Origin of the sequence: Streptomyces sp. NPDC051104 (assembly GCF_040682835.1) — a bacterium.
Classification (GTDB): Bacteria; Actinomycetota; Actinomycetes; order Streptomycetales; family Streptomycetaceae; genus Streptomyces; species Streptomyces cynarae.
Map to the genome: position 1 here is coordinate 1 of NZ_JBFBBS010000024.1, position 56976 is coordinate 56976.

The window sequence follows — 56976 nt, forward strand, 5'->3', positions numbered from 1 at the left end:
AGTTCTCAAGGAACGGACGCTTCCTTTGTACTCACCGGAGAGACTCACTCTCTCGGCTTTCCTCCGGGCGCTTCCCTTCGGTGTTTCCGACTCTACCAGATCTTTCGGATCCGATTTCCTCGGCGCTTTCCAGGTTCCCGCTCTCGCGTTTCCCTTTCCGGCGGTTCCGACTTGATCAGAGGTTTTAGGGCGGACTGACCGCCGACCACTTCTGAATCAATCGGGGAGGGCTCCTCAGAACTCATCGCCCCGAGAGCCGGCAGATGCCCACTGTTCCTGTTGTGGGTGGATACCTCCACCTCCAGGCAACTGTCTAAATCTACCTCCCCACGCCACCCGTGTCAACGGGTTCCGTGGGGCGAAGAGGAGATTAGCAGGCCGACACCGGATGACGCACATCCGGAGGGGCCGTTCCGGTCACGCCGCCGTCGGAACGGTCGCGCTGCGCTCGTCGGCGTCCACGTCCCCCGTGTCCCCGGCCCGCGCCGCTCGTCCGCCGAGGACATAGACGTACGCGAGAAAGGCCAGCTCAGCGGCGATGCCGATCGCGATCCGGGCCCAGGTGGGAAGGCCGGAGGGGGTCACGAACCCTTCGATGGCACCCGAGACGAACAGGACCAGGGTGAGTCCGATGGCCATGCCCAAGGCAGCCCTGCCCTCCTCGGCGAGGGCGGTGCGCCGGGTACGCGGCCCCGGGTCGATGAGGGTCCAGCCGAGTCGCAGCCCTGTTCCGGCGGCCACGAAGACGGCCGTCAGTTCCAGCAGCCCGTGCGGGAGGATCAGGCCAAGGAAGGTGTCGAGGCGGCCGGCCGAGGACATCAGGCCCATTCCGACCCCCAGGTTCAGCATGTTCTCGAAGAGGATCCACAGCACCGGGAGGCCCAGGAAGATGCCCAGGACCAGGCACATCGCGGCGGCTCGGGCGTTGTTCGTCCACACCTGGGCGGCGAACGCGGCGGCGGGATGGCTGGAGTAGTACGTCTCGTACTCGCCGCCGGGGCGGGTCAGGTCGCGCAGTTCGCCGGGGGCCGCGATCGATGCCTGGACGTCCGGGTGGGTGCCGATCCACCACCCCAGGAGCACCGCCACCACCGTGGAGAGCAGTGCCGTGGGTATCCACCAGCGGCGCGAACGGTAGACGGCGGCGGGGAAACCGTGCGTGAGGAAGCGCATGACATCGCGCCACGAGGCGCGGCGCGTGCCCGTCACGGCGCTGCGCGCGCGTGCCACCAGTTGACTGAGCCGACCGGTGAGCTGGGGGTCGGGTGCGCTGGACTGGATCAGCGAGAGATGGGTGGCGGTGCGCTGGTAGAGGGCGACGAGTTCGTCCGCCTCGGCCCCGGTGAGGCGGCGCCGACGGCGCAGCAGGACCTCGAGGCGGTCCCACTCGGCGCGGTGGGTGGACACGAACACGTCGAGGTCCATGGATGGGCTGCTCCTCGTACTGCGGCGCGATGTGCCCTCAGCTTGGCAGACTGTCGTACTCCGGAGCGGGTCAGGGGAAGGGCGGTCGGCGTGAGTGAGCTAGTGACGGGTGAGGCGGTGGCGCTGGAGCTGCGCCCCGCGAAGCTGCCGAGCCGGGCGCTGGCCGTGTTGCTCGACCTGGTGGTGGCCGTGGTCGCCTACGTCCTTGTGCTGATCGCTCTGGTGGCGTCCACGTCCGGCCTGGACGAGGCCGCGCAGATCGCGGTGTCGATCGCCGCCTTCGTCCTCGTACTGGTGGGCGGGCCGATCGCGGTGGAGACGCTGAGCCATGGGCGTTCGCTGGGCAAGCTGGCGTGCGGGCTGCGGGTGGTGCGGGACGACGGGGGGCCGATCCGATTCCGGCACGCGTTGGTACGGGGCGCGGTCGGTGTGGTCGAGATCCTCATGACCTTCGGGGTCGTGGCGTGCATCGCCTCGCTGGTGTCGGCACGGGGGCGGAGGCTCGGTGACGTGTTCGCGGGCACGCTGGTCGTGCGCGAGCGGTTGCCCGCCGGCCGTGCGTCCTTCGTGCCTCCGCCGCCACCGTGGCTGGCAGGGCGGTTCTCCGCGCTCGACCTCTCGGCGGTTCCGGACGGGCTGTGGCTGGCGATCCGGCAGTACCTGACCCGGATGCACCAGCTGGATCCGCAGGTGGGCTGGACGATGGCGGAACGTCTCGCCACGGACCTCGCGGCCCGTACGGGCGTGCCGACACCGCCCGGCGTGCCGCCGGCCGCTTATCTGGCGGCGGTGGTGCAGGAACGGCAGGCACGAGAGGCCCGGCGGGTCTCCGGCGGCTGGGGAGCCGTCGAGGCCGTCGAGGGGGGTCCGCAAACCGGCGCCGCAGTTCAGCAGCCCTACGCCCCGTCCCGGGCCCCGGCGCCCGTCGTCCCGCAGGACCCGCAGCCGGCACCGACGCCACCTATGCAGCCCACACATCCCGAACCGCTGGCTCGGCCCTCCACCGGCTTCGCGCCGCCCGCGTAACCGCGGTCACCGCCGGGTCGCTGTCATGGAAACACCGACGGCGGCGACTGGAGGTCCTCCAGCTCGATGCCTGGTGCCGCCAGCACCACGTCTCCTGCGATGTGGACGGTGTGCCGCTCACCCGTGTCCAGGGCTGTGACCTGGTATTCGTCCACGATGAGGGGGGCGTTGTCAGTGGTGTGTGCTTCTCTTGCGATCAGGGCCCAGGACTGGTCCACGGTGCGGGGGGCGAGGACCGGATCGGTGAAGGCGACTAGGCGTACGCGCGTCTCGGGAGAAGAGGGATTGAGGCGCAGCAGACGGGCGGTGGCGACGAGGAAAGCGGGGGATGTGCCGGTGAAGGCGTGGGCGCGGACATTGCCTTCGGTGGCACGGCTGCCGGTGGGGTCGGTGCGGACCCAGGTGACGCCGTCGAGGGCGGCGCCCCGCACCTGCCAGCTCGAGGCGTGCAGTTCGAGGCGGATGGGGCGGCCGAGCTCGTCGAGGGCGAGGTCGACGGAGCCTGCGTGATCGCCGGAAGGGGTGGTCAGTCGGGAGACATAGCGCCAGCCGGTGGGGCCCGGCGCGCACTGGAAGTGTTCTTCGGCGAGGAGGGTCTGGTCGTGCGGGTCGTGAAGCGAATATCGGCCGCGGGGCATGAGGGTCCTGGAGCTTGACGGGGCCGGTCCGCCCAGTGGTCTGGAAAGGCCCAGTGGTCTGGAAAAGGAGGCAGGCCCCCGGCACGGGGGTGCGGGGGCCTGCCTTCGGACGGGGGCTCGGTCAGTAGCGGTAGTGGTCGGGCTTGTACGGACCCTCGACCTCGACGCCGATGTACGCCGCCTGCTCGGGGCGGAGCTTGGTGAGCTTCACTCCGAGCGCGTCCAGGTGGAGGCGGGCGACCTTCTCGTCGAGGTGCTTGGGCAGAACATAGACGCCGGTCGGGTACGCGTCGGGCTTGGTGAACAGCTCGATCTGGGCCAGCGTCTGGTCCGCGAAGGAGTTGGACATCACGAACGACGGGTGACCGGTGGCGTTGCCCAGGTTCAGCAGGCGGCCCTCGGAGAGGACGATGATCTTCTTGCCGTCGGGGAAGGTCCAGGTGTGGACCTGCGGCTTGACCTCGTCCTTGACGATGCCGGGGACCTTGGCCAGGCCGGCCATGTCGATCTCGTTGTCGAAGTGGCCGATGTTGCCGACGATCGCCTGGTGCTTCATCTTGGCCATGTCGCTGGCCATGATGATGTCCCGGTTGCCGGTCGTGGTGACGAAGATGTCGGCCTTGTCGATGACCTCGTCCAGGGTCGTGACCTGGTAGCCGTCCATGGCGGCCTGCAGCGCGCAGATCGGGTCGATCTCGGTGACGATCACGCGGGCGCCCTGTCCACGCAGGGACTCCGCGCAGCCCTTGCCCACGTCGCCGTAGCCGCAGACGACCGCGGTCTTGCCGCCGATGAGGGTGTCCGTGGCGCGGTTGATGCCGTCGATCAGGGAGTGACGGCAGCCGTACTTGTTGTCGAACTTCGACTTGGTGACGGCGTCGTTGACGTTGATCGCCGGGAACAGGAGGGTGCCCTCGCGCTGCATCTCGTACAGGCGGTGGACGCCGGTCGTGGTCTCCTCGGTCACGCCGCGGATCTCGGACGCCAGCTGGGTCCACTTCTGGGGGTTCTCCGCCAGGGTGCGGGTGAGCAGCTGGAGGATGACGCGGTGCTCGTCGGACTCGGCGGTGTCGGGCGAGGGGACCTTGCCGTCCTTCTCGTACTCGACGCCCTTGTGGACGAGGAGGGTGGCGTCACCGCCGTCGTCGAGGATCATGTTCGGGCCGCCGGTGGGGCTGTCCGGCCAGGTCAGCGCCTGCTCCGTGCACCACCAGTACTCCTCGAGCGTCTCGCCCTTCCAAGCGAAGACGGGGATGCCCTGCGGGTTGTCGGGCGTGCCGTTCGGGCCGACGGCGATGGCGGCGGCCGCGTGGTCCTGGGTGGAGAAGATGTTGCAGGACGCCCAGCGGACCTGCGCGCCGAGAGCGGCGAGGGTCTCGATGAGGACGGCGGTCTGGACGGTCATGTGCAGGGAGCCGGTGATACGGGCGCCGGCCAGAGGCTGCGCCTCGGCGTACTCCTTGCGGATCGCCATCAGGCCGGGCATCTCGTGCTCGGCGAGGGTGATCTCCTTGCGGCCGAACTCGGCCAGCGAGAGGTCGGCGACCTTGAAGTCCTGTCGGTTCTCGACAGTCGTCATTGCGAGCTGCTCCTCGGGGTTGGGTCGAGGTGGGTACGGCTGGTCTGCGCGGCGGCGGGCACAGGGGTGCCCGAAAGAGGACACAGGCATGCCCACGTGCGCGCAGCGCAGTCCGTCGGAGGCCCTCTCTCCCTCGGCCGGCCCGTCCTGGACCGCCCGACCGCCATCAGCAGCGACGTCTGGCTCCGTTCCAAGCTACACCGGAGGCCCCAGCCGTCCCCAGTCCGCCTCGGAAGACGCCCGATTGCCTGCGGACGGCATCCCGGTAGCGGGCCGTGTGATCGAGGGCCCCACGTGGTCCGTCACGGCTCGGCGGTGTGATCAGTGACCGGTGCTCGGCCCCGGGCCGCCGGGCGTCGCCTCGGGGTCCGGGCCCTTCGCGGCCTCGGCCTCGCTGTAGATGTCCGGCTCGAGGTAGATGACGCGGGCGATGGGGACGGCAGCGCGGATGCGGGCCTCGGCGGCGTTGATCGCGGAGGCGACCTGGTCGGCCGTGTCGTCGTGCTGCACGGCGATCTTGGCGGCGATGAGCAGTTCCTCGGGGCCCAGGTGGAGTGTGCGCATGTGGATGAGGCCGGTGACCGTCTCGCCGTCGACGATCGCCGCCTCGATCTGCTTGACCACGTCGACGCCCGCGGCTTCGCCGAGGAGCAGGGACTTGGTCTCGGCGGCGAGGACCAGGGCGATCAGGACGAGGAGGACACCGATGCAGACGGTGCCGATGCCGTCCCAAATGCCGTCGCCGGTGAGCAGGGCGAGGCCGACGCCGCCGAGGGCGAGGACCAGACCGATGAGCGCGCCGGAGTCCTCCAGGAGGACGACCGGCAGCTCCGGGGCCTTGGCCCGGCGGATGAACTGCGCCCAGGAGAGCTTGCCGCGCAGTTCGTTGGACTCCTTTATCGCCGTGCGGAAGGAGAAGCCCTCGGCGATGATCGCGAAGATGAGGACGCCCACCGGCCAGTACCAGTTCTCGAGGGCGTGCGGGTGCCGGATCTTCTCGTAGCCCTCGTAGATGGCGAACATGCCGCCGATGGAGAAGAGGACGATCGAGACGAGGAAGGCGTAGATGAACCGCTCGCGGCCGTAGCCGAACGGGTGCTGCGGGGTCTCCTCGCGCCGGGCGCGCTTGCCGCCGATCAGCAGCAGGAACTGGTTGCCGGAGTCGGCGAGCGAGTGGACGCCCTCCGCGAGCATCGACGACGAGCCGCTGAAGGCGAACGCGACGAACTTCGATGCCGCGATCGCGAGGTTGGCGCCGAGTGCCGCCACGATCGCCCTGGTGCCGCCTGACGCGCTCATGTGTTCGCGTTGTCCCTTCGTAGCCGTCGCACCCGGGACGCCCGTACGTACCGTACGCCGTCCGGGGCTTTGCCCGTCCTTTGCCGGTGGGCCATTGTTGCAGCAGGCTCCGACAGCGGTGCGCCGGGCCGGGACCGCGACGGCGCCCGGCCCGGGGGCCGGGCGCCGGTGTCAGGCGGCGACCGTGGCCCGGAAGACCGTGCCGGCCCCCGACACCTCGGCCTTGTCCTCCGCCGGCACGAACACCGACTCGCCGGGCGCGAGCACCTGGTCGCCCGCGCGGACGGAACCGGCCGTGCACAGCAGGATCTGCGGGGTCGCGCGCGTGAGGTCGTGCGGGGCGGCGCCCTCGGTCACCACGTACCGGGACAGGCGGAACTCGTCGATCGGGGTCTCGTAGACCTCCTCGCCGTCCGCGGAGGCCTCGGGGCGCAGAACACCGGGGTCGCTCGCCTCGAAGCGGACGATCCGCAGCAGTTCCGGGACGTCGACGTGCTTGGGGGTGAGGCCGCAGCGCAGGACGTTGTCGGAGTTGGCCATGATCTCGACGCCGAGGCCGCTCAGGTAGGCGTGCGGGACGCCGGCGCCGAGGTAGAGGGCCTCGCCGGGCTGCAGCCGGACGTGGTTGAGCAGCATCGCGGCGATCACACCCGGGTCACCGGGGTAGTGGTGGGCGATGTCGGCGTACGGGGCGTAGGCGCCGCCGAGGCGGGCGCAGGCGGCCGCCGCCTCGGTGACCGTGTGGGTCATCTCCTCGGGGTCGGCGCTCAGCACGGCGGTGAGGACCTCGCGCAGGGCGGCGTCTTCGGGGTGGGCGTGCAGCACGTCGACGTACGGCTTGAGGGAGTCGACGTCGAGGCCGGCGAGCAGGTCGGCGGCGGCGTCGGGGGCGCGGAAGCCGCACAGGCCGTCGAACTCGGTGAGGGCGCAGATCAGTTCGGGCTTGTGGTTGGCGTCCTTGTAGTTGCGGTGGGGCGCGTCCACGGGGATGCCGCGGCGCTCCTCGTCGGCGTAGCCCTCCTTCGCCTGCTCCAGGTCGGGGTGGACCTGGAGGGAGAGCGGGGCGCCGGCGGCGAGGATCTTCAGCAGGAACGGCAGCCGGGGGCCGAACCGGGCGACCGTCCGCTCCCCCAGTTCGCGCTCCGGAGCCTTGTCGATCACCTCGTTCAGGGGGCCGCGCAGGGTGCGCGAGGGTGCCCCGGGGTGGGCGCCCATCCACATCTCCGCCTGCGGCTCACCGGTCGGCTCCACGCCGAGGAGCCGGGGGATGGCGGTGGTCGAACCCCAGGCGTAGGGGCGGACGGTGTTGTCGAGGCGATCCATGAGTTTTTCTTCGTCTCCGTACGTACGCTCCCGGCCGGCGCCGCTCTGGACGGGTCGACCGGTGCGCGCTGGTCAGATGGTGTGAGCCTAGTGCTGTGGCCGGAAAGGCCTGCGGTGGGCCTTTCCGGTGACAGCGCCACGTCAGGCCGCGAAAGCGAGCGCCACGTAAACGGCGGCGAAATCCGTGATGGAGATCAGTTCCGCGAGGGTCTCCAGCTCGTCGCCGTCCTCGGGTTCGAGTTCGCTGATCGCCGTGTCGTGGCTGAGGGCCAGGTCTCGGGCGGCGGGGGCGGCGCTCAGGCCGCCGATGGGGCGGTCGCGCAGGAGCACCACGCGCGCGTGCAGGGCTTGTGCCTCCTCGACGCGGTCGCGGAAGAAGTCGTCGGGGTCGGCGCCCGCGGCGAGCGGGCCGGAGAGCAGCACACCGTGCGCGGCGAGTGCCTCGGGCAGCTGCGCGGTGAGCGCGGGACGGCCGGCCAGCTCGGCGAGCGCGGCGGCGAAGCGGCGGCCGGCGGGTGCGGCGGAGACGCCTTCCGTCCAGATCACCGGGAGCGCTTCGGCGAGTTCGGCAGCGAGGTTCTTGGCGGGGTTGCTGTAGGTGGCGATGGCCGGGCCGCAGCGTTCGGCGACCTGGTCGAGGCGGTCGGCGACCTTCTCCAGGACGTCGGGCGGCGCGGAGAGCAGGCCGGTCCGGTCCAGGAGGGCGAGCAGCGGGGTGAGCAGGGCCCACAGGACGCCGGGCGCGGAGGCGGCGAGGGGTTCCTCCTGCTCGTAAGGGGCGGTCGCCATGGGCACGAACAGGCCGTGGGCGGCGGTCACCGCCTCCGTGATCGGGGAGCGGGCGGGGGTCACGGCGACGACGCTGCAGCCGCGGCGGTAGGCCTGCTCGACCAGGATGCCGAGGCCGGGTTCGGAGCCGTCGGGGGTGGCGATGAGCAGCAGGTCGACGGGCCCGGCCCAGCCGGGCAGCTCCCAGCGCAGCGCGCCGGCGGCGGGGGCGACGCCGGCGGGGTGGATGCGGACGACCGGGCAGGCGGCGCCGGCGAGGGTGCCGAGCAGTTCGGCGACGCCCACGGAGGCGGTGCCGGGGCCCGCGATGAGCACGGCTCGGGGCCGGCCGTCGGGCCTCAGGTCGTTGACCCCCGCCTCGGCGGCGAACCGCACGGCCGTGCGGACCCGGGCGCCTGCCTCGGCGGCGCCCCGGAGCAGTCCGCGTCGGTCGGCGCGCGCCAGCGCCTCGGGGTCGTCGAGCAGCGATTCGTCGAGCATGGGCGGCAGCCTCCGATCGCCGGGTGCGTCAGGCGGGGCGGCGGGCTTCGTCGACGAGCAGGACCGGGATGCCGTCGCGGACTGGGTAGGCGAGGCCGCAGTCCTGGCCGGTGCAGACCAGCTCGCTCTCCTCCTCCTCGAGCGGTGCGTGGCACGCCGGGCAGGCGAGGATCTCGAGGAGGCCGGCTTCGAGCGGCATGACGGGTCCCTTCGGGCTGGTGCGCTTGGCCTGGTCAGACTACCGCTGCGGGCGGCGGCATGCGGGGGTTGGGCGGGGCGGGCGCTGCCGTGCGCCCCGCCCCGCCTGGCGCGGCGTGTGGCGGGGCGTCAGGCCCGGATGATCTCCAGGGCCTCGTCCCGGATCTTCGCCATGGTCACCTCGTCCCTCGCCTCGGCGTTCAGGCGCAGGAGCGGTTCGGTGTTGGACGGGCGGACGTTGAACCACCAGTCGGCGGAGGAGACGGTCAGGCCGTCCAGCTCGTCCAGTTCGATGCCCTCGCGGCCCTCGTAGGCGGCCTTGATGGCGGCGAGGCGGCCCTTCTGGTCGTCGACCGTGGAGTTGATCTCGCCGGAGCCCACATAGCGGTCGTACTCGGCCACGAGCTGGGAGAGCGGCCCCTCCTGGCCGCCGAGGGCCGCGAGGACGTGGAGTGCGGCCAGCATGCCCGTGTCGGCGTTCCAGAAGTCCTTGAAGTAGTAGTGCGCGGAGTGCTCGCCGCCGAAGATGGCGCCGGTGCGGGCCATTTCGGCCTTGATGAAGGAGTGGCCGACGCGGGTGCGGGCCGGCGTGCCGCCGTTCTCCCGGACGACCTCGGGCACCGACCAGGACGTGATCAGGTTGTGGATGATCGTGCCCTTGCCGCCGTGCTTGGCCAGTTCCCGGGCGGCGACCAGCGCGGTGATCGCGGACGGGGTGACCGGGTCGCCGTGCTCGTCGACGACGAAGCAGCGGTCCGCGTCGCCGTCGAAGGCGATGCCGATGTCGGCGCCCTCTTCGCGCACCCGCTTCTGCAGGTCGACGATGTTCTTCGGGTCGAGCGGGTTGGCCTCGTGGTTCGGGAACGTGCCGTCCAGCTCGAAGTACATCGGGACCAGGTCGACGGGCAGTCCGGCGAGGACGGTCGGCACGGTGTGGCCGCCCATGCCGTTGCCGGCGTCGACGACGACCTTCAGCCGGCGGATGGAGGTCAGGTCGGCGAGCGAGCGCAGGTACGCCGCGTAGTCGTCCAGCGTGTCGCGCCGGGTGATCGTGCCCGGCGTCTCCACGGGCTGCGGCGCTTCCCCGTCCAGCCACTCCTCGACCAGGGCGCGGATCTCCGCGAGGCCCGTGTCCTGGCCGACGGGCGCGGCGCCCGCGCGGCACATCTTGATGCCGTTGTACTTCGCCGGGTTGTGCGAGGCGGTGAACATGGCGCCCGGCAGGTTCAGCGCGCCCGACGCGTAGTACAGCTGGTCCGTCGAGCACAGGCCGATCTCGGTGACGTCGGCCCCGCGTCCGGCGGCTCCACGGGCGAAGGCGTCCGCCAGGCCCGGGGACGAGGGCCGCATGTCATGGCCGATCACGATCGCGTCCGCACCGGTCACCTGGGCGAAAGCCGCGCCGAACAGCTCGGCCAGCATCTCGTCCCACTGGTCCGGGACCACCCCGCGTACGTCGTACGCCTTCACGATCTGCGACAGATCAGCAGCCACGGCCAACCCTCCTGAGTTCTCAACGATGCCCCCAAATTACCTGCTGGGGCCGGTGCCCAGCCGGGGGCCCCGGGGTCCGACGAACAGTTCGAACGGAGTTCACACCGGATATCACCGGCACACGGGTCCGCTGGACCGCACCTGACAGGGGCAGGGCGTGCGATGAGGGGGTGGAAAGGAGGGTGACGAGGAGGGGTGGACGCTCAGCTGTCGGGTGAGCGCAGGACTCGCAGATGGCCGCGGCGTGCGACCTCCATCGGGTCGGCCGTACGGGCGCTGCCGCCGCCCGCCTGGGCCGCGCGCTGGTGCGGGCGGGCCGCCTCGCGGACCGCGTTGGCCAGCGCCTCGAGGTCGTCGCCGCTCGGGCGCGCGTGGGCCGAGCCGTCCAGCAGCCGGACGACCTCCCAGCCGCGCGGGGCGGTCAGCCGCTCGGAGTGCTCGGCGCACAGGTCGTAGCAGTGGGGTTCGGCGTAGGTGGCGAGCGGGCCGAGGACCGCGGTCGAGTCGGCGTAGACGTACGTCAGCGTCGCGACGGCGGGTCGGCCGCAAGCGGTGCGCGAACAGCGACGTACAGGGCTCACGACGTTGGACGGTACCGCACTCTTGAGCGGGCCGCGACGACTCTCCCCCAGGTCACTCCACCGTGTCGTGCTGTGAAACACCCCACACCCCCTTTCGGGGTCGCGTGGCTGACCTGCGTGGACAGCCCATGACGAGATACCGGGCGGCTCTGAAAGCGGTCACCACTTGGTACAAACCTCGTCAAAGTTCATGAGCTCAGCGGTCTCTGAGGGATACGGAATCGAGCGCAAGCTTGGCTGGATTGGTCATCCGGCGACATGCCGTGTGGTCTCCGCTCGCCCGGGGCCGGGCCGTCCGGGGCGAGCCCGGCCGGAGGGGCGCGGCCGAAGCGGGGTGGGTTCGCGTGGGGCCGGGCGTGGCGCCCCGGCGGGGACTACGCTTCTTTCAGTGATGGACACCCCCGTACCGCCCCGCGCCGCCGCACCCGGGCCCCGCCGCCGTGACCGCCACGGCCGAGGCATGCGCGGCCCCGTCGCACCGCCCCAGGTACCGCTCTCCGCGAGCCGCGCCGAGGTGTTCGCGGATCTGGTGCAGGACTCCGTGGAGCGCCTGGAGCGGCGCTGGCCGCAGCTCGCCGACATCGACTTCCTGGTTCTGGAGGTGCCGCGCCTGGACGGCCCCGGCGCGGGCTGGAGCGAGGAGGCCGTCCCCCTGGGAGGCACCATCCCGGCCCGCGACGGCCGCCGCGCTCGCGTGGTGGTCTACCGGCGCCCGGTCGAGATCCGCACCAAGGGCCGCGACGAGCGTGCCGCCCTGGTCCACGAGGTGGTCGTGGAGCAGGTGGCGGAGCTGCTGGGGCTGACACCGGAGACGGTGGATCCGCGCTACGGCGAGGACTGAGCCCCGCACGCTCACGGATCCTTCCGCACGCTCACGGATCCTTCCGTCACTTCTTCAGCAGCACCGACAGGTCCTGGCGCGCCTCCGGCACGGCCACCGTGCCCCGGTCGTCCGGCAGGGTCTGCACGGTGAACGCCGACAGCCCCTCGATGGTCGTCCGGAGGGTGCGGGAGGCGTAGACGGGGCCACCGGAGAGCGTCTCCACGGTCAGCGCGTAGGTGCCCTTCACGCCGCTCGGCACGGGCACGTCCACGTCCTGTGTCGTGCCGCCCTTGATCGTGTACTGCTTCGTCACGGCCGTGCCGCCCTCGCTGCCCGCGGACGCTGTGACCTTGACGGTGGCCGTGGCGCCCGGTGCGGCCAGCGCGAGCGTGGTCCCCTTGGCGCTGTTGTCGGCGACCGACGCGCGCGTGCCGACCGGCGCGGTGGCCGGGATGAACGCCGACTCCTGCCCGCCGCCCTTGCCCCGCACCACGCGCAGCGCGGCGACCACCGGGACCGGCGTGCCGGCGGGCGTCAGCACCAGGGAGCCGACCTCGCCGCGCGTGATGTCGCCGAGGTCCACGGCCGTGGTCATGCCGGCCTTCACGTGCACCGTCTCGTTCCCGGCCGGGGTGATCTCCCCGGAGGGCGAGGCGAGGCGCACCTTGAGGTCGGCGTCGGAGTCGCCGGGCGCGAAGGCGACCAGACGCACGTCGGTGGCGTCCTTGGGGACGCCGGGCAGCACCAGGGACCCCGCCGGGCCCGTGGAGGCGGGCAGCCAGTCGCCGCCCAGCTTGTCGTCCAGGGCCTGCACGGCGGCGCCGACCCGGCCGCTGCGGACGCTGACGTGGACCGTGAGGTCGCTCTCCTTCGCTGCGGTGAGCGTGGACAGCAGGACCGGTTCGCTGGAGTGCGGCTGGACGGTGATGCCCTCGCCGACCGCCGACTTCAGGTTGCCGTCCTTGCCGTACAGCTCGATGTCGACGACCGCGACGGAGTCGTCGGGGTTGGTCAGGTGCACGTAGTCGGTGCGCGAGGCGGCGGTGCTGGCGCCCGGGAACCAGAACTCGGTGTCGGGTGCGGTGCAGTTGACGCCGAGCAAGCCGCGTCCGGAGCCGGCGGCGACCGCGGTGGTCTCCTGGACCGTCCAGCCGGGCGCGAACCTGCCCGTGGCGGTGCCGATCAGCGCGGGCGTGTCGGCGCCCGAGCCGTCCCCGGTGGCCGGGGTGCCGGGCTGCTTGGGGGTCAGTGTCGGCGCGCCGGACTGCTTCTTGCCCTTGCCCGCCTTGCCGCTCTTGCCGGTGTCCGTGCTGTCCGCCGACTGCTCGGCCGCCGCGGTCAGTTGGGCCTTGCCGCTCCCGCCGGTGCCCTGCGCGACCGGCGTGAAGGACGTGTAGGAGGTGTCGGCTATGTCCGAGTTACTCGGCTGGGGGCACAGCAGCCGGGTCTGCTCCACCGGCAGCCGTGCGGCCGTCTTCGGGGTGTCGCTGCCGGAGGCGGCCGGCGCGCCGAGTGCCGCGAATCCGGTGACGGCGGCGAGCGCGGTCGCGCCGACGATCAGGGACAGGGTCGTACGGTTCACTGCTGGCTCCCGTCGGGGCGCTCACTGTCGGTGCCGTGCGCCGGGTCGTACGGCGTGGCGTAGCCCTGGGTGTACGTCGGGTCGTACGGCGCCGTGTTGCCGTACGCGTACGGGTCGTACTGGGCGCCCTGATAAGGGTCGGCCTGGTACTGCTGCTGCTCGTAGGCGCCCGGCGCGTACTGCTGGGGGACGCCCTGGTAGTTCTCGCCGCTGTAGGAGCCGTAGTCGGTGTCCGCGTAGCCCGTCGTGTCCCACTCCCCGTACGCCGGCTGGTGCGGGACGGCGGCGGGGGGCTCCTGCGGAGGGGCGGGCGGGGTGTCGGCGTCCTGGGCAGCCTCTTCCGCCTCGGCCTGCGCACGCAGCCGGCGGGCGCGGCGGCCCTCGCCGGTGGTGTCCTGCGCGAGCACCACCCGCTCCTCGGGGAGGTCGTCGTCGACGTCACGGCGGCGCCCGGGCAGGGCGAGCACCACCAGCACGACGGCGAGCGCGCCCTGCGCCCACAGCCAGGCGGTGTGGCCGAACGGAGTGTCATAGGTGACGTCCAACGTGCCGCCGGAGGCGGGCAGTCGGAAGCCCTGGGCCCAGCCGTCCACGGTGGTGGCGGTGAGCGGCTTGCCGTCCAGGGTGGCGGTCCAGTCGGGGTCGGCGGTGTCGGCGATCCGCAGGATACGGCCCTCGCCGCCCGAGGGGATCGTCGTGTGGATCTCCACGGGTCCGGCCGCGACGGGCTGCGGCGCGCCCGTGCCGCCGACGATCGCGGCGCGGGAGACCTCGTGGTCGACCCGCCACAGGGCGCTGCCGTCCTGCTGGCTGAGCCGGGTCAGGCCGGGCGTGGCGTCCAGGATGCGGCTGATGTCTCGGGGTGCGCCCTTGCGGACGAGGACGTAGCGCACGGCGAAGCCGCCGAGTTCGTCGGCCTGGTCGGCGCCGGAACCCGCGACGAGGTTGGCGACGACCTTGTCGAGCTGCTTGTTCTCGCCGTCCTCGGCGGCGAGTTCGCCGTCGCCCAGGCGGGCGCCGGAGCCGCGGACCAGGGTGTAGCCCACGCGCGCGGTGAATTCGCCGTCGAGGACGAGAGTGCGGGCCTGGTCACTGGTCCCGCTCTCCTCGGCGACGAACGCGGGCACCTGCACGGGGTCGCGCCGCTCCAGCGGCCCGTCCGCGCCGCGGATCATCCACCCGGCGGCGATGAGCAGGGGCCCGGCCGCGGACGCGAACGCGATGAGCGCGGCGACCGGCTGGCGCCAGCCGAAGCTCTGCTCGGCCACACGCGCGCGTGCGCCGTCCGCGCCGACCGCCGCGGCGGCCAGCAGCGCGAGGCCGTAGACGAGGGTCGCGGGGCCGGACCAGGCGGAGCGGTTGGACAGGACCGCGAAGACGAGCGCCACCAGGGCGGCCGCCCAGGCCGTCCAGACGGCGGCCTGGCGCTCGCCGCGCATCAGGGCGGCGAGCGCGGCGAGGACGACGCCGATGAGCATCAGCCCGCTGACCGTGCCCGGTCCGCCGGGGCTGGCGCCGAGCAGGTCGGAGGCGGAGGCCGCGCTCGCGCCGTACGCCAGACCGGCCTCCTTGAAGAAGCCGAACGGCAGCAGCGACAGCGACCACGGGGCGAGCAGCAGCAGCGGGGTGCCGACCTGGGCGAGGAAGCGCAGACCGTAGGCGACGATGTCGTTGCGGCGCACGACGAGCAGCGCGACGCCCAGGACCAGGGCGATCGGCCACACGATCGGGGTGAAGGCGGTGGTGATCGTCAGCAGGAGTGCGTACGCCCAGGTGGCGCGCCAGCTGCCACGCACGCCGGAGGAGTGGGCGCGGCCACTGGCCGCGATGCCCGCGCGCGCGATGAGCGGCAGCAGGACCGCGAGGACCGCGGTGCCGATGCGGCCACCGGCGAGGGCGCCGGTGGCGGCGGGCAGGAAGGCGTAGGCGACGGACGCCCACGCGCGCAGCAGCCGCGACTCGACGAGGGGACGCGAGGCGAAGTACGCGGTGAACCCGGCGAGCGGCACCGAACAGACGAGCAGCACCGTGACCGCGAGACCGGTGGAGCCGAGCAACATCGAGGCGAGCAGGGCGACGAGTGCCAGATAGGGCGGCGCGGAATGCGTACCGCCGGCGCCCACCGGATGCCAGGCGTCGAGATAGCGCGACCACAGCTCGGAGGAGTCGGCGGGCGCGGGCAGCAGCGCGCCGCCCGCGAGCGCGCCACCGCCGAGCAGCGCACGGCAGGCGACGAGCGAGACGAGCAGGAGGACGCCGAAGAGCACCGGTCCGGGCTTGCGGGCGATGCGCTTGAGTCGGGCGAACTGTTCGACCTCCAGGAAGTCGGCGTCGTCACCTCCGGGTCCGGACTCCAGGCCGCCGCCGTGCCGGCCGGCCGAGGACACCTCGGGGTCGGAGCGGCCCACCAGGTTGCTCGCGACCTGTTCGACGGTGGCCCGGACGGTTGCTCCGGGCGGCGGGAACAACGCGCGCAGCTCGCCCTTGTCGACCTGCGGGCGGCCGCGCCTGCGGCGTCCGGCGATGATCCGCTCGGGCCGCAGCAGCGTCCCCAGCAGGCCGCGGATCTCGTCGACGGCCTGACCGGGCACCTTGCCGACGAGGTACGCCACCGTGCGCAGCAGGGTGCCGAGCACCAGACGGAGCAGGACCCAGGGCAGCTGTGCGGAACCGGCGTTGACGAGGAGGGTGTAGACGGCGCCCGCCTTGTCGACCTTGTGCGGGGAGGCCGCGGTGCGGCCCACGCAGTCGACGGTGCGGCGCTCGCGGGAGGCCGCCTCGGCGTGTCGTACGACCGCGTCGGGGGCGACGAGGACGCGGTGGCCGGCGGCCTGGGCACGCCAGCACAGGTCGACGTCGTCACGCATCAGCGGCAGGTTCCGGTCGAATCCGCCGAGCTGCTCGAAGACGTCACGCCGGATCAGCATGCCGGCGGTGGACACGGACAGCACCGGACGGACGTGGTCGTGCTGGCCCTGGTCCTGTTCACGGCGGTCCAGGCCGGTCCAGCGACGGCCGGAGTTGGCGATGGTGACACCGACCTCGAGCAGCTGCCGGCGGTCGTACCAGCCGCGGAGCTTGGGGCCGACGGCGGCGACCTCGCGCCCCAGCTCGGCCTCGTGCTCCACGACGCGCAACAGCTCGGCCAGTGCACCCGGTTCGGGTGCGCAGTCGTCGTGCAGGAGCCACAGCCACTGCACCGGCTCCCCGTACGGCAGCTCGGGCATGTCGTAGGCCTCGTCCCGCCAGGTGCGGGTCACGGGGTCCCAGCCGCTGGGGCGCTTGAGGTACGGCAGGTCGTCCGGGGTCGGTACGGGCGCGGAGCGGCTCGCCTCCTCGACGGCCTGGCCGAAACCGGTGCGCCGGGCCAGGTGCAGGACGCGGTCGGGGCCGAGGGCGTCGGTGAGCAGCTGGGCGGAGTCGTCCGCGCTGCCGGTGTCGGCCGCCACGGCGTCCTGCACGGGGCGCTCTTGGCCGAGCAGCCCGGCGAGGGCGTCGGGCAGCCAGCGGGCGCCGTCGTGGGCGACGAGCACCGCGGTGACCACGTGACGCGGGAACTCTGGTGGAGACGGGTCGTGTTGGACCGCCGTATGGCTGTGCACGGACATCGAGGTACGGGCCCCGGTTCGTTGGACTGCGGTGGACGCCTGTGCCCCGAGGGGCAGCGGGACGTCTCGGACGGAGGCCCACACTAACGGCTGGACAAGATCACGGCCCGCCGCCTGTGGACAACCCACCTGCGACGGGTCATTCGTTACGAAAGGATGTGCGGCTTTTCGCCGCTCGCCGGGCGGACCGGCCGCCGCCACACCCGCATGCGACTGCTTTATGACGTCCTGAACGACTCTTTTCGGACGGTGTCGACGGTGACCACAGGGACGTCAGACGGCGGCCTTCTTCAGGCGGCGGCGCTCACGCTCGGACAGGCCGCCCCAGATGCCGAACCGCTCGTCGTTGGCGAGCGCGTACTCGAGGCACTCGGAGCGGACCTCGCAGGCGAGGCAGACCTTCTTGGCCTCGCGGGTGGAGCCGCCCTTCTCAGGAAAGAAGGACTCGGGGTCGGTCTGGGCGCACAGCGCGCGCTCCTGCCAGCCGAGTTCCTCGTCCGCGTCGTCGACCAGCAGTTGCTGCACCAGCTCGGTCATGTGCGCCCCTCGTCTGTCTTTCGCGTCCCCGTGATGTAGCCGTTACCGAATCCGGCTGAACGACACGAGTGAAATTACAAGTGTGCCGATCCGGGCCAGTCAAGCCGAGATCTGCTATTGGGCCCCTTATTCACTCTGCAGAACCAAGGCTATGCGGAAAGTGTTCAAATCGGCATAAACCCTGACAGCCTGTGAGGGTCCAGGTGGCCCTGTCACCCCTCACCGAGAAGGACGCCCAGCAGTTCGATCTCGTTCCGACACGCACGCCGAAGCTCGAACCGGATCACATTCGGATCACGAGATCGCAACGACGTCCACGCGCCCGGCGGTGCGCCATGTGTCCCCCCGACTGCACTGAACAAACCTTTCCTCTGCAGGATGAACCGGATGAGGTGAAACAGCTCCCACATGGCGGACGTCAAGTTGACAGGGAAAGGTGTGAACCGATGTGCTAGTGGGCATGCTCGCGAACTCGGCACTCACCCAGACCCGCACCCCCGGGTCCCACGGTGCTGCCCGCGCTCGCTGTAGCTGTTGCTGTTCCGGCTGTTGAGCCTTCCCCCGCGCTCCGGCCGCTCCCGGGTCCACACGCCCGGCCGTAGTTCCCTCCGCCCGCACCAGGGCTCGCGCCATGCCCGTGACCCGGGCGGACGACACGCGACACCCCACCCCCCGCTCTCTCCCGCCGAGGAAACCACCGCACCCATGAACAGCGACAGCGACCTGCAGATCGCCGGCGACATCCTGGAAGTACCGCACCTGCTTCAGCCGCCGCGCGAGCACCCGGTCACCGTGGCCGAGTTCGCCGGGCTCGCCCGCTCCATCGCCGCCGACCGCTCCCGGTGGGAGCACCTGGTCCGGTACGACGCGACCTCCCGCTGGTACCACCGGCTGCAGACCGGACCCGGCTACGAGATGTGGCTGCTGTCCTGGGTGCCCGGGCAGGGCAGCGGGCTGCACGACCACGGGCGCTCGTCGGGCGTACTGACCGTCCTGCACGGCGCACTCACGGAGCGCACGGAGCGCGGCACGCGCGCACTGCGCATGGGGGCGCAGCGCGTGTTCGCGCCCGGCTACGTACACGAAGTGGTGAACGACGCGCTGGAACCGGCGGTCAGCCTGCACGTCTACTTCCCCGGGCTGACGGAGATGCCGATGCACACCAGGGCGTGCGTGGCTGAGCGCGGCAGGGTGGACACGGTCACGGCCTGAGAGCCCCGGAAGGAAGAGGAGCCCCGGACAGAAGGGGGAGCCCCGGACAGAAGGGGAGCCCGGCGGCGGGTCGGGACCGGCCCGGTGCCGGGCGGCGTCGCGGGTGTCACCGCCGGGTCACGCGTTGTCGTAGGCGCCTGCAAGACTGCATCCATGCGCATTGTGGTTCTGGCAGGCGGCATCGGCGGTGCCCGGTTTCTGCGGGGTCTGAAGCGGGCCGCGCCCGACGCGGAGATCACCGTCATCGGCAACACCGGCGACGACATCCACCTCTTCGGGCTGAAGGTCTGCCCGGACCTCGACACGGTGATGTACACGCTCGGCGGCGGCATCAACGAGGAACAGGGCTGGGGTCGGGCCGACGAGACCTTCCACCTCAAGGAGGAGCTCGCGGCGTACGGCGTCGGGCCGGAGTGGTTCGGGCTCGGCGACCGCGACTTCGCCACGCACATCGTACGGACCCAGATGCTGGGCGCGGGCTACCCGCTGAGCGCGGTGACGGAGGCCCTGTGCGAGCGCTGGAAGCCGGGGGTCCGGCTCATCCCCATGTCGGACGACCGCGTCGAGACCCATGTCGCCGTCACCCTGCCCGACAGCGGCTCCGGCGCGGGATCAGGCGAGCGTAAGGCGATCCACTTCCAGGAGTACTGGGTGCGGCTGCGCGCCTCCGTCCCGGCCGAGGCGGTCGTGCCGGTCGGCGCCGAGCAGGCGAAGCCCGCGCCGGGTGTCCTGGAGGCGATCGCCGAGGCGGACGTGATCCTCTTCCCGCCGTCCAACCCCGTCGTCTCCATCGGCACGATCCTCGCGGTCCCCGGCATCCGGGAGGCCATCGCGGACGCCGGGGTCCCGGTGGTGGGCCTGTCCCCCATCATCGGTGACGCTCCCGTGCGCGGGATGGCCGACAAGGTGCTCGCGGCGGTCGGCGTGGAGTCCACGGCCGCGGCGGTGGCCGAGCACTACGGCTCGGGGCTGCTGGACGGCTGGCTCGTCGACACGGTGGACGCGGCCGCCGTGGAGCGCGTGGAGGCCGCCGGCATCCGCTGCCGCGTGGTACCGCTGATGATGACGGACCTGGAGGCGACGGCGCGGATGGCCCGGGAGGCCCTCGCGCTGGCGGAGGAGGTGCGGGGGGCTTGAGCGGCGGGCTTTCCATGGATGCCGGGGCCGGCGGCGGGGCCCCCGTCGCGGCGCCCGCCTACCGGGTCTGGGCGCTTGCGGGGCTGCCGGAGATCCGTGAGGGCGACGACCTCGCCAAGGTGATCGCCGCGGCCGAGCCAGGGCTCGTCGACGGCGACGTCCTGCTCGTCACCTCCAAGATCGTCTCGAAGGCGGAGGGACGCGTCGTCCGGGCGGACGACCGGGAGGCCGCCATCGACGCCGAGACAGTGCGGGTCGTGGCCCGGCGCGGTCCGCTCAGGATCGTGGAGAACCGGCAGGGCCTGGTGATGGCCGCCGCCGGTGTCGACGCCTCCAACACCCCCGCGGGCACCGTGCTGTTGCTGCCCGAGGACCCCGACGCGTCCGCGCGCGCCATCCGCGAGGGGCTGCGGGACACGCTCGGCGTGGAGGTCGGCGTGATCGTCACGGACACCTTCGGGCGGCCCTGGCGCACCGGGCTCACCGACGTCGCCATCGGGGCGGCGGGCGTACGGGTCCTCGACGACCTGCGCGGCGGCACGGACGCACACGGCAACCCGTTGAGCGCGACGGTCGTCGCCACCGCCGACGAGCTGGCGGCCGCGGGTGATCTGGTCAAGGGCAAGGCCGCCGGGCTGCCCGTCGCGGTGGTCCGCGGGCTGCCGCATGTGATGACCGGCGACCACGGCGACGGCGCGCGGGCGATGGTGCGCGGCGCGCGCGACGACATGTTCCGGCTGGGCACGTCCGAGGCGGTACGGGAGGCGGTGACCCAGCGGCGTACGGTGCGCGCGTTCACCGACGAGCCCGTCGACCCCGGTGCCGTACGCCGTGCGGTGGCCGCCGCCGTGACGGCTCCGGCGCCGCACCACACCACGCCGTGGCGGTTCGTGCTGCTGGAGTCCGAGGAGTCGCGGACGCGGCTCCTCGACACGATGCGGGACGCGTGGATCGCGGACCTGCGCCGGGACGGGAAGACGGAGGAGTCCATCGCCAAGCGCGTCCGGCGCGGGGACGTGCTGCGCAACGCGCCGTACCTCGTCGTGCCGTGCATGGTCATGGACGGCTCCCACACCTACGGCGACACGCGGCGGGACGCGGCCGAGCGGGAGATGTTCGTGGTCGCGACGGGCGCGGGCGTGCAGAATCTCCTCGTCGCGCTCGCCGGGGAGCGGTTGGGGTCGGCGTGGGTTTCCTCGACGATGTTCTGCCGGGACGTCGTCCGCGAGGTGCTGGAACTGCCGGCGAGCTGGGAGCCGATGGGCGCGGTGGCGGTGGGGCATCCGGCCGAGGAACCGAAGCCGCGGCCGGAGCGGGATGCGGGGGCGTTCATCGAGGTGCGGTGAGCGGGGGCGCCGGCACAAGGCGCCCGGAGCCGGGCACACGCCCCCTACCCTCGTAGGACGACACCCAGGACACTGACGACACGCCACGACACCACGACAACCAGGGCACCAGACACCTCTATCACCAGGACCTCATCCGTGGCCGGACGATTCGCTCCCCGCCCCACTCCGACGACCGCGCGCGGTGGGCATGTCGTCGTGCCCCCGGGCGTGCCGCGGCCGGCCGCGGCACCCGGACGGCGGCGGACCTGGACCCCGCCCGGGCCACTGGACCTTGGCCTGGTGCTCGGGCCGCTGCGGCGCGGGCCCGCCGATCCCACCTTCCGGGCGACGCCCGACGGCTCGGTGTGGCGGGCCAGCCGTACGCCGCTGGGTCCGGGCACACTGCGGGTCGCCCTCCGGGGCGGGGTCGCCGAGGCGGAGGCCTGGGGGCCCGGGGCGGAGTGGCTGCTGGGCCAACTACCTGAATTGCTCGGCGCGTTGGACGATCCCGACGCCTTCGAGCCGCGGCACCGACTGGTCGCGCTGGCGCGGCACCGCCGGCCGGGGCTGCGGCTCACCCGGACCGGCCTGGTACTGGAGTCGCTGATTCCGTCGATCCTGGAGCAGAAGGTCACGACGGACGAGGCGTACCGGGCCTGGCGGCTGCTCGTACGGAAGTTCGGGGAACCGGCGCCGGGACCCGCGCCGGGGCGGATGCATGTGATGCCGGCGCCGCGGACGTGGGCGCTCATTCCGTCCTGGGAGTGGCATCGGGCCGGGGTCGACAACAAGCGGGCGTCGACGATCCTGCGGGCCGTGCGGGTCGCCGCCCGGCTGGAGCAGGCGGTGGGCATGGAGCCGGCCGAGGCACAGGCGCGGCTCGAGGTGGTGCCCGGGATCGGCCCGTGGACCTCGGCGGAGACCGTGCAGCGCAGTCACGGGGCGGCGGACTCGGTGACCGTGGGGGACCTGCATCTGCCCGGGATCGTCGGATACGCGCTGGCCGGGGACCGGGACGCGGACGACTCCCTGATGCTGTCGTTGCTTCAGCCGTACGCCGGCCAGCGGCACCGGGCGGCACGGCTGATCCTGTTGAGCGGGTCTGCGCCGCCGCGGCGCGCCCCGCGGATGCGGCGGGGCGACATCGGGCGGTTGTAGCGCGACGCCGGGCACCCACGTGGCACAGGGCACCCGGCGTCGGCGAAAGGCGCTACTGCTGGTCCGAGGAGAAGCGCACCGCGCCCGCCGGGATCCGCGCGTCGCACCAGACCCGTACTCCTTCTCGGAGTTCGTTGTCCGCGCCGACCACCGCGCCGTCACCGATGACCGCGCCCGTGACGATCGAGCGCTCGCCGATGCGGGACCGGGCGCCGATCAAAGAGTCCGTGATGACCGCCCCGGGCTCCACGACGGCGCCGGAGAGCACCGTGCTGCCGGAGATCCGGGCGCCCTCTCCGACGAACGCACCCTCGCCCACCACCGTGCCGCCTGTCAGCTTCGCGTCCGACGCGACCGAGGCCGTCGGCAGGATCAGGCGGTCGCCGCAGCGGCCGGGCACGGCCGGGGACGGCGCCCGCCCGAGGACCAGGTCCGCCGAGCCGCGCACGAAGGCCGCCGGGGTGCCCAGGTCCAGCCAGTACGTGGAGTCGACCATGCCCTGCAGATGGGCTCCCGCCGCCAGCAGGTCCGGGAACGTCTCACGTTCCACCGACACCGGGCGGCCCACGGGAATCGTGTCGATCACCGAGCGGCGGAAGACGTACGCGCCGGCGTTGATCTGGTCGGTGACGATCTCCTCCGGCGTCTGCGGCTTCTCCAGGAACGCCGTCACCCGGCCCGTCTCGTCGGTGGGGACCAGGCCGTACGCCCTCGGGTCCGTCACCTTCGTCAGGTGCAGCGACACGTCCGCGCCCGTCGACTGGTGGGTACGGACCAGGGCGCTGATGTCGAGGCCCGTGAGAATGTCCCCGTTGAAGACCAGTACCGGGTCTTCGGGACCGGAGTGGAGGCGGCTTGCCACGTTGCGGATGGCGCCGCCTGTACCGAGGGGCTCCTCCTCCGTGACGTACTCGAGGCGGAGGCCGAGGGACGAGCCGTCACCGAAGTACGGCTCGAAGACCTCTGCCAGATAAGAGGTGGCGAGCACGATGTGCTCCACGCCCGCCGCCTTCGCCCGCGCCAGCTGGTGTGTGAGGAACGGGACCCCGGCCGCCGGAACCATCGGCTTGGGGGTGTTCACCGTGAGCGGGCGAAGTCGGGTGCCTCTACCGCCGACCAGGAGGATCGCTTCTGTCACCTGTCGTCTCTGCTTCCTGCCGGGACCGGCCAAACTGTGAATCGGCCGACCAGTCTATGCAGACCGTGTTGCGAGGACCGCAAGGGGCGTTATGAGGACCGTGAGAGAGGTCCCTCTCAGGTACTTTCGTCATGCGGCGGCCTCCGTCCTCAGCGGCCCTGCAGGCGGGCCGCGGTGGAGCGGATCGTGGAGAGTTTGCCGTAGAGCTGCGCACCAGGACAGTCCGTGGCGTACCCGTCGCGATGGCCGGAGAGTACGTTCAGTCGCGCCATCTGACCCTTCGGGTACAGATTGCCACCCCCGGACACCAGGTATGTCGTGCCGCGCGGATCCATGCCGTACAGACCGAGTTTCCACGCGGTCAGTGCGCCCACCCCGTCCAGCGTCTTGGCCGGCGGTTTGGTGTCGCTGGAGTAGGTGCCGATGACGGCGATGCCCGTGCTGTCACTGTTGAACCCGAGGGTGTGGGCGCCCAGCACGGGCTTGTCGATGCCTCCGGCGCGGCCCTCGTAGATGGTTCCGCACTTGTCGACGAGGAAGTTGTAGCCGATGTCCCGCCAGCCGTTACTCACCACGTGGTAGCGGTAGATACTGCGGATGACGGAAGGCGCCTGCTCGCAGGTGTAGTTGTTGCCCGACGCCGTGTGGTGCACGAACGCGACCTTCACACTGTCCGTGTAGACGAAGCCCGCCTCGCGCAGGGTTTCGTCGGCGCCCCAGCCGCTGCGGGTGACGATTTTCGGACGCGGGGCGGTGTGGGTCGCCTCCTTTGCGGGGCCGGCGGTGTCCGCGGGATTCACGGTCCCCTTTGCCGGGTTTGCGGTCTCCTGTCCCTGATTCGCGGTCCCCTTCGTCGGGTTCGCGGTCCCCTTCGTCGGGTTCGGGGTCTCCTTGGCGGGGTTCGCCGTCCCCAGCGCAGGGTCGACGGTCTCCTCCGCCGTGTCCGACGGTTCCTTCACCGTCCCCTGCGGTCCCTGCGTTTCCTTCGCCGCCTGCGGCCCCTGCCCCTCGCGCGAAGGTGACGGGGCCGCGCTGTCATTCAGGGGCGCGCGAGGGGCGTCCCGGCCGAATGCGTTGGAGCCCGCGCCGGCCGCGGTGTCGGGTGCGCCCCCGTCGGACGGTTCCGGCGCGGCGGCGTGGGCGGTGGGCCCGGGGGTGCCCGCCTTCGAACCCACGCCGGGATCGACCAGTTCGACACGGAGTCCGTCGGGGAGCGCGGGCGATCGTGTCGTTCCGGTGTCGTCCCCCTCGGCGCTCACCCGTACCGCCACTGCGTCCGAGTCACCGACCCACAGCGGCGCGGTCGCCCCGCGTGCCCTGCTGGACCGGCCCTCCGCGGTGCCGGGATCGGGGCCGTGGCCGCGGTGGTGCGTCTCGAGTTCCTGCCACTCGGACCACTGGTGCGTCCCGCTCGCGCGGGTACGGACCTCGACGTGGCCGTGGAGTTCGGTGCCCGGGTCGTCCCAGACGACGCCGACGAGCGAGAAGGAGCGCACCGCCTGCGGGGTCAGGCCCGCGTCGACCACCGCCCCGGCGGCACGGGTGAAGGGCACGAGGGGGAAGGACTGGGTACTGCCGGGGACGGCCGCCGAAGCCGACGGACCCCGCGCACCCGTTCCGGCCACCGCCGCCGGGATCGCGAACGGAAGGGTCAGTACCGCCGCGCAGGCGACGCCGATCGAGGAAGCAAGATATCCATGCATGCACACGATCTTGAACATAGTCAGACATATATGTCTATTTGGAATCTGACGCCCCGTCGATCGCACTCAGCCGAACCGGTGTCGCCCAAAACCCCGCCGCCGACGCGCGCACGTTGGCCCCCGCGTACTCTTGCGCCGTGAACGCCACCGATCGCACCCCCGCCGACCTGCTGCGATCCGCGCTCGCCGCGGACCCCGCGCGCCCCCTGGTGACCTTCTACGACGACGCCACGGGCGAACGCGTCGAACTCTCCGTGGCCACCTTCGCCAATTGGGTGGCCAAGACCGCCAACCTCCTTCAGGGTGACCTCGCCGCCGAGCCCGGCGACCGGGTCGCGCTGTTGCTGCCCGCGCACTGGCAGACGGCGGTGTGGCTGCTCGCCTGCTCGTCCGTGGGCGTCCTCGCGGACGTCGGCGGCGATCCGGCCGCCGCCGACCTCGTGGTCAGTGGTCCGGACACGCTGGACGCGGCGCGTGCCTGTCCAGGGGAGCGTGTGGCCCTCGCCCTGCGCCCCCTCGGCGGCCGCTTCCCGCAGACCCCGGACGGCTTCGTCGACTACGCCGTCGAAGTGCCGAGCCAGGGCGACCGCTTTCAGCCGTACGCGCCTGTCGCCCCGGACGAGCCGGCGCTGATCGTCGCCGGGGCCGAGTACACGGCGGCGGAGGTCGTGGAACGGGCCCGTGAGGACGCGCTCCCCCTCGGGCTGACGGAGCCCGGGGCGCGGTTGCTGTCGGGGCTGCCGTATGACACGTGGGCGGGGTTGAGCGCCGGCTTGTACGCGCCCTTGGCCGTGGGGGGCTCGGTCGTCTTGTGCCGGCATCTCGAGCGGCTGGGAGGGGAAGGGCTGGCCAGGCGGATCGAGAGCGAGAAGGTGACGACGACGGCTGTCAGCTGATCAGCGCCTGCGGCTCCCGCTCGTTGTTCGCCCGCGGGTCCCTTGCGGCTGATGACGCCACGCCGAGGAGCCGCACGATTGTCACAGCCCCGCGCCCCTATAGAGGCGCGGTCGGCGTCCATCCGGACCAGTATCGGACGCCCCGCAACCCGGCCCCGGGCCATGGTCGTAACAGCAGCTCACGCTCATACGACGCAAGGCGGTGGACCCGGCAGTGAGAGCACGTCATCGGCGGTGGCGCTGGGTGCGATGGTGTGCGGTCGGACTGGCCGCGCTCCTGCTGAGTGCCGCCGGGGCCGGGTGGGTCGTGTACGAGAAGCTGGACTCGAACATCACCGCGGACGAGGCCGCGGCCGCCGAGCTCGCCCGGTACGAGAAGGAGCGGCCCACTTCGCTCGTGCGCGGCGCGCGGAACATCCTGCTCATCGGGTCAGACTCGCGTGCGGGCGCCGGCAACGGCCGGTACGGGCGGGATTCCGGGACGGAGCGGTCCGACACCACGATCCTGCTGCACCTCGCGGCCGACCGCCGAAGTGCCACCGCCGTCTCCCTGCCCCGGGACCTCATGGTGAACGTGCCGAGTTGCGGCCGGCCGGACGGCAGCCGCAGCGAGGCGCAGTTCACCATGTTCAACCACGCCTTCGCGACCGGCGGTTCGGCCTGCACGATCCGTACCGTCGAGAAGCTGACGAGCATCCGGATCGACCACCACATGGTCGTCGACTTCAACGGCTTCAAGAAGATGATCGACGCGCTAGGCGGCGTCCGGGTGTGTCTGAGGCAGCCGATCGACGACACGGCCGCCAGGCTCAGACTGCCCGCGGGCAAGGTGACGCTCGACGGCGAGCAGGCGCTCGGCTACGTACGGGCCCGCAAGAGCCTCGGCGACGGCAGCGACACCGAGCGGATGGAGCGCCAGCAGCGTTTCCTCGGCGCGCTGGTGACCAAGGTGCGCAGCAACGGCGTCCTGCTCAACCCGGTGAAGCTGTACCCCGTGCTGGACGCGGCCACCTCGGCCCTCACCACGGACCCGGGTCTGGCGAGTCTGCGCGGACTCTATGCACTCGTGCGCGGGCTCGGGAACCTCTCCGCCGAACATGTGCGGTTCCTGACGGCCCCGCGCGCCCCGTACCCGGGCGACATCAATCGTGACCAACTCGTGCAGCCGGCGGCGGACAAACTCTTCCGGCGCCTGCGCGCGGACCAGCCGGTCGAGGTCACCAAGGAAGTTCCGGGTAATTCAGCCGCAAAAACGAGCAATACGTCGCCCGATTTCGGACCCGGGCCGCGGGAGAAGACACCCCCTGGACCCACGCCCACTTTCACCGGCAACACGGCCGCCCAGGACGCCTGCGGGTAAAGCGCACCCCATGGCGGGGAACGCGTGAGCTAAGAAGTGTCTGAGAAATAGGGCGGATTGCCCGGTTGTAGGCAAGTGGAATTTGTCACCGCCGTCGCTCGACGCTGAACTGGGCGGATAGTGTGAGCGATCCGGTGCCACGCCCCGAGGTCCGTCCCGGGCTCACGCACTGGCTGAAGAGACCCGAGCGCCTTGAGGGGGAAGGCGCCGCGTGGCCCCGACGGAGGATACGGACAACCGTGGACGCGCAAGGCCGTGGGCGGGCGGACAACATCGACCCCGCAGACCAGTGGGTGCTCAACCCGAACACCGGCGAATACGAACTGCGACTGGCCGCTCCCGGAGCGCAGTCGTCCGTGCCGAGACCGCGCAGGGGGACTCCCGCCGGCAGCGCGCAGGGGGGCACCCGCACGGCACCCGGCCGCGGGGAACCGGCCCCGGACGTCCTCCCCGGTCAGCGCCGCCGCCGGGCGGCTCCCCCGGAGCCGCCGGGGCGCCGCCGGGGTCGTACGAAGACCAAGAAGGGCAAAGCGAAGAAGATAGCGTTGTGGGCCGGCGGCAGCATGGCGTTCGTGCTCGTCGCGGTCACGGCGGCCGGTTACTTCTACCTGCAGCACCTCGAGGGCAACGTCTCGACGACGGACGTGGGGGACGCCGCCAAGAACAGCTTCAGCAAGGACGAGGCCTTCAACATCCTGATCATCGGTACCGACAAGCGCACCGGTAAGGGCAACGAGGGCTACGGCGACAATGGCAGCGTCGGCCATGCCGACACCAACATCCTGCTGCACGTCTCCAAGGACCGGACGAACGCGACCGCGCTCAGCATTCCCCGCGACCTGATCGTCAACGTCCCTGACTGCCCGACCAAGCAGCCCGACGGAACCATCAAGGTCATCCCCGGCACACAGAACGTCCGCTTCAACACGAGCCTCGGGCAGGACGGCCGCGACCCGGGCTGCACCATGCGCACGGTGAAGGAGATCACCGGAGGCATAGAACCCGACCACTTCATGATGCTCGACTTCAACGCGGTGAAGACGCTGACGACGGCGGTGGGCGGCGTCGAGGTGTGTCTCAAGCACGCGGTCAACGACGAGAAGTCGCACCTCAAACTGCCCGCCGGCCCCTCCAAGATCGAGGGCGAGCAGGCCCTCGCGTTCGTGCGCACGCGGCACGCCTGGGGCAACCAGGGCGACCTGGACCGGATCAAGGTGCAGCAGCAGTTCATGGCGTCGCTGATGCGCAAGATGGCCTCGAGTGACACGCTGACCGACCCGACGAAGCTGCTCGACCTCGCCGAGGCCGCCACCAAGGCGCTGACCGTCGACACGGGCCTGCACAAGGTGAGCACGCTCAAGGACGTGGCCCTGGAGCTCAAGAAGGTACCGACGAAGAACATCACCTTCCTGACCGTGCCGGTGGTCGACAATCCCGCGGACGGCCCGGTGCACAAGACGGTCATCGTCGACCCGAACACGGCTCCCGAGGTCTTCGACGCGATCAAGAACGACGTGTCCTTCACCACCGTGAAGAAGGAGAAGGCGGCGAAGACTGCCGCGAGCGACCCCCTCAAGGGCTCCCGATCCGCCGCCTCCGACATCCGCGTGGACATCTACAACGGCGGCGCCCCCGCCGGCAGCGCACAGGCGACTCTGAGCTGGCTGCAGAACGACGAGGGCGTGACCAAGTCCAGCCAGCTCGGCAACGCGGGCAAGACACTCGGCAAGACGACGCTCGAGTACTCTCCCGACCAGGCCGGCCAGGCGCGGAAGCTGGCGGACATCATGGGGTTGCCCGCTTCGGCGCTGAAGCCGGGCAAGAGCGAGAAGAACGACCAGGGGCTGCCCGCCATCGTGCTGACCCTCGGACAGGACTTCCGGGGCCCGGGCACGCCGCTCACCGCTCCGACCAAGGCGCCGGACGTCCCCAACAAGTCCACAGCGGACAAGGTTCAGTGCGCCAGTTGAGCGCACAGCGCCACCTCACGGGCCTGTCGTGCGTCTAACAGGACGCCTGACAGGCCCGTCAGGTGCCGCAAGGGTGGGGAGGATGGGTAGTTGACGCAGTACGGTCTGCGCGGGGAAGCATCTGCGGTCGAAGAGGCCATGTCCCTCACACCTCAGGGACGGCACACGCCGGACGACCATGGCCCGAGCGGGGGGCGAGGGCCCGGCAACGGCGGACGCGGCGGCGGCAACAGACGCCGCAGAAGACGCGCGCTGCGGTGGTCGGCGACGGTTCTTTCGGTCGTGATACTCGGCACGGCCGGCGCCGGATACCTCTACTACCAGCACCTGAACGGCAACATCCGCAAGGGCGAGCGCAGCAGTGGCGACTCCAAGGCACAGAAGACCCAGCCGAACGCGGCCGGCCAGACACCGGTGAACATCCTGCTGATCGGTTCCGACAGCCGTAACTCGGCAGCGAACGTGGCGCTGGGCGGCAGCAAGGACAACCGTGGCAACCCGCCGCTGGCCGACGTCGAGATGCTCATCCACCTGTCCGCCGACCGCAAGAGCGCCGCCGTGGTGAGCATCCCGCGCGACACCCGGGTCGAGATCCCCAAGTGCACGGATTCGGCGACCGGCCACGAGTACCCGCCGACCAACGCCATCATCAACGAGTCGCTGGCCCGCGGCGGCCCCGGCTGCACGCTGGCCACCTGGCAGAACCTGACCAAGGTCTACATCGACCACTGGATGATGATCGACTTCGCGGGCGTGGTGAAGATGGCGGACGCCATCGGCGGCGTCGACGTCTGCGTGAACCAGAACGTCTGGGACCGCCCACTGCCCCAGGCGCCCGGTGGTTCCGGCCTGAAGCTGACGGCCGGCACGCACAACGTCAAGGGCGTACAGGCCCTGCAGTGGCTGCGCACCCGGCACGCCTGGGGCAGTGACCTGCTGCGGGCCAGGGCTCAGCACATGTATCTGAACTCGATGATCCGCACGCTGAAGAGCCAGAACGTCTTCACCGACACCGGCCGGCTGATGAACCTGGCCGAGGCGGCCACGAAGTCCCTGCAGGTCTCCGAGGAGATCGGCTCGGTCAGGAAGCTGTACGACCTGGCCATGCAGCTCAAGACGGTCCCGACGAACCGCATCACCATGACCACGATGCCCAACGTCACCGACCCGCAGAACGACGACCACGTGGTCCCCGACGGTGCGAACGCGGACAAGATCTGGGAGATGATCCGCGACGACGTGCCGTTCGACGACAAGGGCACGACGCCGGCGCCGAAGAAGACGACGAGCACGAGCCAGGCGGCCAAGGCTCCTTCGGCCACAGTCGCGGCCGACCGGTTGGGCGTGGTGGTGCAGAACGCCACCAGGACGTCCACACAGGCCCCGGTGCCCGGCCGGGCGCGCGACATCAGCCAGGTGCTCGTGGGGAAGGGCTTCAGCAGGGCGGTGTTCGACTCCGCCGCGGGGCTGTCCGAGAACCAGACGGTCGTGCGCTACCCGAGCGCGGACCTGGAGGGCGATGCCCGGAGCGTCGCCACGGCACTGGGCATCCCCATGAGTGCCGTGAAGAAGTCCACCGACGTGTCGGGCGTCACCGTCACCGTGGGCTCCGACTGGCGTACCGGCTCGAGCTACCCGACGCAGTCCACACCGAAGCCCGGGGACATCCCCAGCAACTCCGACGCCATCAACGGCTCGGACACCGGCCAGTGCATGGACGTGTACAAGCCCTACCGGTGGTAGGCGGGCGAAGGGACCTGTGACGTACGGCAAGAGGGGCCTGCCGCCCAGGCGGCAGGCCCCGTGCGACTGCGGAGGCGTTGCCGCACGCTCCGGGGGCAGACCGGTCAGGACTGGCTGACCACTGCCGGCCGCCGGGACGCGATGACCCTCCTCGCCAGGGACCTGGGGCTCGTCAGGAAGCCCCAGCCCCACGACATGTGCATCGTGGCGAGGGCGACGGGGATCTGCAGACGGGCCTTCAGCGGCAGGCCCCTGCCCGCCGGGATCGAGCCCAGGGCGATCGCCGCGAGATAGCCGCCCAGGATCACGAAGCCCCACGGGGTGATCGCGGCGCCTGCCACGATGCCCGCAGCGATCGCGCACACGGCGGCCGGCGGGGCGAGGTAGCGCAGGTTGATGGAGCCCTCGTGGTAGCGGGCGACGACATGGCGCCAGCGGCCGTAGTCCTTGTACTGCTTGGCGAGCGCGCGCACCGAGGGCCTCGGCCGGTACGACACCTTCAGCTCCGGTGAGAACCAGATCAGGCCGCCCGCCTCGCGGATGCGGAAGTTCAGCTCCCAGTCCTGGGCCCTGATGAACTCCTCGTTGTAACCGCCCTGCTGCTCGAGGGCCTCCCGGCGGAAGACGCCGAGGTAGACCGTCTCCGCGGGGCCGGCCTCGCCGCCGGTGTGGAAGGCGGCGTTCCCGACCCCGATCTTCGAGGTCATGGCGGCGGCGACCGCGTGCTCCCAGTCGTTCTCGCCCTCGGCGTGCATGATGCCGCCGACGTTCTGCGCGCCGGTCTCCTCCAGGAGGCGTACGGCGGTCGCGATGTAGTTCGGCGAGAGCATGCCGTGGCCGTCGACGCGGACCACGATCGGGTGCCGGGAAGCCTTGATCGCGGCGTTGAGCGCGGCGGGCGTGCGGCCGGTCGGGTTCGGGACCGTGTGCACGCGGGGGTCCTCCCGGACCAGCTCGGCCGCGATCTCGTCCGTGCGGTCCGTGGACGGGCCGAGCGCGATCACGACTTCCATCTCGCCGCCGTACTCCTGCGCGAGGATCGCTCGGACGGCTCCGCGCAGATGCCGCTCCTCGTTGAGCACGGGCATGATCACGGACACGGCAGGCAGCTGCAGGTCGGGCTTGGCGTTCATAGGAGCCTCACGTTACCGCGAACGGGGGACACCGGTGCGCGCCGCCCGGGCGCCGCCGAGGGCCGAAGATCACCGGGGCCTACGGTGCTCGCGGACCCATGCCCAGCCCCGCGGAGGTCTCCCCCGTGCCCACGCCCACCCGCTCGCCCGCGCGCCGCGAGCCGGTCCGCCGCTCCCCCGCCAGGCGGCCGCCCGTCCGGCCGCGGAAGCGCGGCTGGCCCGTACGGATGACCACAACCCTGTCGGTGGTGGTCCTGGTCGCGGCGGGCATCGGGCACGCGGTGATCACCAGCCTCGACGGCGGGATCTCCCGCATCGACCCTTTCAGGGATATGAAGAACCGTCCCGCGGCGGGGAACGGCATGAACGTCCTGCTGGTCGGCACCGACGGGCGCGACAGGATCACGGAGAGGGAGCGGCGGGCGTTCCACCTGGGCGGCGAGCCCTGCCACTGCACCGACACGATCATGATCGTGCACATCTCGGCGGACCGGGAGCGGGCGACCGTGGTCAGCCTCCCCCGCGACTCCTACGCGGAGGTGCCGGAGCACACCGACGAGGCGACGGGGCAACGGCGCGCCACCCATCCGGTCCGGCTGAACGCGGCGTACGCGGAGGGCGGGCCGAACCTGACCGTGCGGACGGTCGAGGACATGACCCATCTGAAGATCGACCACTACCTGGAGGTCGACTTCATCAGCTTCATGAAGACGGTGGACGCCCTCGGCGGGGTGCGGGTGTGTACCACTCAGCCGCTGAAGGACACCTACACCGGGCTCGATCTGGCCGCGGGCACGCATGTGCTGGACGGCGGGCAGGCGTTGCAGTACGTGCGGTCCCGGCATGTGGACGGGGCGTCCGACCTGGGGCGGATGCAGCGGCAGCAGAGGTTCCTGGCGGCGCTGATCGACCGGGCGACGTCGTCGGGTGTGCTGCTGAAGCCGATGAAGCTCCGGGACGTGGCGCAGGCGGCGCTCGGGGCGGTGCGGGCCGATCAGGGGTTCGGGGCGGACCAGTTGCTGGACCTGGGGCGGGCGATGCGCAACTTCTCGCCGCGGTCGTCGGAGTTCACGACCGTGCCGATCGGGCGGATGGAGTACGAGGTCAAGGGGCTGGGGTCGACGGTGAAGTGGGACGACGCGAAGGCGAAGGCGTTGTTCGACTCACTGCGGGAGGACCGGCCGCTCGCTCCTCGGGAGCCGCGGCCGAAGGGGCAGGCGAAACCGGAGGCTCCTGCCCGGGGACCAGCGACGGCGGAGGTGGAGGTGCCTCCGCAGCAGATCCAGGTGCGGGTGGAGAACGGCACCCTGACGGAGGGGCTCGGCAGGCGGGCGGACGACGGGCTGGCGGCCGCCGGTTTCCGGACGACGCGGCAGCCGGCGAACGCTGCGGAGCGCGGAGTGCGGCGCACGGTCGTGATCTACGACCCGCGATGGGACCGCTCGGCGAAGGTCCTGGAGGCGGCGTTGCCGGGGAGCGAGCTGCGGGCGGTGCCGGGGCAGGGGACGACACTCCGGGTGATCGTGGGGGCGGACTTCAAGGAGGTGCGGCCCGTGAGGGTGCGGACGCCGGAACCGCAGGCTTCGCCGACGCCGCAGCAGGCGGTGGTGACCGGGGATCAGGTGGTGTGCCCGGCGTAGGGGACGCCGGGCGTCGAAACGGAACTACCGTGCGTCAGTCCTCGAAACCCTCCGCCGCCCTCTTCTCCCTCAGTTCCTTGATCGCTCTGCGGCGGGCCAGGCGGTGGGTACGGCGGATCTGGGCCTCCTGGTAGCGGCGCCTGTCCCGGTCCGTCTCCGGGATCACCGGCGGGACCGAGCGGGGCTTGCCGTCCGCGTCGACAGCGGCGAAGACCAGGTAGGCAGAGCCGACCTGGGTGGGCGGGGTGGACTCGTTCCAGCGTTCGGCCAGGACCCGTACGCCGACCTCCATCGACGTCCGGCCCGTCCAGTTGACCTGCGCCTTCACATGGACCAGGTCGCCGACCCGGACGGGCTCCAGGAACACCATCTCGTCCATCGACGCCGTCACCGCGGGTCCGCCGCTGTGCCGGCCGGCCACCGCGCCCGCCGCGTCGTCGACGAGTTTCATGATCACGCCGCCGTGCACCGTGCCCAGCAGGTTGGTGTCGTTGTGGGTCATGATGTGGCTGAGCGTGGTCCGGGACGCGGAGGTGGGCTTCCCGGGGAGTGCAGCCTCTGTTTCGCCCAGAATTTCTGATTCCGTGGCGGGGGCCTGGTCTGTCATGGCCTCCACCTTATGCCGCGCCACGATCCGGAGACTTTGTGTCGGCTTCGCAACAGCCCTGACCCTGTTTTTCCTCGGCTCTTGTACGGCCCACAGCCCGACCCTGCACACTGGGGCGCATGAACGATTGGCCCGAGGGATGGTCCGACGACAGCCGCGGCAACCGCTACGGACGCGGCAGCTCCAGCGCTCAGCCCGAGGGCGCGCGCGTGATGCGGCAGGTCCGGCGCACGCCCGGCGCACCGGGCGGCCCCCAGGCCGCCCCGCCGTACGGCGGGGTGCCGCAGCAGCCGACGTACGACGACCAGGGGTACGGCGGCTACGACAACGGCTATGACAGCGGTTACAACACCGGCCAGGTCTACGGCAGCCCGGCCGACAGACCCCACGGACCGGGCGGCGGCGGGCCCGGCGGGGCGCGCACCGCGCCCAACTGGCGCCGCCGGGTCAAGTGGACCGCGATCACGCTGGTCACCGCCTTCGCGGTGACCTCGGTCGCCACCTACTTCTGGGCCGACTCCAAGCTCCACCGCGACGTCGACCTCTCCAAGGTCATCGACCGGCCCGCGGCGGGCAAGGGCACCAACTACCTGATCGTCGGCTCCGACAGCCGCGCCGGCATGTCGGACGCGGACAAGCAGAAGCTGCACACCGGGTCCGCCGAGGGCAAGCGCACGGACACCATGATGATCCTGCACGTCGGTGACAACGGCGACACGCTGATCTCGCTGCCGCGCGACTCGGACGTGGAGATACCCACGTACAAGGGGTCCGCGTCCGGCAAGGTCTACCAGGGCACCGGCCGCCACACGAAGCTGAACGCGGCGTACGCGGAGGACGGCCCGGAGCTGCTGGTCCGCACGATCGAGTACAACACCGGGCTGCGCATCGACCACTACGCGGAGATCGGCTTCGACGGCTTCGCGAACATCGTGGACGCGGTCGGCGGTGTCACGATCACGATCGACAAGGGCTTCAAGGACAAGTACTCGGGCGCCGACTTCCAGGCGGGCACGCAGAAGCTGAACGGCCAGCAGGCCCTCGCCTTCGTCCGCACCCGGCACGCCTTCGCGCAGAGCGACCTGCAACGCACCAAGAACCAGCAGAAGTTCCTGGCGGCGCTCGCCCACCAGGTCGCGACCCCGTCGACGGTCCTCAACCCGTTCAAGCTCTACCCGACGATGGGCTCCGGCCTGGACGCGCTGACCGTGGACAAGGACATGTCCCTGTGGAACCTGGCCTCCATGTTCTGGGCGATGAAGGGCGTCAACGGCGGCGCCGGCAAGTCCATGAACATGCCGATCTCCGGCTCGACCGGCGGCAACCTGCTGTGGGACAAGGCCAAGGTCAAGACGCTGGTCGACGAGCTGAAGAACGACCAGACGGTGACGGTCTCCGGCAACTAGCCCGTCACGCGGCGATCAGGCCGTCACGGCGGCGTGCAGCACCGCGTGGGGAAGGGGCCGGCGCCCTTCCCCACCGCCCCGGCCGCGCGGGCCGGGGCGTGTAAGGACCCGTCCGGCTGGCACCGCGGGCACCATACCGTCCCGCGTCCCGCGACCCGCGAACGACGCAAGGTATCGCCACAGCGCGGGCAGGCGGGGTACGGGTCGTCGCGGTGGCCGGTGAGCCAGGAGTCGCGCGGGGGGACGCAGCCCGCGGCGACCGCGGAGCGCAGGGTGCGGCGCATGTGTGTGTACAGGCGCCGGAGTTCGGCCCGGGTGAGATCGCCCGCCCGGCGGGTGGGACGAAGCCCGGCGCGCCACAGGATCTCGTCGGCGAGCAGATTGCCCAGTCCGGCCAGGACGGACTGGTCCATGAGGACGCTCTTGACACGGCCGCGGCGGGAGGAGAGCGCGGCCTCGAACTCCTTGCCGTCCACCGCCATCGCGTCGGGGCCCTGGCGGCCCAGCAGCCGGTCGACGTCGCAGTCGTCGTCGGCCAGCCAGAGTCCCTGAAGCTTGCGCTGGTCGCGGTAGCGGAGCTGGCGGTCGCCGCCCACGGTGAACAGGACGCGGTCGTGGGCCTGAACCGCATCGTCGGGGTGACCGCAGACCAGCCGGCCCGTCATGCCGAAGTGCAGCAGGAGCGTGGGACCGTCGCCGGTGCGGGCGAGCAGCCACTTCCCGTGCCGCTGCGGCTCGGTGAACCGCCGGCCTTCCAGCGCGTCCCGCAGCCGCCGCACGCTCACCCCGCGCAGGACGCCTGCGTCGCGCACGTCGACGCGTTGAACGACTCTGCCCTTCGCGCAGGACTCGAGCACCTTCCGGAATCCCTCGACGTCTGGCAGCTCAGGCATGAGGAACGCCCTTCACCCGGCCGATGCCCGGCGCGCCCTGGGGCGTCCGCATATGAGATGCGTCGCCCCCTTCCCTGACATCTCCTTCATTCCCCGTCGGCGCCGTCCGGTCCCCACCGGCCACCCGGAAGCCTCTCGGCCGGCCACCCATACGAACGGCCCCCGGGCGAAGCCGGGGGCCGAGATGTTTCCGCAGACGAAGGCGGTTCCCGCTAGGGAAGGTTCCTGGCCATCACGATCCGCTGGACCTGGTTCGTGCCCTCATAAATCTGGGTGATCTTCGCGTCGCGCATCATGCGCTCGACCGGGTAGTCCCGGGTGTAGCCGTAGCCGCCGAGCAGCTGGACGGCGTCCGTGGTGACCTCCATGGCCACGTCCGAGGCGAAGCACTTGGCGGCGGCGCCCTGGAAGGTGAGGTCGGCGTCGCCGCGCTCGGACTTGGCGGCGGCCGCGTAGGTCAGCTGGCGGGCGGCCTCGATCTTCATCGCCATGTCGGCGAGCATGAACTGGATGCCCTGGAAGTCGGCGATCGGCTTGCCGAACTGCTTGCGCTCCTTGACGTAGTTCTTGGCGTAGTCGAAGGCGCCCTGCGCGACACCGAGGGCCTGGGCGGCGATGGTGATGCGCGTGTGGTCGAGGGTCTTCATCGCCGTGGCGAAGCCGGTGCCCTCCTCGCCGATCATGCGGTCGGCGGGGATGCGGACGTTGTCGAAGTAGACCTCGCGGGTGGGCGAGCCCTTGATGCCGAGCTTCTTCTCCGGGGCGCCGAAGGACACGCCCGGGTCCGACTTCTCGACGACGAAGGCGGATATGCCCTTGGAGCGCTTCTCGGGGTCGGTCACCGCCATGACCGTGTAGTACTCGGAGACGCCCGCGTTGGTGATCCAGCGCTTGACGCCGTTGAGCACCCAGTGGTCGCCGTCGCGCACGGCCCGCGTCTTCATGCCGGCCGCGTCCGAGCCCGCCTCCGGCTCGGAGAGGCAGTACGAGAACATCGCGTCGCCCTTGGCCAGCGGCGCGAGGTACTTCTTCTTCAGCTCCCCGGAGCCGGAGAGGATCACCGGCAGCGAGCCGAGCTTGTTCACGGCCGGGATGAGGGAGGAGGACACGCAGACGCGGGCCACCTCCTCGATCACGATGACGGTGGCGAGCGCGTCCGCGCCCGCGCCGCCGTACTCCTCCGGTACGTGCACCGCGTGCAGGTCGTTCGCGACCAGGGCCTCGAGCGCCTCCTGCGGGAAGCGGGCCTCCTCGTCCACCGCCGCGGCGTACGGCGCGATCTTCGCCTCGGCCAGCGAGCGGATGGCGTCACGGAGCATGTCGTGCTCCTCGGACGGGCGGTACAGGTCGAAGTCAGCCGATCCGGCCAAGGTCTCTCACGCTCCAGATGACGCAGTGACGGTGACGCTAATTACCGTTAAGTAACTGGAATTTTAGGGGCCCGCCCACGGGACGGGTACGTGAGCTTGGCGACAGCTGGGAAATTGCCCCGCGAGGAGCCCGGCTATGCTCGGGCACCGATTCACCGCCCTACCCGTTCTGGAGCACCCATGAGCCTCAAGATCACCGTGATCGGCACCGGCTATCTCGGCGCGACGCACGCCGCGGCCATCGCCGAGCTGGGGTTCGAGGTGCTGGGGCTGGACGTCGCGCCCGAGAAGATCGAGAGGCTGGAGCGGGGCGAGGCCCCGATGTACGAGCCCGGTCTGGAGGAGTTGCTGCGCAAGCACGTCGCGGGGATCGAGGGCTCCAGCGGGCGGCTGCGCTTCACGATGGACTGGGCCGAGCTGGCCGAGTTCGGTGACGTGCACTTCCTGTGTGTCAACACCCCTCAGAAGCACGGCGATTACGCCTGCGACATGTCGTACGTCGACGCCGCGATCGCCTCCCTCGCGCCGCACCTGAAGGGCCCCGCGCTCGTCGTCGGCAAGTCGACCGTGCCCGTCGGCTCCGCGGACCGCCTCGCCACGTACCTCGCCGAGCACGCGCCCGCCGGCGGGGACGCCGAACTGGCCTGGAACCCGGAGTTCCTGCGCGAGGGCTTCGCCGTCGAGGACACGCTGCACCCGGACCGGATCGTGGTCGGCGTGCGCAGCGAGCGCGCCGAGAAGCTGCTGCGCGAGGTGTACGCGACGCCGGTCGCCGAGGGCACGCCGTTCGTGGTGACCGACTTCCCGACCGCCGAGCTGGTGAAGACCGCCGCGAACTCCTTCCTCGCCACCAAGATCTCCTTCATCAACGCGATGGCGGAGGTGTGCGAGGCCGCGGGCGGCGACGTGGCCAAGCTGGCGGAGGCCATCGGCTACGACGACCGGATCGGCAAGAAGTTCCTGCGGGCGGGGATCGGCTTCGGCGGCGGCTGTCTGCCGAAGGACATCCGGGCCTTCATGGCGCGCGCCGGCGAGCTGGGCGCCGACCAGGCGCTGACCTTCCTGCGCGAGATCGACTCCATCAACATGCGCCGGCGTGGCCAGATGGTGGAGATGGCGCGGGAGGCGCTGGGCGGCGGTTCGTTCCTCGGCAAGCGGGTCGCGGTGCTCGGCGCCACCTTCAAGCCGGACTCCGACGACGTCCGTGACTCGCCCGCGCTGAACGTCGCCGGGCAGATCCACCTCCAGGGCGGCCAGGTCACGGTCTACGACCCCAAGGGCATGGACAACGCCCGACGGCTCTTCCCGACGCTCGGCTACGCCGACTCGGCGCGGGAGGCGGTCCGGGGCGCCGATGTCGTCCTGCACCTCACCGAGTGGCGTGAGTTCCGTGAGCTGGACCCGGCGGAGCTGGGCGAGGCGGTGGCGTCCCGCATCGTCCTCGACGGCCGCAACGCGCTCGACCCGGAGGTCTGGCGCCGGGCCGGGTGGACGTACCGGGCGATGGGCCGCCCCACCGCATAGGCGTACGGGTGACGCCGGTCCGGCCGAGGCTCAGTCGGCCGGACCGGCGTCCTGTTGCATTCTGCACCACCGGGTCACCGTCCGACCGGTGAACTCCCTGTGGATCACGCCTCCTTCGCCCGGTACCGCCGCATTTTCGCGCGCGCCCCGCAGACCGACATCGAACACCAGCGACCGCGTCCGGCCGGACTGCGGTCGTAGTACGCCCAGTGGCAGGTCACGGCCTCACAGGCCTTCAGACGGCCCCAGGTGCCCGCTGTCAGCGCCTCGGCGACGGCGACCGCCACGCGCGCGTGCAGGGAGTCCTCGTCGGCGGGGATCAGTCGGGCGGAGCCGTCCCGCTCGTCGACGGCCACATACAGCGGGGCCTGCGCCAGCAGCCGGGTCAGCGGGGTCACCTCGCGGTGCGCCGGATGGCCCGCATGGGCGAGCAGTGCGGCCCGCAACGACTCGCGCAGTTCGCGGGCGCGCGGCAGCTCGTCCTCGGTGAGATCGAAACGGGCCCGGACCTCCACGGTGTCCAGCGAGTCGGTGCCCGACTCGATGTCCAGCGTGTTCACCAGGGCCTGGACGAGTTCCAGGCCTCCGGGCGCGGGCGATCTCTCACTCATGCCCGCGACGTTACCTCCAGCACGCGCTGATGCGGTAACCGTGGCCGGGCGGCGTGTACCTCTTGCGCTGTCACCTCATGAACGGGAGCATGAGCATGCGGTAACTGTTACTGGTTGCTCGCTTCTATCGGTAACGATGCTCTTTCGCACTCTGTCGGTAACGACGCTCTGTCGGTATCGACGCTCTGTCGGTAATGCGATCTCGAGGAGGAAGTCATGGCTCTCGCCAAGCTGGGCCCCGTCGTCCTGGACTGCCCGGACCCGGGCGCGCTCGCCGCCTTCTACGCCGAGGTGCTCGGCGGCAGCGTCGAGGGCGAGGGGGACTGGGTGGACCTGCGGGTGCCCGGCGGGCAGGCGCTGGCCTTCCAGGCGGCGCCCGGATTCGTACCGCCGAAGTGGCCCGCGCCCGACCACTCGCAGCAGTTCCACCTGGACCTGGTGGTGGAGGACCTGGACGCGGCGGAGAAGGGGGTGCTGGAGCTGGGTGCGAAGCCGCTCGACGCGGAGGACCGCTCGCGCAGCTTCCGCGTTTACGCGGACCCGGCCGGGCACCCGTTCTGTCTCTGCGCCTGCTGACGCCGAAGGAGGCCCCTCATGCCCGCTGTGGCACGTTTCCGCAACGTGGTGATCGACTGTCCGGGCCCGCGCACGCTCGCCGAGTTCTACGCGCGCGTGGGCGGCGGCACACCCAAGGCCGAGGACGAGGAGTGGGTCGTGTTGCGGATCCCCGACGGGCCGCGGATCGGCTTCCAGCGGGTGGAGGGGTACACCCCGCCGGAATGGCCGCGCGCGGACCGCAACCCGCAGCAGTTCCACCTCGACTTCGACGCGGGTTCCACCTGGGAGGAGGTGGACGCGGCGCACGAGAAGGTGCTGGCGCTGGGCGCGCGGCCGCTGGACGTGGAGGACCGGGAGAAGAAGGACTTCATGGTGTACGCCGACCCGGCGGGACACCCCTTCTGCCTGTGCCGGATCGAGCACACCTGAACCGGCCGGGCCCTGTCCGGCCCCGCTGTCGACGGCGGGGCCGGACAGGCGACGGCTCGGGCCCGGTGGGACGTACAGGACCGTCCCGCCCCGCCCGGTCCGTCAGCCGTCGAGGTCCTCGATGGTCGCGTGGGACGGCGCGCGCGTGGTCTGCAGGTCGCGCGCCACGTCCTCGGCCGCGCCCAGCACCCGTACCGCGTTCTGCCAGGTCAGCCTGGCCAGGTCGGGCCTCGACCAGCCGCGGTCCAGCAGCTCGGCGATCAGGTTCGGGTAGCCGGAGACGTCGCCCAGGCCGTCCGGGGTGAAGGCGGTGCCGTCGTAGTCGCCGCCGATGCCGACGTGGTCGATGCCCGCCACCTCGCGCATGTGGTCGAGGTGGTCGGCGACCGTCGCGACCGTGGCGACCGGGCGCGGGGTGCGCTCCTCGAAGGCGCGGTGGACCTTCATCGCCTCGGGGGTGGTGTCGAGGGGGTGCAGGCCGTGCGCGCGCATGTTGTCGTCCGCCGCGGCCGTCCAGTCGACGGCCGCCTGGAGGACGAACTTCGGCACGAACGTCACCATCGCCACGCCGCCGTTGGCGGGCAGGCGTTCGAGGACGTCGTCGGGGATGTTGCGCGGGTGGTCGCACACCGCGCGGGCGGAGGAGTGGGAGAAGATCACCGGCGCTTCGGTGGTGTCCAGCGCGTCGCGCATCGTGGTCGCCGCCACGTGCGAGAGGTCGACGAGCATGCCGAGGCGGTTCATCTCCCGGACCACCTCACGGCCGAAGTCCGAGAGGCCGCCCACGCCCGGTTCGTCCGTCGCGGAGTCCGCCCACGCCACGTTGTCGTTGTGGGTGAGAGTCATGTAGCGCACGCCGAGCCCGTACAGGCCGCGCAGCGTGCCGAGCGAGTTCGCGATGGAGTGGCCGCCCTCGGCGCCCATGAGGGAGGCGATCCGGCCGTCCTTGCGCGCCGTCTCCATGTCGGCGGCGGTCAGGGCGGGGGCCAGGTCCGCCGGGTAGCGGGCCAGCAGCTGCCGTACGCAGTCGATCTGTTCCAGTGTCGCGGGCACCGGGTCGGGCAGGTCGCAGGGCACGTACACCGACCAGTACTGGGCGCCGACCCCGCCCTCGCGCAGACGGGGCAGGTCGGTGTGCAGGCGGGCGCTCTGGTGCCGGGCGATGTCCAGGGCGTCCAGGTCGTAACGGGCCTGTTTGCGCAGCGCCCAGGGCAGGTCGTTGTGCCCGTCGACGACCGGGAACTCCCGCAGCAGTTCCCGGGCTGCCTCAAGGGACGGCGACGTCATCGCGTCACTTCCCCGAGTTGAAGCCGAAGCCCGCCGCCGCTCCCTCGACCTTGGAGCGCAGGCGCTTGCCCTTCTCGGTGGCCTGGTCGTTGAGGTCCTGCTGGAACTCCCGCATCCGCTGCAGGAGTTCCTCGTCGTGCGCGGCGAGGATACGGGCCGCGAGCAGCCCGGCGTTGCGGGCCCCGGCGACGGACACGGTGGCCACGGGGACACCGGCCGGCATCTGCACGATCGACAGCAGCGAGTCCATGCCGTCGAGGTACTTCAGCGGGACCGGGACGCCGACGACGGGCAGCGGGGTGACGGAGGCGAGCATGCCGGGCAGGTGGGCGGCGCCGCCGGCGCCCGCGATGATCACCTTCAGACCACGGTCCGCCGCCTGCTCGCCGTACGTGATCATCTCGCGCGGCATACGGTGCGCGGAGACGACGTCGACCTCGTACGCGATCTCGAACTCGTCGAGGGCCTTGGCGGCGGCCTCCATGACGGGCCAGTCGGAGTCCGACCCCATGACGATGCCAACAACAGGGCTCATTCGGTGATCGTGCCTCTCAGGTAGCCGGCTGCGTGACGGGCGCGTTCCAGCACGTCGTCGAGGTCGTCGCCGTAGGTGTTGACGTGGCCCACCTTGCGGCCGGGCTTCACGTCCTTGCCATACATGTGGATCTTGAGCTGCGGGTCGCGCGCCATACAGTGCAGGTACGCCGAGTACATGTCGGGGTAGTCGCCGCCGAGGACGTTGACCATGACCGTCCACTTGGCGCGCGGGCGCGGGTCGCCGAGCGGGAGGTCGAGGACGGCCCGCACGTGGTTGGCGAACTGCGAGGTGATCGCGCCGTCCATCGACCAGTGGCCCGAATTGTGCGGGCGCATCGCCAGCTCGTTGACGAGGATGCGGCCGTCGCGGGTCTGGAAGAGCTCCACGGCGAGATGGCCGACGACGCCGAGTTCCTTGGCGATGGTGAGCGCGAGCTGCTCGGCCTGAAGGGCCAGGCCCTCGTCCAGGTCGGGGGCCGGCGCTATCACGGTGTCGCAGACGCCGCTCACCTGCTGGGACTCCACGACCGGGTAGGCGACTGCCTGCCCGTGAGGCGACCGAACCACGTTGGCGGCCAGCTCCCGGACGAAGTCGACCTTCTCCTCGGCGAGGACCGGGACGCCGGCGCGGAACGGGTCGGCGGCCTCCTCGACGGAGTCCACCACCCACACGCCCTTGCCGTCGTAGCCGCCGCGGACGGTCTTCAGGACGACGGGGAAGCCATCGCCCTCGGCGGCGAACGCGGCGACGTCCTCCGGGTCGCTGACGATCCGGTGCCGCGGGCACGGCACACCGATCGCGTCGAGTTTGGCGCGCATCACGCCCTTGTCCTGGGCGTGCACGAGCGCGTCCGGGCCGGGACGCACGGCGATGCCGTCCGCCTCCAGGGCCCGCAGGTGCTCGGTGGGCACGTGCTCGTGATCGAAGGTGATCACGTCACAGCCCTGCGCGAAGGCACGCAGCGTCTCCAGATCGCGGTAGTCGCCGACGACGACGTCGCCGACGACCTGTGCCGCGGAGTCCTGGGGTGTGTCACTGAGGAGCTTGAACCTGATGCCCAGCGGGATGCCTGCCTCGTGGGTCATACGAGCGAGCTGGCCACCGCCGACCATGCCTACTACCGGGAACGTCACGCACCTAGGGTATCGGCCTGGCCAGGGAGGCCGGTTTCCGTGCCCGCGGAGGCCGTTTGGAGGGCCGTTTCCGAAGGCCTTCTTGAGGGCCGTTTCCGAAGGCCTTCCGAAGGGGTACCCGAAGGAAAACCATGAGGAGTTTCCGGAACGGGGCCCGGACCGCTTTCTTTCCGTCCTCATGTATGGTCCCCGGACATCGTTCACCGGCGCTCGTTAGCATGGCCCGGTTGACGGAGCCGTTCGGTGCTTGCGGCCGAGGGGCCCGGTACGACCGATCGACACGAACGAGACGACGAATGCAACCGAGTACGACCGACCCGACGGGGGCTGGCGACACGATGGGCAGTGGTTCCACAAGTCTGCAGGACAGGCCCCGGGCCGCAGTGCGCCGGAAGTTCGACCGGCTGCTGCGCGAGATCGCCAAGTTCGGCGCGGTCGGCGGGGCGGGACTGCTGGTCAACCTCCTGGTGTTCAACCTCGTGCGGAATGTCACGGGGCTCCAGGTGGTCCGGGCGAGCATCATCGCCACGGTCGTCGCGATCGCCTTCAACTACATCGGCTTCCGCTACTTCACCTACCGGGACCGGGACAAGAGCGGGCGCACCCGCGAGATGACCCTGTTCCTGGTGTTCAGCGCGGCCGGGCTGGTGATCGAGAACGGTGTGCTGTTCCTGGCGACGTACGGGTTCGGCTGGGACAGCCCGCTGCAGAGCAACGTGTTCAAGTTCCTCGGCATCGGCCTCGGGACGCTGTTCCGTTTCTGGTCCTACCGCACCTGGGTGTTCAAGGCCATGCCGGCGGCGTCGGCGGTGGCGGGCGCCGAGTCGATACTCCAGGAGGCGGAGGAGCAGCGCCGCCACGACGAGCACGTGAACCGCTGCTGACCGGAAGCATCGCCCTGCCGGCGCCTTAGCAGCCAGCACATCGCCCGGCGTGGTGAGGCGAAGGACATCGCCCGGTGTGCTGCGGCGAAGAAGATCGCCCGGCCTGGTGCGGCGAGGTAAGTCCTGACCGACCGCCGCCTCACCGGGTCCCCCGCTCCCCGGTTCACCTCACTGTGGGTTCCGGTTCCTCCGGTTCGGCGGGCACCTTCAGCGGGGTCCGGGACAGGAACAGGCCGAAGACCGGGGGTTCGGCCTGGAGCATCTCCAGACGGCCGCCGTCGGCCTCCGCGAGGTCACGTGCCACCGCGAGACCGATGCCCGTGGAGTTACGGCCGCTGATGGTGCGCTCGAAGATGCGGGAGCCCAGCTCCGGCGGCACCCCCGGCCCCTCGTCCGTGACCTCCACGACCGCCTGGTTGCCGGTGACCCGGGTGCGCAGGGCGACCGTGCCGCCCCCGTGCATGAGCGAGTTCTCGATCAGCGCCGCCAGCACCTGGGCGACCGCCCCGGGCGTCCCCACGGCCCGCAGATGCCGTTTGCCGGAGCTGACGATCGCACGTCCCGCGCTGCGGTAGGCGGGCCGCCACTCGGCGAGCTGCTGCTGGATGACCTCGTCCAGGTCGAAGGAGACGGCGGAGCCGGTGCGCGGATCACGGGCGTTCGTCAGCAGCCGCTCCACGACGTCCGTGAGCCGCTCGACCTGTGTCAGCGCGATCGTCGCCTCCTCCTTCACCGTGTCCGGGTCGTCCGTGAGCGTGATCTCCTCCAGCCGCATGGACAGCGCCGTCAGGGGCGTGCGCAGCTGGTGCGAGGCGTCGGCCGCCAGGCGCCGCTCGGCGGTCAGCATGCGGGCGATCCGCTCGGCGGAGGCGTCCAGGACATCGGCGACCCGGTCCAGCTCCGGGACGCCGTACCGCTTGTGGCGCGGCCGCGGGTCGCCGGAGCCGAGGCGCTCGGCGGTCTCGGCGAGGTCGGTCAGCGGGGAAGCCAGACGGTTGGCCTGGCGCACCGCGAGAAGCACCGCCGCGATGATCGCGAGCAGCGCCACCAGGGCGATGATCAGCAGCGTACGGCCGACTTCACGCGTGACGGCGGAGCGGGGCTCCTCGACGCGGACCGTCTCCCCCTCCTCGCCCTTGGTCGTGGAGTGGATGACGTCACCGGCGGGCTGGTTGCCGACCCGGATGGTGGGCCGGCCGGGGATGTCGATCACCGCGTACCTGTCGCCGGTGACCTGGTCCTTGAAGACCGCGGCGCTGACCTTCTCGCCGCCGAGGATCCGGCTGTCCACGATGCTGGCAAGGCGCAGCGCCTCGGAGTCGACGCGCTCCTGGGCGCTGTTGCTGATCGTCCGGGTCTCGACGATCACGAGGGAGACGCCGAAGACCGCGATCACCACGAGGACGACGGCGAGGGTGGACTGGATGAGACGACGACGCACGGAGGCCTCCGGCGGGGAACAGGTACGACGACCAGTGTGCCTTGGGCTCCGCCCGACCGACGGAGGCACCCGGCATCCCCGGCAGCCGTACCTGGGGGCTGCGCCCCCAGACCCTCATCGGTCTGAACGGCCTCGTCCTCAATCTCCCCCAAGCTCTTCGAGCAGGGGGGACCCCCGGACAGGCTGGTTGTGCTCACCCCCGGCTGCGAGGACTCAGCCCTGTGACGAAACCGTCAGTTCTTCTCGAACCGGAAGCCCACGCCCCGTACCGTCGCGATGTACCGCGGGTTCGCCGCGTCGTCGCCCAGCTTCTTGCGGAGCCAGGAGATGTGCATGTCCAGGGTCTTGGTGGACGACCACCACGTCGTGTCCCAGACCTCGCGCATCAGCTGGTCGCGCGTGACGACCCGGCCCGCGTCCCGCACCAGGACCCGGAGCAGGTCGAACTCCTTCGCGGTGAGCTGCAGCTCCTCGTCGCCCATCCAGGCCCGGTGCGACTCCACGTCGATGCGCACGCCGTGCGTGGCGGGCGGCTGCGCGGGCTCGGTGGCGCCGCGCCGCAGCAGGGCGCGGACCCGGGCGAGCAGTTCGGCGAGCCGGAACGGCTTGGTGACGTAGTCGTCGGCGCCCGCGTCGAGGCCGACGACGGTGTCCACCTCGTCGGCCCGTGCGGTCAGGATCAGGATCGGGACGGTGTGGCCCTCGGCGCGCAGCCGGCGGGCCACCTCCAGACCGTCCATGCCGGGCAGCCCGAGGTCCAGCACGACCAGGTCGACGCCGCCCTGCACTCCGGCGTCGAGCGCGGTGGGTCCGTCCTCGCGCACCTCGACCTCGTAACCCTCCCGGCGCAGGGCACGGGCCAGCGGCTCCGAGATGGACGCGTCGTCCTCGGCGAGCAGTACACGGGTCATGGAGTGATGGTAGTCCGCCCAGGACGAGAGCAAAGGTGTGAGCGCGGGTGTGATGGCGGATGCGAATTCTTACCTGGACCTGGGACGACGCCGCGGCGCCGCCGTCCGTGACGCTGTGTGGTCACGCCTGCACCTCTTGGGGGCCATTTGGGTGTAGACCTTGGAATGTGTGACCATAGTTCCGTAACTACCTGTGATCCGTGTCTCAAGTCCTTCCATATCCGGCTGTGCCGTGCCGTATGGTGAAGAGAACGCCTGTAGCACCAGCAGGGACCTTTGGCGGTAGCTCGACGCTGAAGGTCTCTTTTGTGTGCGGGCTGGCCCCTTCCCAGCCTTGAAGGAATGACCTGTGGCCGGGCCTTGAGCGCTCAACGCGCGTAGAGGCGTGGATCCCGGTGGTCGTCGTCCATCGCTCCGTGATCCGGGGCGGTCACCCCGTGGGCGTGGGGCGGACGTCCGATCCCACCGGTGCCGGCCGTCCCCCCACGGGCGCGTGACGCTCGTGCAGCGCGTCCCGACCAGCAAGGAACGACCATGGCGTCCAGCCTGACGAAGGACTCGGTCCGCCCGGGCACCCCCGGATCCGAGAAGACCTTCTTCGGCCACCCCCGCGGACTGGCCACACTCTTCATGACGGAGATGTGGGAGCGGTTCTCCTACTACGGCATGAAGGCCCTCCTCCCGCTGTACCTGGTGGCACCGGGCGGACTGCACATGAGCGCGGCCACCGCGACCGCGATCTACTCGGTGTACCTGTCGCTCGTGTACCTGCTCGCCCTGCCGGGCGGCTGGTTCGCCGACCGGGTCCTCGGTCCGCGCAAGACGGTCGCCGTGGCGGGCTTCGTCATCATGCTGGGCCACCTCACGCTGGCCCTGCCCACCGCCGGTACCTTCTTCGCCGGTCTCGGCCTCGTCGCGATCGGCTCGGGCCTGCTGAAGGCGAACATCTCCACGATGGTCGGCCACCTCTACGAGGGCCCGGACGACCCGCGCCGCGACGGTGGCTTCACCCTCTTCTACATCGGCATCAACCTCGGCGCCTTCGCCGCGCCGCTGGTCATCGGCACCGTCGGCCAGAACGTCAACTGGCACCTGGGCTTCGCGCTCGCCGCCCTCGGTATGGCGCTCGGCCTCGGCCAGTTCCTGCTCGGCGGCCGTCACCTCAGCTCCCGCTCGCAGGTCGTCCCGACCCCGCTGACGGCCGAGCAGAAGAAGGCCACCCTGACCAAGGCGGCCCTGTGGGCGGGCGTCGCGGTCGTCTTCTACGCGATCGCCGGTTTCTCCGGCGTCTACACGCTGAACTGGCTGCTGGTCCCGATCACCCTCGCCGGCCTGATCATCCCGGTCCTGGTCATCGCCCGCATCAAGCGGGACAAGGAGCTGGACCGCACCGAGCAGTCGAAGATGACGGCGTACATCTGGTTCTTCGTCGCCGCGGCCGTCTTCTGGATGATCTACGACCAGGGCGGCTCGACGGTGTCGCTGTTCGCCGACTCCTCGGCGAAGAACACGATCTTCGGCTGGAACTTCCCGGTCTCCTGGTACCAGTCGGTCAACCCGGTCATGATCATGGCGCTGGCCCCGGTCTTCGCCTGGGCGTGGCTGGCGCTGGCCCGGCGCGGCAAGGAGCCGAGCACCGCGGTGAAGTTCGCGATGGGCCTGGTCCTGATCGGCGCGTCCTTCTTCCTCTTCCTCGCCCCGCTGGGGATCGCCGACGGCGGTCACAAGGCGGCGGCGATGTGGCTGGTGGCGATCTACTTCGTGCAGACGATCGGTGAGCTGACGCTGTCGCCGGTGGGCCTGTCGGTCACCACGAAGATGGCACCGGCGAAGTACGCCTCCCAGATGATGGGCGTCTGGTTCCTGGCCGTCACCGCCGGTGACGCCACGACCGGCCTGCTGTCCATCGCGGGCGTCGACCTGAACAAGACGGGCATCGTGGCCCTGGAGGCCGCGCTCGCCGTGGTCGCCGGTCTGGCGGTGTGGATGTACCGCAGCAAGGTAAAGGAGCTCATGGGCGACGTGCACTGACGTCGCTTCCGGGCTCTCGGAGGGCTGCCGCACCCCACGTGGATGCGGCGGCCCTCCGCCGTTCTGCGGGGTCAGCGAACCCGGCGGGGCAGGAACGTGAAGACCGCGCCGCCCAGCAGGATCGCCGTGCCGGCCACCAGGCCGAGGACCTTGAGGGTGCCGTGGTCGTCCGTGCCCGTCCGGGCCAGGCCGCCGCCTGTCGTACCCCCGGCCGTCGTGCCGCCGCCCGCGGTACCGCCGCCCGTCGTACCGCCCGGCGAGCCCTCGGACGTGCCTCCGGACGTCCCGCCCGGCTGCGGCGTGGTGTCCAGCGTCAGCGACACCTGCGTCTTCGTCGGTGTGCACGTCATGGTCGTGCCGAGGGCCTTGATGGTCAGCACGCCCGGCGACAGCGTCGACTCCCCGCCCGCGCCCGGTTTGTACGTTCCCGTCAGGTCCGGGATCTCGATCGGATCACCCGACTCGATGTCCTGCGCGTTCGCCGGGCCCTCGACATGAACCGTGCCCTTGTCCGCGCCGCCCACCACGACGTCCATCGACGGTTTCACCGAGCCTTTGGGGATGTCCGCCGGGCTGTTCATCACCGACTTCTCGAACCGCACGGTGAGATCGAAGTTCCCGCCGTCCTTCTTCGCGTTGATCTGCACCGGCGACGTGGCGCTCTTGTCGCCGATCGGCGTCCTGCACTGGTAGTTGACGTCGACGACATCGGCCCGGGCCACGGGAGCGGCCATCAGGACCGCCGAGCCGGCCAGGACAGCGGCGGACGCGAGCGCCGCGCTTCGTTTGTGGTACGACACCGTCCCCTCGTTCCTGACGGGACATCAGGTCGACCGTCAAGGTACGCCCGGGGCCGTGGGGAGGGAAAGACACAGTGCGCGCGGGATCCGTGGCGATCGCGCGCGAGAGGCGTGTCGTACGAAGAAGGGTTCGAACCGCGGGTAACCGGAGGTCAGTCACCCACGAGGGGACCGAGCCGCGTCACGCGGGCGCGCCGAGCTCCGCCCACACCGTCTTGCCGGCGACGCCGGGGGTCCTGACGACGCCCCAGTCCAGGCAGAGCCGCTGCACGATGAACATCCCGTGGCCTCCGGGGCGTCCGGCGCGGTGCGGGGTGCGCGGGGCGGGCTGGCCGGAGCCCCGGTCCGAGACCTCGATGCGCAGCACCTTGTTGTCGCACGCGATCCACAGTTCTTCGGGACCCTCGGCGTGCAGGCACGCGTTGGTGACCAGTTCGGAGACGACGAGCAGCACGTCCTCGGCCGCGGCCCGCTGGTCGGCGGTGGCGGCGGGCAGCCAGCCCCATGCGTACAGCGCCTGGCGGGTGAAGTCGCGGGCGAGCGGGACGACACCGCTCTCGTCCGCGAAGCTCATCCTGCGGACCTGCCGGCCGGAGGCGGACGCCGCCTCCCCGGGCGCACCCGACGAGGCACCCTCGCCCGACGGGCCCTGCGCGGACGTTCCGGAAGCGCCGCTGGGCTCGGGGCCGCGGTCGCCCGGCGAGTGGGGCCGGGTGGTGCTCATCAGCGCTTCACCTCACCGATTCACCAGTTCACGATTCAAGACTCAGTACGGGGGTCGACGTGATATCCGTCGATTGTTGCTCGTGCCGTGCGTTCGAGGCCCTTTTCTTGCGGCTTTCGCCCTCACTGCCGACATGGTCAGCATGTCTCCTGCCCGACCGGACCGCTGGAACACCCATGGATTCGGCCGGGGATCTGTGACGCGCGTAACGTATCGATAACGCGGAGGGATCCGGGACCCGAAGCATCGGCGGCGTCACTCGGCCAGCGCCGCGTCCAGCGTGTCGTGGACGGTGAAGACGGCGTCCGCCCCGGTGATCTCGAAGACCCGGGCCACCACCGGCTGCATCCCCACGAGATGGACCCCACCACCCGCGGACTCGGCCTTCAGCCGGGCGGAGAGCAGGACGTTCAGCCCGGTGGAGTCGCAGAACTCCAGCCTCGAGCAGTCGACGACCAGGCGTGAGAACCCTTTCTCGAGGCAGTCCTCGAGAGGTTCGCGCAGCAGATCGGCGGTGTGATGATCCAACTCACCCGCCGGGGTCACGACGGCACTCGTGCCTTCTTGTCGCACCTCGACCAGAAGCCGGCCCGACTGTGCGCTGCCGACCGTCCCGCGGTCCATGCCGTCTCTCTCCCGACCGTCGTGTTGATGCTGGACGCCCTCGAACATTACGCCCTCTGTGCGCCTCTCGACACCCGAACAACCCTACCAATTCGGACATTTCGGCACAGTACGCACTTGCGAACGGTCAACGAAAGCGGGTAGGCCTAGTACAGACACTTATTCAACACGGCCGGCTTTGGAGGGCGCCGCACACCGCAGTGCACATATGGGCATCGGCGGCCATATGCCGACAACCATGGAGGACATCATGTCACCCCGGCTCGACGCATCGCAGACCCAGAGGGCGACGTCGACAACCCCCCTGGAACGACCGGACCACGGCTACGGCCTGGCCGACCACGAAGGCCCCACCGGGCCCGACGGCCTCGCCGACCTACCGGAGATTCCCCCGTACGACGAAGTGGGACCGGTCGACGCCCGGGCCCTTTCCAAGACTCTCTTCGAGAGGCTCGAGTCGCTCGAAGAAGGCACGCACGAATATTCGTACGTGCGCAACACGCTCGTCGAACTGAACCTGGCCCTGGTGAAGTTCGCCGCCTCCCGCTTCCGCTCGCGCAGCGAGCCGATGGAGGACATCATCCAGGTGGGCACGATCGGCCTGATCAAGGCCATCGACCGGTTCGAACTCAGCAGAGGCGTCGAGTTCCCCACCTTCGCGATGCCGACGATCGTCGGTGAGATCAAGCGCTTCTTCCGCGACACGTCCTGGTCGGTCCGTGTCCCCCGCCGGCTGCAGGAACTCCGCCTCGACCTGGCCAAGGCCGGCGACGAACTGGCCCAGAAGCTCGACCGCGCACCCACCGTGGCCGAGCTGGCCGAGCGCCTCGGCATCTCCAACGAGGAGGTCGTCGAGGGCATGGCCGCGTCGAACGCGTATACGGCCAGTTCCCTCGACGCCCAGCCCGAGGAGGACGACTCCGAGGGCGCGCTCGCGGACCGCATCGGTTACGAGGACCACGGGCTCGAGGGCATCGAGTACGTCGAGTCCCTGAAGCCGCTGATCGCCGAACTTCCGCAGCGTGACCGGAAGATCCTCTCGCTGCGCTTCGTGGCCAACATGACGCAGTCGGAGATAGGCGAGGAGCTGGGCATCTCGCAGATGCACGTGTCACGGCTGCTGTCCCGCACCCTGGGACGCCTGCGGAAGGGACTCACCGTCGAGGAGTGAGCCCCGCCGCGGTGGGCAGCGAGTGAGGCCCGCCGCGATGCGCGGTGAGTGACGCGCGCCACGTGGCATCCGCCGAGTGGTACCAGCCGCCCGGTGTCCGGCCGAATCCCAGAACTCGACCGGGCACCGGGCGACTTGCGTTCGACAGCTCCCTCACAGGTCGTTCCCCGGCCGTTCATCACCTGCTCACAACGGGTTGCCTGGTTACCCGCGGGAACCCCTTTCCCCGCAGAGTGACTTCCCTCACTATGGTCACCCCATACCGGCCGGTACGTCTGGGTCCCAGGCGTGTCCGCCGGCACACGCGGGCTGCGAGGAGGCAGCGGGATGACCCGGGCGGAACGGGACGACGACGACGACGTCGAGGCCGGCGTCGGCATGCACGGTACGGTGCCCGACGCCCGCCTCACCGATCTGCTGAGGACGGACACCCCGACCGCGTATCCAGCTCTGCGCGAACTACGCGTGCGCCACCGCACCGCTGTCCTCGGCTACGCACGGCTGTGCACGGTCGACGAGACGGCGGCCCGGCAGCTGACCGCGCAGGCGTTCGCGCTCGCGGCCCGAGACACCGCCCGTGGCACCGACCCGCGCGGCCCCTGGCGCCACCAGCTCCTGCTGCTCGCGGGCCGGGTGACCCAGTCCTGGGCGACGGACGAGCGCGCCGCCCGGCTCGATCCGGGGCTGCTCGCGCATCTGCGCGCGGTCGGACCCGAGGGCGTGGCTCCGGCGATGCTGGCGGCGTTCCAGGCGCTGCCGGTCCGGGTGCAGGGGCTGGTCTGGTACGGCGTCGTCGACCAGGAGCCGCCGGAGCGCGCGGCGGTCCTGCTCGGCCTGTCCCCGCAGGACGTGGCGTACGACGTCGAACCGGCGTTCAAGGCGCTGCGCGAGTCGGTCCTGAAGACCCGGCTCGCCGGCTCGGGCAACCCCCGTTGCCAGGACTTCCGGCGGCTCATCGAGGAGTCGGTGCGCCCCGACAAGCCGCGCTACAGCGCCGATCTGCACGCCCACATGGCGTACTGCGTGCACTGTGCCACCGCGTACGAGGAGCTGTCGCACCTGCGGGACGCCCCACGTACGGCGCTGGCGGAGGGGCTGCTGCCGTGGGGCGGCGCCGCGTACGTGCGGGGCGACGGGGAGGAGCAGAGCGCGGTCGCCGGGGCCCGGCTCGCCGACTGGTGGCCGTCGCGGCGGTTCGCGCTGGCGGCGACGGCCGTGGGCGTGGCGCTGGCCCCGCTGCTGGTCTACCTGACGACCTCGGGCGGTTCGCAGCCGGCGCGGGCCGCGAGCGAGATCCGCAGGCCGACGCCGCCGCCCGCGGTGACGGTGACGGCGACGGTCTCGGTGACGCCGTCGTCCTCGCCCTCCCCGTCCCCCTCCCCCACTCCGGCGACGACGTCACCGACCCCGACACCGGCGCCCTCGCGCACGGCGACCACGCACCCGGCGTCCCCGAAGCCGAAGCCTCCCGCCCCGCACCCGCCGAACGGCACGTACGCCCAGGTGGTGAACCTCGCCTCGGGTCTGTGCCTGGACATCCGCGACGGGGTGATGGACCTGGGCACGGACGTCATCACCGCCCCGTGCACGTCGTCCCCGACGCAGCGCTGGCGCGTCGACACCTCGCGCGGCGTCCTGCAGTCGGAGGCCGACCCCGCGTTCTGCCTGGACAGCCGCGGCTCCACCCACCGGGGCGTCGGCATCTGGGAGTGCTCCTCGGTCGACGGCTCCAACGGCCGGAACCTGCGCTTCTCGGTGGACTCCCGCGGAGTGATCCGCCCGGCGATCGCCCCGGACCACGCGGTGACGCCGTACGGCGGCGACACGGTCTTCCTGATGTGGGACCAGGGCGGCGACGAACAGCGCTGGAAGGCGGGCGCGTCCTGACGGGTATGACGGCTAGGCGGCCCTCCGGCCCCGGCCCCACACCTCGTCGACCAGGGGCACGCCCGGTCGGTAGGCCAGGTGGACGTGGCTCGGGGCGTCGAGGAACGCCAGGTCCGCGTAGGCGCCCGGGGAGAGGCGGCCGACGTCCGTGCGGCGCAGGGCACGGGCGCCGCCCGCAGTGGCCGACCACAGCGCCTCGTCCGGGGTCATGCGCATGTCCCGCACGGCGAGCGCGATGCAGAACGGCACGGAGGACGTGTAGGACGAACCGGGGTTGCAGTCGGTGGACAGGGCGACCGTGACACCCGCGTCGAGGAGGCGGCGGGCGTCGGGCCACTCGGCGCGGGTGGAGAACTCGGCGCCCGGCAGCAGGGTGGCGACCGTGTCGCTGTTCGCGAGGGCGTCGACGTCGGCGTCCGTCAGGTGCGTGCAGTGGTCGGCGCTGGCCGCGCCGAGTTCGACGGCGAGTTGCACGCCCGGGCCGTACGACAGCTGGTTGGCGTGGACCCGCGGGTGCAGGCCTTTCTCCCGGCCCGCGGTGAGGATCGCGCGGGCCTGGTCTCCGTCGAAGGCGCCCTTCTCGCAGAAGACGTCGATCCAGCGGGCGTGCGGCGCGCAGGCGTCGAGCATCTCGCCGGTGACCAGGGCCACGTAGGCGGCCGGGTCGTCGGCGTAGTCGGGGGAGACGATGTGGGCGCCGAGGTAGGTGACCTCGTCGGTGTGCGCGGAGGCGATCCGCAGGGCGCGTTCCTCGTCGTGGACCGTGAGGCCGTAGCCGGACTTGGTCTCCAGGGTGGTGGTGCCCTGGCGGAGGGCCTCGGTGAGGTGGCGGACGAGGTTGGTCTCCAGTTCCGCGTCCGTCGCGGCCCGGGTCGCCGCCACCGTGGTGCGGATGCCGCCCGCCGTGTAACCGCGGCCCGACATGCGGGCGTTGAACTCCTCGGTGCGGTCGCCCGCGAAGACCAGGTGCGAGTGGGAGTCCACGAAGCCCGGGATCACCGCGCGGCCGTCGGCGTCGACCCGATTGTCAGTGGCGGGTGCTTTGCTTGACTCACCGATCCAGGAGACGCGGTCGCCGTCGACGACGAGGGCCGCGTCCCGGATCAGTCCAAGGGGGGAGCCGTCACCGAAGGAGGGGTCGTTGGTGACCAGGCTGGCGATGTTGGTGATGACGGTGCTGCTCATGAGTTCCTCGTGGGTGGCCGGGCCGTCGGCGGGCGGCGTCGCGGACGTGTGGCTTCGGGTCGTCAGGCGCGCAGGGCTTCGACGGCGTCCGCCAGCGCCCGTGGCACGTCCGGTACGAGCAGGTGGGCTCCGTCGCGGACGACCTGCCGGCCGCCCACGACCGTATGGCGCACATCCGCTGCCGTCGCGGCGAATACGGCCGTCTCGGCGCCCAGCCGTGGCAGGGCCCCCGCGGTCCTGACCGAGTCGAGCGCGATCGTCGTGAAGTCGGCGAGCGCGCCGGGCTCCAGGGCGCCCGCGCCGTCCCAGCCGAGCGCGGCGTGCCCGTCGGCGGAGGCGGCCCGCAGCAGGGCGGCCGCCGTCCAGTGGCCGCGTGTGCGGGTGCGCAGCCGCTCGTTCAGCTCCATCGCGCGGGCCTCCTCGAACAGGTCGATGCCGGCGTGGCTGTCGGAGCCGAGAGACAGCGGCGAGCCGGCCGCCTGCAGGGCCGGGGCCGGACCGATGCCGTCGGCGAGGTCCCGCTCGGTGGTGGGACACATGCAGGTGCCGGTGCCGGTGGAGCCGATCAGCCGGATGTCCTCGTCCGTGAGATGCGTGTTGTGCACCCCGGTGGTGCGCGGCCCGAGGACGCCGTGGTCGGCGAGGAGCCGGGTCGGGGTGCGACCGTGTGCCTGCCGGCAGGCGTCGTTCTCGGCCGTCTGCTCGGACAGGTGCACATGCAGCGGGGCCCGCCGCTCCTGCGCCCAGCGCGCCACCGTCGCCAACTGGTCGGCGGGCACCGCCCGTACGGAGTGGATCGCCGCACCGATCCGTGCGTGATCGCGTTCCTTGAGAACTGAACAGCGTTCGGCCCAGGCCTCCGCCGTGCCGTCGGAGAAGCGGAGCTGGTGGGTGTTGGGAGGCTGTCCGAAGCCGGCGGACAGGTAGGCGGTGTCGAGGAGGGTGATACGGATGCCGGCCTCGGCGGCGGCCGCGATCAGCGCCTCCCCCATGGCGTTGGGGTCGGCGTAGGGGATGCCGCCGGGGGCGTGGTGCACGTAGTGGAACTCGCCGACGGCGGTCACCCCGGCCAGCGCCATCTCCGCGTACACGGCACGGGCGAGCGCGTGGTACGTGTCGGGGGTCAGTCTGTCCGCGAACGAGTACATGACCTCCCGCCAGG

At 71.2% G+C, this 56976-nt stretch carries 48 protein-coding genes (1 of these 48 only partly in view); 19 read left to right on the forward strand and 29 right to left on the reverse strand.

Annotated elements, in window-relative coordinates:
- Positions 1-417: 417 nt before the first annotated feature.
- Positions 418-1425 (reverse strand): stage II sporulation protein M, encoded by a 1008-nt coding sequence (locus AB0N14_RS26900; protein WP_366028272.1) that lies wholly within the window; start codon positions 1423-1425, stop codon positions 418-420.
- A 90-nt stretch (positions 1426-1515) separates the two neighbouring features.
- Here AB0N14_RS26900 and AB0N14_RS26905 point away from each other — a divergent pair, with 90 nt between their 5' ends.
- Entirely contained in the window at positions 1516-2451 is a 936-nt protein-coding gene (locus AB0N14_RS26905) for an RDD family protein (RefSeq protein WP_366028273.1), read from the forward strand.
- A 23-nt stretch (positions 2452-2474) separates the two neighbouring features.
- On the opposite strand, the gene AB0N14_RS26910 is transcribed toward AB0N14_RS26905, so the two are convergent.
- The 8 genes from AB0N14_RS26910 to AB0N14_RS26945 form a co-directional block, all read right to left on the reverse strand.
- Positions 2475-3089 carry a hypothetical protein gene (locus AB0N14_RS26910; RefSeq protein ID WP_366028275.1) on the reverse strand — a complete coding sequence of 205 codons (615 nt, stop codon included), beginning with the start codon at positions 3087-3089 and terminating at the stop codon, positions 2475-2477.
- A gap of 121 nt (positions 3090-3210) precedes the next feature.
- A complete protein-coding gene (ahcY, locus tag AB0N14_RS26915; protein ID WP_366028276.1) occupies positions 3211-4668 on the reverse strand; it encodes an adenosylhomocysteinase in 1458 nt (485 codons plus the stop codon).
- Between the two features lie 321 nt (positions 4669-4989).
- On the reverse strand, positions 4990-5967 hold the full coding sequence (locus AB0N14_RS26920; protein WP_366028277.1) for a cation diffusion facilitator family transporter: 978 nt from the start codon (positions 5965-5967) through the stop codon (positions 4990-4992).
- 171 nt (positions 5968-6138) lie between these two features.
- Entirely contained in the window at positions 6139-7290 is a 1152-nt protein-coding gene (gene manA, locus AB0N14_RS26925) for a mannose-6-phosphate isomerase, class I (RefSeq protein ID WP_366028278.1), read from the reverse strand.
- A 141-nt stretch (positions 7291-7431) separates the two neighbouring features.
- Complete coding sequence (locus AB0N14_RS26930; RefSeq protein ID WP_366028279.1) at positions 7432-8559, reverse strand: SIS domain-containing protein; 1128 nt, start codon at positions 8557-8559, stop codon at positions 7432-7434.
- A gap of 28 nt (positions 8560-8587) precedes the next feature.
- Entirely contained in the window at positions 8588-8758 is a 171-nt protein-coding gene (locus AB0N14_RS26935) for a Trm112 family protein (RefSeq protein WP_366028280.1), read from the reverse strand.
- A 128-nt stretch (positions 8759-8886) separates the two neighbouring features.
- On the reverse strand, positions 8887-10251 hold the full coding sequence (locus tag AB0N14_RS26940; RefSeq protein ID WP_366028281.1) for a phosphomannomutase/phosphoglucomutase: 1365 nt from the start codon (positions 10249-10251) through the stop codon (positions 8887-8889).
- A gap of 203 nt (positions 10252-10454) precedes the next feature.
- Entirely contained in the window at positions 10455-10883 is a 429-nt protein-coding gene (locus tag AB0N14_RS26945) for a DUF3499 domain-containing protein (RefSeq protein ID WP_366028369.1), read from the reverse strand.
- Positions 10884-11223: 340 nt separating this feature from the next.
- Here AB0N14_RS26945 and AB0N14_RS26950 point away from each other — a divergent pair, with 340 nt between their 5' ends.
- Entirely contained in the window at positions 11224-11673 is a 450-nt protein-coding gene (locus tag AB0N14_RS26950) for a metallopeptidase family protein (protein ID WP_366028282.1), read from the forward strand.
- Between the two features lie 46 nt (positions 11674-11719).
- Here AB0N14_RS26950 and AB0N14_RS26955 read toward each other — a convergent pair whose 3' ends face one another.
- The 3 genes from AB0N14_RS26955 to AB0N14_RS26965 all read right to left on the reverse strand — a co-directional run bounded on the left by AB0N14_RS26955 (position 11720) and on the right by AB0N14_RS26965 (position 17382).
- Complete coding sequence (locus AB0N14_RS26955) at positions 11720-13237, reverse strand: DUF5719 family protein (protein ID WP_366028283.1); 1518 nt, start codon at positions 13235-13237, stop codon at positions 11720-11722.
- The gene (locus AB0N14_RS26960) at positions 13234-16845 is read right to left on the reverse strand and encodes a glycosyltransferase family 2 protein (protein ID WP_366028284.1); all 3612 of its coding nucleotides are present in this window, start codon (positions 16843-16845) and stop codon (positions 13234-13236) included. The genes AB0N14_RS26955 and AB0N14_RS26960 overlap by 4 nt, the downstream gene beginning before the upstream one ends.
- A 273-nt stretch (positions 16846-17118) precedes the next feature.
- Positions 17119-17382 (reverse strand): WhiB family transcriptional regulator, encoded by a 264-nt coding sequence (locus tag AB0N14_RS26965; RefSeq protein ID WP_003975777.1) that lies wholly within the window; start codon positions 17380-17382, stop codon positions 17119-17121.
- Positions 17383-18087: 705 nt separating this feature from the next.
- Between AB0N14_RS26965 and AB0N14_RS26970 the strand changes: the two genes are divergently transcribed.
- The 4 genes from AB0N14_RS26970 (at position 18088) to AB0N14_RS26985 (ending at position 22217) form a co-directional block, all read left to right on the forward strand.
- Positions 18088-18594 carry a cysteine dioxygenase family protein gene (locus AB0N14_RS26970; RefSeq protein WP_366028285.1) on the forward strand — a complete coding sequence of 169 codons (507 nt, stop codon included), beginning with the start codon at positions 18088-18090 and terminating at the stop codon, positions 18592-18594.
- Between the two features lie 153 nt (positions 18595-18747).
- Complete coding sequence (gene cofD / locus AB0N14_RS26975) at positions 18748-19731, forward strand: 2-phospho-L-lactate transferase (protein WP_366028286.1); 984 nt, start codon at positions 18748-18750, stop codon at positions 19729-19731.
- A 14-nt stretch (positions 19732-19745) separates the two neighbouring features.
- Positions 19746-21077, forward strand: coding sequence for a coenzyme F420-0:L-glutamate ligase (locus tag AB0N14_RS26980; RefSeq protein ID WP_366028370.1), 1332 nt, complete (start codon positions 19746-19748; stop codon positions 21075-21077).
- Positions 21078-21215: 138 nt separating this feature from the next.
- On the forward strand, positions 21216-22217 hold the full coding sequence (locus tag AB0N14_RS26985; protein ID WP_366028287.1) for a DNA-3-methyladenine glycosylase 2 family protein: 1002 nt from the start codon (positions 21216-21218) through the stop codon (positions 22215-22217).
- 52 nt (positions 22218-22269) lie between these two features.
- Here AB0N14_RS26985 and AB0N14_RS26990 read toward each other — a convergent pair whose 3' ends face one another.
- Complete coding sequence (locus AB0N14_RS26990; RefSeq protein WP_366028288.1) at positions 22270-23355, reverse strand: NDP-sugar synthase; 1086 nt, start codon at positions 23353-23355, stop codon at positions 22270-22272.
- A 149-nt stretch (positions 23356-23504) separates the two neighbouring features.
- Positions 23505-25058 (reverse strand): N-acetylmuramoyl-L-alanine amidase, encoded by a 1554-nt coding sequence (locus AB0N14_RS26995; protein WP_366028371.1) that lies wholly within the window; start codon positions 25056-25058, stop codon positions 23505-23507.
- Between the two features lie 137 nt (positions 25059-25195).
- On the opposite strand from AB0N14_RS26995, the gene AB0N14_RS27000 reads away from it, so the two are divergent.
- The 4 genes from AB0N14_RS27000 (at position 25196) to AB0N14_RS27015 (ending at position 31027) form a co-directional block, all read left to right on the forward strand.
- A complete protein-coding gene (locus AB0N14_RS27000) occupies positions 25196-25954 on the forward strand; it encodes a TIGR03089 family protein (RefSeq protein ID WP_366028289.1) in 759 nt (252 codons plus the stop codon).
- A 202-nt stretch (positions 25955-26156) separates the two neighbouring features.
- The gene (locus tag AB0N14_RS27005; protein WP_366028290.1) at positions 26157-27314 is read left to right on the forward strand and encodes an LCP family protein; all 1158 of its coding nucleotides are present in this window, start codon (positions 26157-26159) and stop codon (positions 27312-27314) included.
- Positions 27315-27553: 239 nt separating this feature from the next.
- On the forward strand, positions 27554-29284 hold the full coding sequence (locus AB0N14_RS27010) for an LCP family protein (protein WP_366028291.1): 1731 nt from the start codon (positions 27554-27556) through the stop codon (positions 29282-29284).
- A gap of 138 nt (positions 29285-29422) precedes the next feature.
- Positions 29423-31027 (forward strand): LCP family protein, encoded by a 1605-nt coding sequence (locus tag AB0N14_RS27015; protein ID WP_366028372.1) that lies wholly within the window; start codon positions 29423-29425, stop codon positions 31025-31027.
- 104 nt (positions 31028-31131) lie between these two features.
- On the opposite strand, the gene AB0N14_RS27020 is transcribed toward AB0N14_RS27015, so the two are convergent.
- Positions 31132-32160 carry a glycosyltransferase family 2 protein gene (locus AB0N14_RS27020; protein ID WP_366028292.1) on the reverse strand — a complete coding sequence of 343 codons (1029 nt, stop codon included), beginning with the start codon at positions 32158-32160 and terminating at the stop codon, positions 31132-31134.
- 98 nt (positions 32161-32258) lie between these two features.
- Here AB0N14_RS27020 and AB0N14_RS27025 point away from each other — a divergent pair, with 98 nt between their 5' ends.
- On the forward strand, positions 32259-33800 hold the full coding sequence (locus tag AB0N14_RS27025) for an LCP family protein (RefSeq protein ID WP_366028293.1): 1542 nt from the start codon (positions 32259-32261) through the stop codon (positions 33798-33800).
- A gap of 34 nt (positions 33801-33834) precedes the next feature.
- Here AB0N14_RS27025 and AB0N14_RS27030 read toward each other — a convergent pair whose 3' ends face one another.
- Entirely contained in the window at positions 33835-34407 is a 573-nt protein-coding gene (locus tag AB0N14_RS27030; protein WP_366028294.1) for an acyl-CoA thioesterase, read from the reverse strand.
- Positions 34408-34526: 119 nt separating this feature from the next.
- On the opposite strand from AB0N14_RS27030, the gene AB0N14_RS27035 reads away from it, so the two are divergent.
- Positions 34527-35813, forward strand: coding sequence for an LCP family protein (locus tag AB0N14_RS27035; protein WP_366028295.1), 1287 nt, complete (start codon positions 34527-34529; stop codon positions 35811-35813).
- A 23-nt stretch (positions 35814-35836) separates the two neighbouring features.
- On the opposite strand, the gene AB0N14_RS27040 is transcribed toward AB0N14_RS27035, so the two are convergent.
- A complete protein-coding gene (locus AB0N14_RS27040) occupies positions 35837-36706 on the reverse strand; it encodes a DNA-formamidopyrimidine glycosylase family protein (RefSeq protein ID WP_366028296.1) in 870 nt (289 codons plus the stop codon).
- A 212-nt stretch (positions 36707-36918) separates the two neighbouring features.
- Positions 36919-38076 (reverse strand): acyl-CoA dehydrogenase, encoded by a 1158-nt coding sequence (locus AB0N14_RS27045; protein ID WP_366028297.1) that lies wholly within the window; start codon positions 38074-38076, stop codon positions 36919-36921.
- Between the two features lie 180 nt (positions 38077-38256).
- On the opposite strand from AB0N14_RS27045, the gene AB0N14_RS27050 reads away from it, so the two are divergent.
- Entirely contained in the window at positions 38257-39600 is a 1344-nt protein-coding gene (locus AB0N14_RS27050; protein WP_366028298.1) for a UDP-glucose/GDP-mannose dehydrogenase family protein, read from the forward strand.
- 104 nt (positions 39601-39704) lie between these two features.
- Here AB0N14_RS27050 and AB0N14_RS27055 read toward each other — a convergent pair whose 3' ends face one another.
- Positions 39705-40211 carry a CGNR zinc finger domain-containing protein gene (locus tag AB0N14_RS27055; protein WP_366028299.1) on the reverse strand — a complete coding sequence of 169 codons (507 nt, stop codon included), beginning with the start codon at positions 40209-40211 and terminating at the stop codon, positions 39705-39707.
- A 216-nt stretch (positions 40212-40427) separates the two neighbouring features.
- On the opposite strand from AB0N14_RS27055, the gene AB0N14_RS27060 reads away from it, so the two are divergent.
- Positions 40428-40787, forward strand: coding sequence for a VOC family protein (locus AB0N14_RS27060; RefSeq protein WP_366028300.1), 360 nt, complete (start codon positions 40428-40430; stop codon positions 40785-40787).
- Between the two features lie 18 nt (positions 40788-40805).
- Positions 40806-41198 carry a VOC family protein gene (locus AB0N14_RS27065; protein ID WP_366028301.1) on the forward strand — a complete coding sequence of 131 codons (393 nt, stop codon included), beginning with the start codon at positions 40806-40808 and terminating at the stop codon, positions 41196-41198.
- A gap of 102 nt (positions 41199-41300) precedes the next feature.
- Here AB0N14_RS27065 and AB0N14_RS27070 read toward each other — a convergent pair whose 3' ends face one another.
- The 3 genes from AB0N14_RS27070 to AB0N14_RS27080 are packed head-to-tail and all read right to left on the reverse strand — an operon-like array spanning position 41301 to position 44156.
- Entirely contained in the window at positions 41301-42485 is a 1185-nt protein-coding gene (locus AB0N14_RS27070) for a dipeptidase (protein WP_366028302.1), read from the reverse strand.
- 4 nt (positions 42486-42489) lie between these two features.
- A complete protein-coding gene (purE, locus tag AB0N14_RS27075) occupies positions 42490-43020 on the reverse strand; it encodes a 5-(carboxyamino)imidazole ribonucleotide mutase (protein WP_366028303.1) in 531 nt (176 codons plus the stop codon).
- On the reverse strand, positions 43017-44156 hold the full coding sequence (locus AB0N14_RS27080) for a 5-(carboxyamino)imidazole ribonucleotide synthase (RefSeq protein ID WP_366028304.1): 1140 nt from the start codon (positions 44154-44156) through the stop codon (positions 43017-43019). The genes purE and AB0N14_RS27080 overlap by 4 nt, the downstream gene beginning before the upstream one ends.
- Positions 44157-44494: 338 nt before the next feature.
- Between AB0N14_RS27080 and AB0N14_RS27085 the strand changes: the two genes are divergently transcribed.
- Positions 44495-45040, forward strand: a complete 546-nt coding sequence (locus tag AB0N14_RS27085) for a GtrA family protein (protein WP_366028373.1) — start codon at positions 44495-44497, stop codon at positions 45038-45040.
- Positions 45041-45203: 163 nt separating this feature from the next.
- On the opposite strand, the gene AB0N14_RS27090 is transcribed toward AB0N14_RS27085, so the two are convergent.
- Positions 45204-46481, reverse strand: a complete 1278-nt coding sequence (locus AB0N14_RS27090) for an ATP-binding protein (RefSeq protein WP_366028305.1) — start codon at positions 46479-46481, stop codon at positions 45204-45206.
- Positions 46482-46714: 233 nt separating this feature from the next.
- Positions 46715-47392, reverse strand: a complete 678-nt coding sequence (locus AB0N14_RS27095) for a response regulator transcription factor (protein ID WP_366028306.1) — start codon at positions 47390-47392, stop codon at positions 46715-46717.
- A 534-nt stretch (positions 47393-47926) separates the two neighbouring features.
- Here AB0N14_RS27095 and AB0N14_RS27100 point away from each other — a divergent pair.
- Positions 47927-49423 carry an oligopeptide:H+ symporter gene (locus AB0N14_RS27100; RefSeq protein WP_366028307.1) on the forward strand — a complete coding sequence of 499 codons (1497 nt, stop codon included), beginning with the start codon at positions 47927-47929 and terminating at the stop codon, positions 49421-49423.
- Between the two features lie 71 nt (positions 49424-49494).
- On the opposite strand, the gene AB0N14_RS27105 is transcribed toward AB0N14_RS27100, so the two are convergent.
- The 3 genes from AB0N14_RS27105 to AB0N14_RS27115 all read right to left on the reverse strand — a co-directional run bounded on the left by AB0N14_RS27105 (position 49495) and on the right by AB0N14_RS27115 (position 51571).
- Positions 49495-50223: a hypothetical protein gene (locus AB0N14_RS27105; protein ID WP_366028308.1), complete on the reverse strand. Its 729-nt coding sequence runs from the start codon at positions 50221-50223 to the stop codon at positions 49495-49497.
- A gap of 181 nt (positions 50224-50404) precedes the next feature.
- Entirely contained in the window at positions 50405-50947 is a 543-nt protein-coding gene (locus AB0N14_RS27110) for an ATP-binding protein (RefSeq protein WP_366028309.1), read from the reverse strand.
- Positions 50948-51202: 255 nt separating this feature from the next.
- On the reverse strand, positions 51203-51571 hold the full coding sequence (locus AB0N14_RS27115; RefSeq protein WP_103837661.1) for an STAS domain-containing protein: 369 nt from the start codon (positions 51569-51571) through the stop codon (positions 51203-51205).
- Between the two features lie 238 nt (positions 51572-51809).
- On the opposite strand from AB0N14_RS27115, the gene AB0N14_RS27120 reads away from it, so the two are divergent.
- Positions 51810-52742: an RNA polymerase sigma factor SigF gene (locus AB0N14_RS27120; RefSeq protein ID WP_263230297.1), complete on the forward strand. Its 933-nt coding sequence runs from the start codon at positions 51810-51812 to the stop codon at positions 52740-52742.
- Positions 52743-53069: 327 nt separating this feature from the next.
- Complete coding sequence (locus AB0N14_RS27125) at positions 53070-54629, forward strand: RICIN domain-containing protein (RefSeq protein WP_366028310.1); 1560 nt, start codon at positions 53070-53072, stop codon at positions 54627-54629.
- 12 nt (positions 54630-54641) lie between these two features.
- Here AB0N14_RS27125 and hutI read toward each other — a convergent pair whose 3' ends face one another.
- Both hutI and AB0N14_RS27135 read right to left on the reverse strand, forming a co-directional pair.
- Positions 54642-55814 carry an imidazolonepropionase gene (hutI, locus tag AB0N14_RS27130; RefSeq protein ID WP_366028311.1) on the reverse strand — a complete coding sequence of 391 codons (1173 nt, stop codon included), beginning with the start codon at positions 55812-55814 and terminating at the stop codon, positions 54642-54644.
- A 62-nt stretch (positions 55815-55876) separates the two neighbouring features.
- Positions 55877-56976: the 3' portion of a formimidoylglutamate deiminase gene (locus AB0N14_RS27135; protein WP_366028312.1), read on the reverse strand. 235 nt of this gene lie beyond the right edge of the window; the window shows 1100 of its 1335 coding nt (coding positions 236-1335); its start codon lies off the right edge, out of view; its stop codon occupies positions 55877-55879.

Excerpts from the sequence above, each read along its gene's own strand:
- AB0N14_RS27095 (WP_366028306.1), bottom strand. The coding sequence starts at position 47,392 with ATGACCCGTGTACTGCTCGCCGAGGACGACGCGTCCATCTCGGAGCCG.
- AB0N14_RS26935 (WP_366028280.1), bottom strand. The coding sequence starts at position 8,758 with ATGCCGCTCGAAGCCGGCCTCCTCGAGATCCTCGCCTGCCCGGCGTGC.
- AB0N14_RS26960 (WP_366028284.1), bottom strand. The coding sequence starts at position 16,845 with ATGTCCGTGCACAGCCATACGGCGGTCCAACACGACCCGTCTCCACCA.
- AB0N14_RS26900 (WP_366028272.1), bottom strand. The coding sequence starts at position 1,425 with ATGGACCTCGACGTGTTCGTGTCCACCCACCGCGCCGAGTGGGACCGC.
- AB0N14_RS27020 (WP_366028292.1), bottom strand. The coding sequence starts at position 32,160 with ATGAACGCCAAGCCCGACCTGCAGCTGCCTGCCGTGTCCGTGATCATG.
- AB0N14_RS27040 (WP_366028296.1), bottom strand. The coding sequence starts at position 36,706 with ATGCCTGAGCTGCCAGACGTCGAGGGATTCCGGAAGGTGCTCGAGTCC.
- AB0N14_RS26920 (WP_366028277.1), bottom strand. The coding sequence starts at position 5,967 with ATGAGCGCGTCAGGCGGCACCAGGGCGATCGTGGCGGCACTCGGCGCC.
- AB0N14_RS27050 (WP_366028298.1), top strand. The coding sequence starts at position 38,257 with ATGAGCCTCAAGATCACCGTGATCGGCACCGGCTATCTCGGCGCGACG.
- AB0N14_RS27030 (WP_366028294.1), bottom strand. The coding sequence starts at position 34,407 with ATGACAGACCAGGCCCCCGCCACGGAATCAGAAATTCTGGGCGAAACA.
- AB0N14_RS26910 (WP_366028275.1), bottom strand. The coding sequence starts at position 3,089 with ATGCCCCGCGGCCGATATTCGCTTCACGACCCGCACGACCAGACCCTC.
- AB0N14_RS27015 (WP_366028372.1), top strand. The coding sequence starts at position 29,423 with ATGTCCCTCACACCTCAGGGACGGCACACGCCGGACGACCATGGCCCG.
- AB0N14_RS27065 (WP_366028301.1), top strand. The coding sequence starts at position 40,806 with ATGCCCGCTGTGGCACGTTTCCGCAACGTGGTGATCGACTGTCCGGGC.
- AB0N14_RS26950 (WP_366028282.1), top strand. The coding sequence starts at position 11,224 with ATGGACACCCCCGTACCGCCCCGCGCCGCCGCACCCGGGCCCCGCCGC.
- ahcY (WP_366028276.1), bottom strand. The coding sequence starts at position 4,668 with ATGACGACTGTCGAGAACCGACAGGACTTCAAGGTCGCCGACCTCTCG.
- AB0N14_RS26965 (WP_003975777.1), bottom strand. The coding sequence starts at position 17,382 with ATGACCGAGCTGGTGCAGCAACTGCTGGTCGACGACGCGGACGAGGAA.
- hutI (WP_366028311.1), bottom strand. The coding sequence starts at position 55,814 with ATGAGCAGCACCGTCATCACCAACATCGCCAGCCTGGTCACCAACGAC.
- manA (WP_366028278.1), bottom strand. The coding sequence starts at position 7,290 with ATGGATCGCCTCGACAACACCGTCCGCCCCTACGCCTGGGGTTCGACC.
- AB0N14_RS27115 (WP_103837661.1), bottom strand. The coding sequence starts at position 51,571 with ATGGACCGCGGGACGGTCGGCAGCGCACAGTCGGGCCGGCTTCTGGTC.
- AB0N14_RS27055 (WP_366028299.1), bottom strand. The coding sequence starts at position 40,211 with ATGAGTGAGAGATCGCCCGCGCCCGGAGGCCTGGAACTCGTCCAGGCC.
- AB0N14_RS27060 (WP_366028300.1), top strand. The coding sequence starts at position 40,428 with ATGGCTCTCGCCAAGCTGGGCCCCGTCGTCCTGGACTGCCCGGACCCG.
- AB0N14_RS27100 (WP_366028307.1), top strand. The coding sequence starts at position 47,927 with ATGGCGTCCAGCCTGACGAAGGACTCGGTCCGCCCGGGCACCCCCGGA.
- AB0N14_RS27085 (WP_366028373.1), top strand. The coding sequence starts at position 44,495 with ATGGGCAGTGGTTCCACAAGTCTGCAGGACAGGCCCCGGGCCGCAGTG.
- AB0N14_RS27070 (WP_366028302.1), bottom strand. The coding sequence starts at position 42,485 with ATGACGTCGCCGTCCCTTGAGGCAGCCCGGGAACTGCTGCGGGAGTTC.
- AB0N14_RS27120 (WP_263230297.1), top strand. The coding sequence starts at position 51,810 with ATGGAGGACATCATGTCACCCCGGCTCGACGCATCGCAGACCCAGAGG.
- AB0N14_RS26980 (WP_366028370.1), top strand. The coding sequence starts at position 19,746 with ATGGATGCCGGGGCCGGCGGCGGGGCCCCCGTCGCGGCGCCCGCCTAC.
- AB0N14_RS26930 (WP_366028279.1), bottom strand. The coding sequence starts at position 8,559 with ATGCTCGACGAATCGCTGCTCGACGACCCCGAGGCGCTGGCGCGCGCC.
- AB0N14_RS27035 (WP_366028295.1), top strand. The coding sequence starts at position 34,527 with ATGAACGATTGGCCCGAGGGATGGTCCGACGACAGCCGCGGCAACCGC.
- AB0N14_RS27125 (WP_366028310.1), top strand. The coding sequence starts at position 53,070 with ATGACCCGGGCGGAACGGGACGACGACGACGACGTCGAGGCCGGCGTC.
- AB0N14_RS27025 (WP_366028293.1), top strand. The coding sequence starts at position 32,259 with ATGCCCAGCCCCGCGGAGGTCTCCCCCGTGCCCACGCCCACCCGCTCG.
- AB0N14_RS26995 (WP_366028371.1), bottom strand. The coding sequence starts at position 25,058 with ATGCATGGATATCTTGCTTCCTCGATCGGCGTCGCCTGCGCGGCGGTA.
- AB0N14_RS26970 (WP_366028285.1), top strand. The coding sequence starts at position 18,088 with ATGAACAGCGACAGCGACCTGCAGATCGCCGGCGACATCCTGGAAGTA.
- cofD (WP_366028286.1), top strand. The coding sequence starts at position 18,748 with ATGCGCATTGTGGTTCTGGCAGGCGGCATCGGCGGTGCCCGGTTTCTG.
- purE (WP_366028303.1), bottom strand. The coding sequence starts at position 43,020 with ATGAGCCCTGTTGTTGGCATCGTCATGGGGTCGGACTCCGACTGGCCC.
- AB0N14_RS27110 (WP_366028309.1), bottom strand. The coding sequence starts at position 50,947 with ATGAGCACCACCCGGCCCCACTCGCCGGGCGACCGCGGCCCCGAGCCC.